The sequence below is a fragment of the Dysosmobacter sp. genome, from assembly GCF_034093755.1.
GTDB lineage: Bacteria > Bacillota > Clostridia > Oscillospirales > Oscillospiraceae > Oscillibacter.
In genome coordinates, this window is the sequence record NZ_JAXEBZ010000007.1 from 1 (window position 1) to 43,800 (window position 43,800).

A 43,800-nucleotide genomic window follows, 5' to 3' on the forward strand; every position below is an offset into this window, starting at 1 on the left:
CCCACGCGGGGGGGCCGCCAATGGCGCAAGCTGCCCGGCGGCGATCTGGCGCATTTTTGGCCGGCGCAAAAACTCCCGCCGCCTTGCTTTTTCCCCGGGGAAGTGCTACGATGGTGCGGCTGCCGAAACCCCGCGAAAGGAGGCATCTCCATGGGAACCATCATCCTGGGCAATCTCATCTCCCTGGCGGCGGCGTGCTTCATGGCCGCCAGCTGCCTGGCCAAAGACAACCGGCGGGTGTTTTTCTGCCAGTTCATGGAGTGCGCCATTCTGGCCGTTTCCTCCGTGGTGTTCGGCTCCCTGTCCGGCGCCCTCACCATGGCCCTGTCCGCCGCCCGGAACCTCATCACCTCCCGGGGGAAGCTGACCCGCTCCCTGACGGTATTCTTCTTCCTGGCGGCGGTGGTGGGCGGTCTGCTGATCAACACCCGGGGCGCCGTGGGGCTGCTGCCGGTGATCGCCACGGCGGAATACACCATCTGCTCCTACCGGGTCCGCAGCGTCCTGGGCACGAAGTACAGCATTTTTGTCAACGTGCTGTTCTGGGTGGTGTACTCCTTCCTGATTCTGGACTTCTCCACCGCCATCAGCGACTCCGTGATTCTGGTCATCGACGGGACCGCCATCCTCCGCGCCCACCGGGAGCGGCGGGCAGAAATTGCCGCGGAAACCCCGGCGGAATAGGCCCTGTCCGGCTTTTCCGACACCTTTTCCGGACGCGGGTTTCCGGATGTACCGCGCTGTTCCGGTGAATCCCGGCGAAAAACCGTTTAACTTGGAAAAGTCATCCAGACGCGGCGGGCCAACTTAGGCCATTCTGGAAACGTTTCCAGAAAATTTTTTTGCAAATCTTGCGTTTCGCATTTCCCTATTTTTCGTCAAGATATACAAACAGTTCAATCCATCTCCCTGCCGTGATTGACAGTATCGCCCGAATCTGCTATACTGAATTCAGCAATTTGAATAGGTGTATCATCTCCGGTGCGCCCGTTCAAATGTAACAAGTCAGGAGGAACGTATAATGAAAATGAAGCGCATTCTGTCTCTTGCAGTTGCTGCCGTCATGACCGTTGGCCTGTTGGCCGGCTGCGGCGGCGGCAGCTCCAGCTCCGGCTCCGGTACCGCGGCTCCCGCCGCCTCCGCCGGCAGCGCCGCCCCCGCCGCTGAGAAGGTTGAGTTGAACGTCATTGCAGCCCAGTACGGCACCAAGACCGCCGACTGGTGGGCCAACTTCGTCAAGGAGTTCAACGCGGCCAACGAGGGCATCAACCTGACCGTGGACGTGGTGTCCTGGAACGACATCTACACCGTGGTCAACACCCGCATCGCCAACGGCGAGGCTCCCGACATCCTGAACATCGACGTGTTCGCCGACTATCAGGCTGACGACCTGCTGCTGCCCGCCAAGGACTATGTCTCCGACGAGACCTACGCCAAGTTCTATCCCTCCTTCCTGGATCAGTCCGTCATCGACGGCACCGTCTGGGCCATCCCCGATCTGGCTTCCGCCCGTGCCATGTACTACAACAAGGACATCCTGGCCGAGGTCGGCGTGGAAGTTCCCACCACCTGGGATGAGCTGACCGATGTCTGCCAGAAGATCATCGACCACTACAACGGCGATGTCTATCCCTGGGGCGTTGACATGACCACCGACGAAGGCCAGGCCTGCTTCGCCTACTACATCTGGAACAACGGCGGCGACTTCACCGACGCTGACGGCAACTGGACCCTCAACAGCCCCGAGAACGTGGAGGCCATCGAGTTCATCATCGACATGGTGAACAAGGGCTACACCAACTCCGATCCCGCCACTGAGACCCGTTACGCCAACCAGGATATGTTCGGCGCCGGCAAGGTGGCCATGATGATCGGTCCCAACTCCATCCCCACCTACTGCGCCGAGGGCGGCTACACCGTGAACTACGGCGTTGCCTCCATCCCCACCAACACCGGCGTGTCCGTGTCCCAGGGCGTTATGGACCGCTTCATGTGCTTCGACAACGACTACACCGATGAGGAGCTGGCCGCTGTCACCACCTTCTTCGACTTCTTCTATGAGGACAGCCGTTACTCTGACTGGGTTCTGATGGAAGGCTTCCTGCCCGCCACCTCCGCCGGCGGTGAGATCATGGCCGCTGCTGATCCCAGCCAGGCTGCCTGGATTGACATCGTTGGTTCTTCCAAGTTCTATCCCACCGCGAAGGCTGAGTGGGCCGACGTGAAGCAGGGCGTCATCAACGTGGAGCAGAACGCTCTGCTGGGCGGTAACGTCCAGGAGCTGCTGGATGCTCTGCAGGCTGAGATCGCCGGCTGATCCCCCGGAAGGCTTTCTTCGCCGACGGCTTTAAGCAACGCATGACGATGGGCCGGGTCCGCAAGGCCCGGCCCATTTTGTCTGCAGCCGCTTACAAAGGACGGCGGCCGGCCGCCTTTTGCAAACGGCTGCAGGGAAAGGCCCCCACCGTGATATTAGGGAGGTATAATTGTGAAAAAGAGCGTCCTCCGCAAGGCGGAACCCTACCTCTGGATTCTGCCCAGCATCGTCCTCATGGCCATTTTCATCCTGATCCCCATCGTGTTCGTGTTCCGGATGTCGGTGAGCAAGATCACCAAGGCCGGCCTGATCAAGGGCTTTAACGGCCTGGAGAACTTCCAGAGCGTCATCAGCTCCCCCGCTTTCGCCATCGTGCTGAAGAACACCATCGTGTGGACCGTCTTCGTGGTGGTTCTGTCCACGGTGCTGGGCTTCATTCTGGCGCTGCTGCTGAACAATGAGTTCAAGGGCCGCAAAATCGCCCGTGCCATTGTGGTGTTCCCCTGGGCCACCACCCTGGTCATCCAGGCCAGCGTCTGGAGCTTCATCATCAACACCGACTACGGCGCCCTGAACACCCTGCTGAAAACCCTGGGCATCATCTCCGCCAACGTCAACTGGACACCCACCCCGGAAGCCTATTTCGCCTGGGAAATCGCCTGCGGTATCTTCGTTACCATCCCCTTCGTCTGCTTCACCACCCTGTCCGGCCTCCAGAGCATTGACAGCTCCCTGTACGAGGCCGCCACGGTGGACGGCGCCAACTACTGGCAGAAGCTGTTTACCATCACCCTGCCGCTGGTGAAGCCCAGCCTGACGGTGGCCACGGTGCTGAACATCATCTACGTGTTCAACTCCTTCCCCATCGTGTGGACCATCACCAAGGGCGACCCCGCCAACCGCACCGACACCCTGGTGACTTACCTGTATAAGCTGGCCTTCTACAACGGCAAGCAGGGACAGGCCGCCGCCGTCTCCGTCATCGGCTTCACCATCCTGCTGATCTGCGCCAGCATTTACATGTACTCCACCCTGAAGAAAGGAGACGACTGATCATGAGCGGTAAGAAGTCCATGCCTCTCGGCAAGCTGATTTCCCGGATGCTGCTGTATTTCGTGGTGTTCGACATCTGCATGCTGATCCTCTATCCTTACTTCGTCATGTTCTGCACCGCTCTGAAGAGCCGTGCGGAGATCTTCTCCATCAACGGCACCATCCTGCCCATTGAGGCAATGTGGTCCAACTTCGCTGACATCTGGACCATGGCGCCCATGGCCAGCTACATGCTCAACTCCATCAAGGTGGCTGCCGGCTCCACCATCATCGCCATGCTGTGCGGCATTCCCGCCGCCTACGCCCTGTCCCGCATGAAGTTCAAGGGCCAGACCGCCTTCCTGGGCTTCATCATCGTCTCCCAGATGTTTGCTCCCGTGGTGCTGCTGATCGGTATTTACAAGGTCATGCAGACCATCGGCCTGACCAACAGCATCTGGGGCCTGGTGTTCATCAACGCCGCCTTCAATCAGGCCTTCACCATTTGGCTGCTGCGGGGTACGTTTATGAGCATCTCCCCCGACATGGAGCAGGCCGCCACCATCGACGGCTGCAACCGGGTGCAGGCCATGCTGCGGGTGCTGCTGCCTGTGGCCGCCCCCGGCATCGTCACCACCCTGATCTTCATCTTCATCAACGCCTGGAACGAGTACACCGTGGCCCTGTGCCTCATCTCCACCGATACCTTCAAGCCGCTGACCGTTGGTATCAACATCTTCAACGGCTACAACATGATCGAGTGGCAGTACCTGTTCGCCGCCTCCGTGTTCGCCATCGTTCCCGTCGTCATCCTGTTCATGTCCATCGAAAAGCACCTGGTCAGCGGTCTGACCTCCGGCGGCGTCAAGGGCTGAGCCCCTTCCGCCTGACAGTTTCCGATCCCCGCCCGGCGCCGCCTTCCGGCGGCGCCGGGTTTTTTCCGAAACAGCAAAAAGACACCCCTCTGCCATCCGGCAGAGGGGTGTCTTTCGTGTGTACGGTTTTCTCAGCCCTTGCGGAACCGGTTGACGATGCTCTGCATCTCAGCCCAGTGGGCCTCCATGTCCGCCACCAGCTTGAACTGGGTGCGGCAGCGGTCCAGGTTCTGGCCCTCCCGCTGGGTGTGGAAGTAGTGGTCGCCCTCCAGATAGTCGGTGAGGAAGCGGATGCCGCACTCCAGGGTCATCAGCTTGGCGCCCCAGGGCATGTACTCGATCTCCGCGTCGGTGAGGGTGCCGCCGGCGCCCTCCAGGAAAGCCTTGGCGTAGACGGCGTACAGATCCAGGTCCAGATTCACCCTGGACAGGTCCTTCTCGTCCTCGGCGGAGTGGTTGGCGCCGAAGCGGATGGAGTCGCCGAAGTCGTTGATGGACAGGCCCGGCATCACGGTATCCAGGTCGATGACGCACATGCCCTCGCCGGTTCTGCGGTCGATGAGCACGTTGTTCAGCTTGGTGTCGTTATGGGTGACCCGCAGGGGCAGCACGCCGTCCCGCTGGGCCTGCAGGGCCACGGAGCAGTCGGCCTCCCGGGCCATGACGAAGGCGATCTCGTCGCCGCACTCTCCCACCCGGCCCATGGCGTCGGCGGCGATGGCGGCCTTCAGCTTGGCCAGGCGGTCCTCCGTGTCATGGAAATGAGGGATGGTCTCATACAGGGTCTCGGCGGGGTAGCCGTCCAGCATCCGCTGGAACCGGCCGAAGGCCCGGCCGGAGGCGGCAAACAGCTCCGGCGTCTCGGCGGTCTGATAGCAGTAGATGTCCTTCACGAAGGGGAACACCCGCCAGGCGCCGTCCTCGCTGTCGGTGAAGTAGCTCTTGCCCTCCCGGGTGCGGATCACCTCCATGGCCTCCCGGCTCCGGTCGCCGCCGGCGGCAGTGATCTTCTCGCCCAGATAGTCGGTGACGCCCACAATGTTGGCCATCAGCTGATCCGGGTGCTTGAAGGCGGCGGCGCTCATCCGCTGCAGAATGTAGCAATTGCAGCAGTCATCCACCGGCTGGGTATGGACGCAGAAGGTATCGTTGATATGGCCGCAGCCATACCGCATGGCGCCCACCACCGGCGCGCCGAAATCATAGGCGGCCAGAGCCTCCGCCAAAGTCTTTTCCGCAGCAGACATCAGACTTCCTCCCACAGATTGTCCGGATACAGGCCGGACGCGGTCTTTTCAGCAATGGCGGCCACCACCACGGGTTTGTCCGCCTGATAGGTGACGCCGTACCACTTGTCGGCGCTGCGCAGCACCTTGGCCCGGGCCTTGCCCTCCTGAATCAGCTGGCTGATGACGCTGGGCAGGAAGTACTCACCCTTCAGGGGGTTGGTTTTGAGGGCGTTGTCCAGGAAGGCGGGGAACCGGTCCCACGCCTCGCTGAAGAAGCTGTTGGTCAGGCCCCACAGGTTCATGGACACGATGGTGCTGCTGGGCAGCTCGGTCCAGGTGGCGCCGTCATCCTCGGTGAAGCGGGCGTTGTCGCCGTCCTTTTCAATGTGGGTGCGCTCGGTGACGGTCTGCAGGAAGTGGTCCTCGTCCTCCACGCAGACGCCCCGGGCCACGTGGCCGTTCTCGGTAACGGTATTGCCCAGCAGGTAGCCCACCATGGCGAACTCATAGCAGCCGGGCCGGTCGGGATTCTCACTCAGGTAGTCGTAGATGGTCTTGAAGGCCTCGGGGCCGTAGTAATCGTCGGCGTTGATGACGGCGAAGGGACCGTCCACCAGCTCCCGGGCGGCCAGGATGGCGTGGCAGGTGCCCCAGGGCTTGCTGCGGCCCTCGGGGACGGCGTAGCCCTCCGGCAGATCCGTCAGCTGCTGATAGGCGTACTTCACGTCCATCACCTTGCTGAGGCGGTCGCCGATGGCCTGCTTGAAGGAGTCCTCAATCTCGTGCTTGATGACAAACACCACCGTCTCAAAGCCGGCGCGCTTGGCGTCATAGATGGAATAGTCGATGATCAGCTGGCCGTGATTGCCCACGGGGTCGATCTGCTTCAGTCCGCCGTAACGGCTGCCCATGCCGGCGGCCATGACGATCAGAACGGGTTTCCTGTTCATATCCTTCGTTCCTCCCACTCTCTTTCAGCTCTTGTAGCCGTTGGGGTTCATGGACTGCCACTTCCAGCTGGAAGCGCACATCTCCTCAATGCCCAGCTGGGCGCTCCAGCCCATCTCCTCCAGGGCCTTCTTCGGGTCGGCGTAGCACTCGGCAATGTCGCCGGGGCGGCGGGGATCCACCACGTAGGGCAGGGTCTTGCCGCAGGCCTTCTCGTAGGCGTGGAGCACGTCCATCACGCTGTAGCCCTTGCCGGTGCCCAGGTTGCAGATGAACAGGCCGCAGCCGGTGGCCAGCTTCTTCAGCGCCGCCACATGGCCCCTGGCCAGGTCCACCACATGGATGTAGTCCCGGACGCCGGTACCGTCGGGGGTGGGATAGTCATCGCCGTAGACGTGGAGCTTCTCCAGCTTGCCCACGGCCACCTGGGCGATGTAGGGCACCAGGTTGTTGGGGATGCCGTTGGGGTCCTCGCCGATGAGGCCGCTCTCATGGGCGCCGATGGGGTTGAAGTACCGCAGCAGGGCCACGTTCAGGGTGGGGTCGGCCTTGCAGTAGTCGCTGAGCACCCGCTCCAGGAACAGCTTGGTGGTGCCGTAGGGATTGGTGGTGCCGCCGGTGGGGAAATCCTCCCGGATGGGCACGCTGGCGGGGTCGCCGTACACCGTGGCGGAGGAGGAGAACACGAAGTTCTTCACGCCGTGGTTCCGCATGGCGTTCAGCAGTACCAGGGTGCTGATCAGGTTGTTGCTGTAATACTCCAGGGGCTTGCGGACGCTCTCACCCACGGCCTTCAGTCCGGCGAAGTGGATGACGGAGTCGATCTCAGGATGCTGGGCGAAAATGGCCTCCGTGGCGGCGGGATCGCACAGGTCCGCCTGGATGAAGGGCACCTTCTTGCCGGTGATCTTCTCCACCCGGCGGAGGGACTCCTCGCTGGAATTGCACAGATTGTCCACCGCAATGATCTCATAACCCGCCTGGAGCAGCTCCACGCAGGTGTGGCTGCCGATGTAACCGGCGCCGCCGCTGACTAAAACAGACATGTTCAACACACCTTTCTGCTGTTGTTTTCCCCTTGATTATAATACAGGGTATTTCCAAATGCAATTAGAGGATTCTATACATTATTTGTACGATTATCCGACAGGGATTGGGAGGCCTCCGCCAGCATCTTGACGCTGTCGGCATACTCGCTGGGGGACATGCCGGTGATGGCCCGGAACCGGCGGGAGAAATAGTGGACGGACTGGAAGCCCAGCTTTTCGGCGATCTGGGTGAAGTTCAGGTGGCCATCCCGGATCATCTGGCGGGCGGCCTTGATTTTCATGCGGCTGAAATACTCCATGACTCCGCCGCCGGTCTGCTGGTGGAACAGCTTCTGCAGCTGGCTGCGGCCGATCATGTTGTCCCGGCAGACCTGCTCCACCGTCAGGGGCTGGTCCAGCCGCTGCTCCAGATACTCGGCGATGGCGGCAGGCAGGCCGTCCACCTGGGACAGGCGGCTGCGGCGGGGGTCCGGCAGGCTCTCACCCTGGCGGATCAGCCGGATCAGCAGCTCCTCCAGGGCCATGGTCAGCAGCTGCTCGCTTCCCTCCGGGCCGCCGCTGCGGCGGGTGAGGGTCTGGGTGTTGGGGTCGTTGAGGGGCGTGGAAAAGGCCGCGCCGCTCTCCTCCACCACCCGGGCCAGCAGCGTCCGCTCCACCGCGCCGGCGAACAGGATGCGGCGGCGGAAGAAGTCCATGGCGGGGCTGCGGCACTGGAAGCTGACCACCACCAGATTGGGGGCCACCGCGCCGTTGGCGGACAGGGCGTGGAACTCCCCGGGCTGGTGGAAAATCATCTGGCCCCGGGACAGGTTATGGGTTTCCTCCCCTGCCACCACCTGCACCACGCCGTTGTCCACATACAGCAGCTCCCAGAAGTCGTGGCTCTCGCCGGAGAAGCGGTAGCTGCTGGTGTACTCAAAGTAGTGGACGGAGAACAGCTGGGTGATTTCGATGAGGCGCTGGGGGACAATGGGCAAATAAGCCATGTCTGTGGTTCCTTTCTGCGCCGGTTCCGGCGCGGAGATGCCGGCGAAGGCCGGGGAGTGCAATGAAGATCGCAGGCTTTCCCGGCCATCGCCGGGGGCTTTTGCACCGCTTTCGGTACGGGAAACACCAGGACCCTGGCGGGGATGCACCCCCCATTCTTTTTCGTCTTGCCGAAAAAGAATGCGCCGTGCACGGTGGAAGAAAAAGGCGCTTTCGTACCCTTTGGCTCCGCCAATGGGTAGACTGGGGGTCTCCTCAGACGCTGCCCGGGAAACCCGGCAGCCTTCTGCCGGGTGCGCCGAACATTGAATGAAGATTGAAAACCTGCCGCCGCAAGTTGGGGTCTGGGCGGTCAACGGGGTGCAAGATCGAAAGGCCGCTGCGTGTTGGCCCCGGGCGTTCCGCTGCGCTACGCCCTACCGGGGTGGTTAAGGGGGCGTTCCGTTGCGTTTTCCTCCGCAATTGCCCGGGTATGCGCGTAACGCGCGGGCAGAGAAGAACAGTCCTTTCGGTTTTCCACCGCAATGACCACTGGACTCCCACAACTTGCGGCGGAGCAGTCCCAAATCCGCACCGGTGTATAGCGCACCCGGCAGGGGCCGAACGCTTCCACCCGGCCGATTGAGAAGACCCCCGGTCTGACCTTTGCGCAGCAAAGGTCACGCCCAGCGTTTTTCTTTTCCACCGGGCGCGGCGACTTTTGTTTTGACGCGTCCAAAGAAAAGTGGGGGCGCATTCCGCCGGCAAAGCCGGCACCCCCGCGCTGAAATCGGTGCAAAGCCGCAGTCTTCGCTGCATCCCCGGCACCCGGACGGGCGCAATCCACCGTCGCGGCATTACGATTCCCGGCCCCGTTGGGGCCGCCAATCGTGCCGCTTCCTCGAAACAGCCCTCGCTGCTTCCGCCGCTGGCGGCGCTTCGCCTGTTTCCCCGCCGGGGTCCCGGCAAAAGCGGAAAGCACCGCAGGGCGCCGCCCCACGGTGCTTCCGTGAAAATTACAGCTTGCTCAGGGCAGCCTTGTCGCCCACCAGCACCACATTGGGGTGCATCTGCAGAATGGAGGCGGGCACGTTGGGGGTCACAGGGCCGGTGAAGGCGCGCTTCACAATGTCCGCCTTGTCCTCGCCGCTGACCACCACCAGAATCTGGCGGGCCTGCATGATGGACTTGATGCCCATGGTCATGGCCTTCTTGGGCACCTCGTCCTCAGAGGCGAAGAAGCGGGCGTTGGCCCTGATGGTGCTCTCCGTCAGGTTCACCACATGGGTCTCCAGCTCAAAGGCCTCCTCCGGCTCGTTGAAGCCGATGTGGCCGTTGTGGCCCATGCCCAGCACCTGCACGTCGATGCCGCCCAGGTCCCGGATCACCTGGTTGTACCGGCGGCACTCCGCCTCCGGGTCCTCCGCCAGGCCGTTGGGCACGTTGGTGTTGGCGGGGTCGATGTTCACATGGTCAAACAGGTTGGTCTGCATGAAATAGCGGTAGCTCTGGTCATGGGTGGGGGCCAGGCCCACATACTCGTCCAGGTTCACGGACTTCACCTGGCTGAAATCCAGGTCGCCCTTGTTGTACCAGTCCACCAGCTGCTTGTACATGCCGATGGGGGTGGAGCCGGTGGCCAGGCCCAGCACGCAGTCGGGCTTCAGAATCACATGGGCGGACAGGATGTTGGCCGCCTGGCGGCTCATCTGCTTATAATCATTCGCGGCGTAGATTTTCATGATGCAATCCTTCTTTTCTTTCTGTAATGGCGGTTACGCCTGGCGCCGGCCGTCCACAAACACGGCCTTCAGCGCCAGATCCCTGTCCAGCACCAGCAGGTCCGCCTTCTTCCCCGTCTGCAGCGTGCCCACATCCGTCAGGCCCACGGCCAGGGCGGGGGCGGTGGAGGCGGCGTACACCGCGTCTGCCAGGGGCAGACCAAAGGACACCACGTTCCGCACCGCGTCCAGCAGGGAGATGGAGGAGCCGGCCAGGGTATCGGTGCCGGTGAGGGTGGCCTTGCCGTTTTTCATGGTGATGGGCTGGCCGCCCAGCATGTAGTCGCCGTCGGGCATGCCCGCGCAGCGGAGGGAGTCGGAGATCAGGTTCAGCTTGTCGCCGTACAGCTTATGGACCAGCCGGATGACGGCGGGATGGATGTGGAGGCCGTCGCAGATCAGCTCCACGCTGGCGCCGGCGTCCATGGCGGCGGCGATGATGCCGGGCTTCCGGTGGTGGAGGCCCTCCATGCCGTTGAACAGGTGGGTGGCGTGGGAGGCGCCGTGGGCAAAGGCCTCCATGGCCTGGTCATAGGTGCAGGAGGTGTGGCCCAGAGATACGGTGGCGTACCTGGACACGTGGGTGATGAAGTCCATGGCCCCCTCTTCCTCGCAGGCCACGGTCACCATCTTCACCTGGCCGCCGCTGGCCTCGTTGAGCCGGTCAAACAGCGCCGCGTCCGGCAGGTGCAGGTTCTCGGCGGCCTGGGCGCCCCGCTTGGCGTAGCTGAGGAAGGGGCCCTCCAGGTGGATGCCGGCGCACTTGGCGCCGCCGGTGCGCTTGTAATCCCGCAGGGTGTGCATGGCGGGGGTCAGAACCTCCTCCTTCAGGGTCATGGTGGTAGCCAGGAAGGAGGTGACGCCGTGGGCGGCGTAGTAGTCCGCCATGGGCTGCAGCCCGGCGGCGTTGGCGTCGGAGAAGTCCTCTCCCACGGCGCCGTGGGTGTGGACGTCCACCAGGCCGGGGATCAGGCAGCAGCCCTCCGCGTCCAGGTCCGCCGGGCCATCCAGATGGCCGATGGCGGTGATGGTGTCCCCCTCGAAGCGCAGGTCCGCCTTCTGGAAGGAACGGCCCACAAACACGCTGGCGTTTTTGATGAGCATGGCGGGTTCCTCCTTACTTCTTCAGCTCCGGCAGGCTGGCGGCAGCCATGGACTGGCCCACCCGGCGGAACTTCTCGTCCGGCAGGGCGGGGGTCAGCTTCTCCGCCACGTCGGGATACTCGTCGGCCAGCACGGCCTTGGCCTTCTCCAGAATCAGGTCGCCGCCCTTGCCGCTCATGACCCGGCCCAGCAGCAGCACGTTGCGGCAGCCGTACAGGTCGAAGTAGTAGGCCAGGGTGTGGCCCAGATAGATGCCGATGTTCTCATAGATGGCGGCAGCCCGGGGATCGTCCTCCGCCATCAGCTTCTGGACCACCTTCAGCTTCTCGGCGGGAGACAGGCTCTCCTCCAGCTCAATGCCGGCCCGGGGGGCCAGCTTGATGACGGAGTCCTGGGAGAAGTACTTCACGCCGCAGCCGATGTCGCCGGACCACTCGTCCCGCATGGCGTCGGGGGCGGCGTCCACCGGCACGAAGGCCAGCTCGTTGAGCCAGCCGGTGACCCGGCCCTGCTCATCCACGAAGCCCACGGCCTCGCTGGTGCCCATGGCGATGCCCAGAACGCTGGTGTCATCCAGGCTCATGGCGCCGGCCAGGGCGGACACGTCGCCGTCGTTGATGACGCTGTAGGGCACGTCGCCGAAGGTGTCGGTGATGGCGCGGATGTAGATATCCCGGACCTTCTGCTCCTGCAGTTCCCTGGGCACTGCCAGGAACAGCGAGGCGCTCATGGTGCGGTTGTTGATGTACACGCCGGCGGAGGACACGCCCACCGCGTCCACCCGGGGCATATGCGCGGCGGCGGACTTCAGGGCGGCCACGATGCCGTCATAGTGGTAGTCGGGGTCAGCGGTGACCTTGGGGAACCACACCACTTCCTCGGAGTAGACGGTCTCGCCGTCCACCACGGCGGACACCTTCCGGTCGCTTCCGCCGGCGTCGAAGCCGATGCGGCAGCCCTCCAGATGGCCGCCCATGGCCTTGGGGGAGTCCTTGGTCTCCGGCACAGCGTCGGTCAGCACCACCTCGAAGGCGTGCTCGAAAATGTTGCCCATGAAGTCCTGGTCGAAGTCCTGCTGGCCGCCCGCGGCGTAGGCGGCGCTGAGGTGGTCATACATGGCCCTGTCGTCCACGTAGACCCGGAAGCCGCCCTTCATCCACAGAATGGTCTTGACCAGACGCTCGATGTAGTAGCAGTCGGCCTCCGCCATCTCCGCCGTGCCGTGGATCAACGTATGGCAGGTGGCCATCTGGCCGTCCGCCCGCTCCACCGCCACGGAAACGGGCTTCTCCGCCCCTTCCAGGAAGGCGCGGTTGAACCGCAGCATGGGCATGAATTCCGGATCGAGAGAGGGCACGTTCTTCAGTTCCACATTGATGCCAAATCTGTTCATGACACATCTCCTCACAATCTTCATCGTTCCCGCCGGACGCCTGTCCGGCTCCGCGTTTGTTTGCAGCTCTATTTTACCACATTCCGCCATGCCTTTCCACTACGATTGGCGAAAACATTTGCACAATCGTCCGCTTTTTTCGGCATTCTTCCGTTTCTTTACCGCTCTGCTCCGGAACAATCCGCCAAAACGCACAAATTCCTCTTGCGCTTTGTCTGCCGGTCCTGTACAATGAAGAAAATGGTCCGGTGCGGCCATTTCAAGACTGCAGGACCCCCGGCTACTCCATTCCAATAGCCCGGGGCCTGACAAAAAGGAGGAAGAACACCACCGCTTCGACTTGCGGTGCGGCAGTGTGGAGACCTGCCGTAATGTCCCCGGAAGCATCGCCTTCCCCGGACGAGGCGGACCCTGGCGGAGGCCGGTTCGTCAAAGTCGCGTGCCATGGCAAGTCTGACCCTGAAAAACATCATGAAGATCTACCCCCACAGCAGCGACCAGAAGAAGCCCAGGAAGGGCAAGACCGAGGAGAAGAAAACCAACCTCCAGGTCACGGAACGGGGCGTCATCGCCGTCCAGCAGTTCAACCTGGACGTGGCGGACAAGGAGTTCATCGTTCTGGTTGGTCCCTCCGGCTGCGGCAAGTCCACCACGCTGCGGATGGTGGCCGGTCTGGAGGAGATTTCCGAGGGCGAGCTGCTTATCGACGGCAAGGTGATGAACGACGTGGAGCCCAAGGACCGGGATATCGCCATGGTGTTCCAGAGCTACGCCCTGTACCCCCACATGACGGTTTATGAGAATATGGCCTTCCCCCTGAAGCTGCGGAAGATGTCCAAGGAGGAGATTGACAAGCGGGTCCGCGAGGCCGCCGAGATTCTGGACATCACCCAGTACCTGGAGCGCAAGCCCAAGGCCCTGTCCGGCGGCCAGCGCCAGCGGGTGGCCATCGGCCGCGCCATCGTCCGGGAGCCCAAGGTGCTGCTGATGGACGAGCCCCTGTCCAACCTGGACGCCAAGCTCCGCAACCAGATGCGCGCTGAGATCATCAAGCTCCGGGAGAAGATCAACACCACCTTCCTGTACGTCACCCATGACCAGACCGAGGCCATGACCCTGGGCGACCGCATCGTCATCATGAAGGACGGCTTCATCCAGCAGATCGGCACTCCCCAGGAGGTGTTCGACCATCCCGCCAACCTGTTCGTGGCCGGCTTCATCGGCATGCCGCAGATGAACTTCTTCAACGCCCGTCTGGAGAAGGAGAACGGCAAGTACGTGGCCATTCTGGGCAACATCCGGGCCGAGCTGGGCGCTGACAAGCAGGCCAACCTGGCCGCCAAGGGCGTGGAGCCTCAGGACATCACCCTGGGCGTCCGTCCCAACCACATTCTGCTGAACAACGGCACCAACGGCAACAAGGCCGTGGTGGACGTGTCCGAGATGATGGGCAGCGAGGTCCACCTCCACGCCAATGCCGACGGCAAGGACGTGGTGATCATCGTCCCCACCATGGACGCCAACGGCAACCATCAGGGCACCTTCGTCCACGGCGACGAGATTCACTTCACCTTCGGCGGCAACGTCTGCCACCTGTTTGACGCAGAGGGCAAGAACCTGGAGTTCTGAGTACATAGAGCCAACCGCGGCACAGCCTTTCCGGCTGTGCCGCGGTTTTTCTTTCGGAAAAGCAAAAGAGACGCAGCTACTCACCGCGTCTCTCACTCTTCTCCCTGCGTTCCTTACAGGCCCTGCAGCTCTTTCAGGCACTTGGGGCAGATGTTCTTTCCCTTGAAGTTGGTCACGTTTTTGGTGTTGTCGCAGAAAATGCAGCTGGGATTGTACTTTTTCAGAATAACCGACGAACCGTCCACATAGATTTCCAGTGCGTCCTTCTCCGCGATGTCCAGCGTCCGGCGCATCTCAATGGGAAGCACGATGCGGCCCAATTCGTCCACTTTTCTCACAATACCTGTGGATTTCATTCTGTTTCTCCTTTCAAACATTCGCGGGCGCCCCGGGCGCCCGGGGGTCTGCTCTCCCTGTATTTTCCATTTTCGAACTGGTAATACCGTACCATATCCCACCAGTTCCGTCAACAGATTTTGGCAAGATTTTGTAATTTATTCACAATTTTGACATCTTACCCCCGCTTTGTTCCGGCGGGAATTGCAAAGGAGGCCGAAAAATGGCAATTTCTGTGGTCTGGGTCGGCATGGTGGTGCTGTCCCTGGTGTTCGGCGGGGCCTGCGGAAATCTGGACGCCGTGTCCGCCGCCGCACTGGAGGGGGCTAACTCCGCCGTCACGCTGAGCCTCTCCATGGCCGGGGTCATGTGCCTCTGGAGCGGCGTCATGGAAATCATGGGCCGGACGGGGCTGTCGGAGGGGCTGGCCCGGCTGTTCCGGCCGGTGCTGGCCCGGCTGCTGCCCCGGGCCGCCCGGGACAGCGAGACCATGGCCGCCGTCAGCGCCAACGTGTCCGCCAACCTGCTGGGGCTGGGCAACGCCGCCACGCCCCTGGGCATCCGGGCCGCCTGCCGCATGGCGGAGGGCTGCGGCGGCGTGGCCTCCGACGAGCTGTGTCTGCTGGTGGTGCTGAACACCGCCTCCATTCAGCTGATTCCCGCCACGGTGGCAGGGGTCCGGGCCGCGGCGGGCGCCGCCGCCCCCTTCGACATTCTGCCCGCCGTATGGGTCACGTCCCTCCTCTCGGTGGCGGCGGGACTGCTGGCAGCCCGGCTCCTGGCCCGGGTGTGGAGGGGCCGGCCATGAATCTGACCTCCCTGGTGATTCCGGGACTGCTGGCAGCGGTGGCGGTGTGGGGAACGGCCCGGCGGGTGGACGTGTACGGCGCCCTGTGCGCCGGCGCCGCCCAGGGCCTGCGGGTGACGGCGCAGATTTTCCCGGCGCTGCTGGGTCTGATGACTGCCGTGTCCATGTTCCGGGCCTCCGGCGCCCTGGAGTGGCTCACCGCCCTGTGCGCCCCGGCGCTGGAAGGGCTGGGCATCCCGCCGGAGCTGATGCCCCTGATGCTCATCCGCCCCATCTCCGGCGGCGGCGCCCTGGCGGTGGGCAGCGACCTCATTCAGTCCTGCGGGCCGGACAGCTATCCCGGCCGGGTGGCGGCGGTGATGCTGGGCAGCACGGAGACCACCTTTTACACCGTGGCCGTGTACTTCGGCGCGGCGGGCATCCTCCGCACCCGGTACGCCATCCCCGCCGCCCTGGCGGCGGACCTGGCGGGTTTCGCCGCCTCGGCCCTCACCGTGCGGCTGTTTTTCGGGCCTTAAAACAGCAGAACGGATTCTGTTTTTGACGCTTTTCCCGTTTTTTCTTTACGGGCCTGCTTTTCCGGAGTATAATGATAGCCAACTATCCAGGAACCACTCCGCCGACCCGGCCGTTCCAAGGAGGCCCCTATGAATCGTATCCGCCAGCTGTTCCGTCAGGACCGGCAGCGAAAGCTGATCTACTTCAAAAAGGGAAAAGAGGAGATCGCCCAGTGCAACCTGGGGATGCTGCTGGCTGTCAGCATTGCCGTGGGCGGGAGCCTGCTGCTGTTCGTGCTCATCACGCCCCTGATCATCAGCGACTGGGTGATTACCCCCCGTCATGTGGTGATTCTCCCCGCAGCCCTGATCTTCGGCGTTTACGCCGCTTTGCTCCGCCGCCGCCAGCAGGTGAGCTGTCGTCTGGTCACCGTTTCCTGCCTGCTGTTTGAGCTGGTGGTTCTGCTGCTGGTGGGCGGCGTGGACCTGCCCCCCTATGCCAACGTGCCCGCCACCTTCATTCCCTTTCTCTATGTGGCGCTGCCCTGCCTGTTTCTGATTCCCCTGTCCGCCCAGTACGCCCTGATTCTGCTGTACGAGGCGGTCTACGTATTTTTCATCCTGCGGTACAAAAGCGGCCTGGTGGCACAGCAGGACATTCTGAACTCCATTGTGGGAATCGTCATCTCCCTGATCATCTCCCACATCACCCTGCAGCTCCACCTGCGGGAGTATTTTGTCCGGACCAAGTACTGGGAGATCAGCCGGCAGGACGGCCTGTCCGGCATACTCAACAAAAGCGCCTGCGTCAGCGCCATGGAGGCCTGCATGCAGGAGCAGGCGCTGGCCACCTGCACGCTGCTGATTCTGGACATCGACGATTTCAAAACCGTCAACGACAGCGTGGGGCACCTCACCGGCGACACCCTGCTGCGGACCATCGGCAACGTGCTGACGGAGTCCTTCCGCTCCACGGACATTGTGGGCCGTTTCGGCGGCGACGAATTTGTGGTGCTGGTGCGGGACGCCGCCGACCCGGCGCTGATGGAGGAGAAGTGCCGCCTGCTGCAGCGGCGGCTCCGGGAGGCCACCGCCGCGGTGTGCGACGTTCCCGTCACCTGCAGCATCGGCGGCGTGCTGGCCGACGGCCGCCGCGTCAGCTTTGACACCATGTTCCAGCAGGCGGACTCCGCCATGTATCAGGCCAAGAGCACCGGCAAGGACCACTTCATTCTCCGGCCCTACCGCTCCTCCGGCGGCCTCCACTCCAGCTTCGAATGATAACAAAAACCCGGCCGGATGGGACGTTCCTCCCATCCGGCCGGGTTCTGTCAGTTCAGGGTATCCGCCGCCCGGGCGAACAGCTCCTCCACCCGCCGGGCCACGGCGGGGCAGGTCTCCAGCTCCGGGTCCCGGGCCAGCAGCTCCTCCGCCGCCGTCTGGGCCTCCCGCAGCAGCTGGGTGTCGCAGCCCAGGTCCGCCACCTTCAGTCCCGGCAGTCCGTGCTGCCGCTGGCCGAAAAAGTCGCCGGGGCCCCGCAGCCGCAGATCCTCCTCCGCGATGCGGAAGCCGTCGTTGGTCCGGGTCATCACCCGCAGCCGCTGGCGGGTCTCCTCGTTCCGGTTGTCCGACACCAGCACGCAGTAGGACTTGTGCTTTCCGCGGCCCACCCGGCCCCGCAGCTGGTGCAGCTGGCTGAGGCCGAACCGCTCCGCGTTCTCGATGACCATCACCGCCGCGTTGGGCACGTCCACCCCCACCTCGATGACGGTGGTGGCCACCAGCACATCCGTCTCGTGGGCGGCGAAGGCGGTCATCACCGCGTCCTTTTCCTTCGCCTTCATCTTGCCGTGGACCACCGCCACCCGCAGGTCCGACAGCGGGCCGGAGCGCAGCTTTTCCGCGTACTCCGTCACCGCCTTCCGCTCGTCCTGGCCGTCCTCCGTCTCCTCCACCTGGGGGCAGACGATATAGGCCTGGCGGCCCTCCGCCGCCAGCTTGCGGATGAAGGCGTACAGCCGCTCATGGTAGCTGCCGGGGACGGCGAAGGTGTCAATGGGCTGCCGCCCCGGCGGCAGCTGATCGATCACCGACACCTCCAGATCGCCGTAGAGAATCAGCGCCAGGGTCCGGGGGATGGGGGTGGCGGACATAACCAGGGTGTGGGGGGAGTTGCCCTTGGCGGCCAGCGCTCCCCGCTGGGCAACGCCGAAGCGGTGCTGCTCGTCGGTGACCACCAGCCCCAGGTCCGCGAACTCCACCCCCTCCGACAGCAGGGCGTGGGTGCCCACGGCGAAGTCCACGGTGCCGTCGGCCAGGGCGGCCTGCACCGCCCGTTTCTCTCTGGCAGGCGTGGAGCCGGTGAGGACGGCGCAGCGGACCCCCAGCTTCTCCAGCAGGGGGGCAAGGCCGGCGAAATGCTGCCGGGCCAGAATCTCCGTGGGGGCCATCAGCGCCGCCTGGCGGCCGTTTTTCACCATGAAGTACACGCAGGCCGCCGCCACCATGGTTTTGCCGGAGCCTACGTCGCCCTGGCACAGGCGATTCATGGGCCGTCCGGAGGTCATGTCCCCCACGGCCTCCTCCACGCAGCGCCGCTGGGCGTCCGTCAGGGTGAAGGGCAGGCTTTTATAAAAGGGGGTCATGTCCACCTCCCGGCAGGGCGGCACCGACAGGTCCTCCCTTCTCCGCCGCAGCCCCTTCAGGCCGATGGTGAACAGAAACAGCTCCTCAAAGGCCAGCCGCCGCCGGGCCACAGCCAGGGCCTCGTCATTTTCCGGAAAGTGGATGTTCTCGTAGGCATAGCCCACCCGGCACAGCTGATGCCGCTGCCGCAGCTGGTCCGGCAGCAGCTCCGGCAGAATGTCGCCGCACGCGTCCAGCCCCTGGCGCACCGCCCGGTGAAGCTGCCGCTGGCTGACCCCCGCCGTCAGGGGATAGACGGGGATGATGCGGCCTGTCACCTCCCGCCGGTCCGGCCGCTCCACCACGGGACTGGCCATGCGGCGGCGGAACAGGCTGCCGCCCTCCTCCACCTTTCCATAGAGGACGTACTCCTCCCCCTGGCGCAGCTCCCGCTGCAGCCACGCCTGGTTGAAGAAGGTGACGTCCAGGACGGCGGTCTCGTCGGCCATCCGGATCTTCACCAGGTCCAGCCCCCGGCGGATGTGGCTCACTGTGGGCTCTGACGCCGCGATCACCGTGACGCAGGCGCTCTCTCCCGGCACCAGCTCCACAATCCGGCGGCTCTCCCGCCGGTCCTCATACCGCCGGGGAAAGTAGGCGATCAGGTCCCGCAGCGTCCGGATGCCCAGCTTGTCCAGGGCCTTGGCCCGCTGCTCCCCGATGCCCTTGATATACCGCACGTCGGTGTACAGGTCCGCCATGTCCGTCTCCTCCTTCCCGGAAGCTTTTTCTCCCATTATACCCGCCGGCGGCGGCTTTGGGAAGCCCTTTTGTGTCGCCGGGCCGTCAGAAAAAAACACCTCTTTCCCTTCGGACAGAGGTGTTTTGATCACTATATCAGATATTTTTATTAATATAGTCCACAAACCGGTAGGTGATGCCGTTTTCCTCGATGGGAGGCTCCTCTTTTTCCACCTCCCAGCCGGGCAGCTTGTCCAGGTTGGGGAAATAGGTGTCCGGCTCGCCGGCGGTGGCGTCCACCCGGGTCATGTACACCCGCTTGCAGTAGGGCAGCAGGGCGGTGTAGACGGTGCCGCCGCCCACCACGAACACGGAATTCGGGTCCTCGTCCTTCACGCTGTCCAGCAGCTCGTCGATGGTGTGGACCACCGTGGCCCCCTCCAGCTCCAGATGGGTGCTCTTGGTCAGCACCACGTTCCGCCGTTTGGGCAGCGGCCGTCCGCCGGGGAAGGTCTCCAGGGTCTTGCGGCCCAGCAGGATGGTGCCGCCGGTGGTGATTTCCCGGAACCGCTTCAGGTCCCCCCGCAGGGTGAACAGCAGTTCGTTTCCCCGGCCGATGCCCCAGTTGGCATCCACAGCAACAATGGCGTTCATTGGCTTTTCCTCCTCAGATGGCGATGGGGATCTCCTCCGCGAAGGGGGCGGGCGTGTAGCCCTCCAGGCGGAAGCTGTCCCGGGTGAACTGATAGAAATCCGTCACATTGGGGTCCACGGTGAAGGTGGGCGCGGCGCTTTGGGGCGCGGAGAGCATGTTCTCCACAATGGGGACGTGGCGGTCATAGATGTGGGCGTCGGCGATGACGTGGACCAGCTCCCCCGCCTCCAGCCCGGAGACCTGGGCAAACATCTTCAGCAGCACGGAATACTGCACCACGTTCCAGTTGTTGGCCGCCAGCATGTCCTGGGACCGCTGGTTCAGGATGCCGTTGAGGGTATTGCCGGAGACGTTGAAGGTCATGGAGTAGGCGCAGGGGTACAGGTGCATCTCGCTGAGGTCCGCGAAGTTGTAGATATTGGTGAGGATGCGGCGGGAGGCGGGATTGTGCTTCAGATCGTAGAGCACCCGGTCCACCTGGTCCATGTCGCCCTCGGGATAGTGGTGCTTCACCCCCAGCTGGTAGCCGTAGGCCTTGCCGATGGAGCCAGTCTCGTCGGCCCACTCGTCCCAGATCTTGGCGTTCAGATCATGGACGTTGTTGGACTTCTTCTGCCAGATCCACAGCAGCTCGTCGATTGCCGTTTTCCAGTAGGTGCGGCGGATGGTGAGGATGGGGAATTCCTCCCGCAGGTCATAGCGGTTGACAATGCCGAATTTCTTGACGGTGTGGGCCGGGGTGCCGTCGGCCCAGTGGGGCCGGACTTCCCGGTCGGTGTCCCACACGCCGTTGGTCAGAATGTCCCGGCAGTTCTGAATGAAAATCTCGTCAGCACGGCTCATACAGCAGCTCCTTTATCATTGGATTGTCTTTCGGTTGGTACCCTCGGTGCACAAAAGGCAGTGCGGTTTTTCAGGGTATCTTGGGCGGCTGACTGCGTTATTTTCGTTGCCGGGCGGCAGCCCGGCTGCCTCAAAAGCCTTGCCAGCCACCAAATCTGCTCCTGAAAAACTCCGCAGGACCTGTCAGCGAGAAAAAATCGGCGCTGGCAAGAAAGAGGACGCAGGTGGGCTGGCGCCCACCAAGGACGATGACGCCGCCAGCGTTGATTTTAGCCGCTGGCAGGCGTGCTGTCTTTTGTAAACCGAGGGTAAGTATAGCAGACCTTCTGGCGAATTTCAATCTCAAACGACCCTCAGACAGACGAATCTCCCGCTTTGACGGAAAACCCAGGCCCGGCCCGCACTTTTTCAGTCGTTTTTCCGGAACGTTCTGTTGCTACTTTCCGGAAAGTGCGGTAAAATGGTCTCCGCGAGTTGATCCGGGAAGGGAGGCGGCGCGCCATGGCGGATACGGAGGCTGACAAGCGGGGATATCTGTGGGAGGATTTCCGGGTGTTCCACCTGAAGGACAGCCGGGGCCAGACCCTGCGGGAGCACTATCACGAGTTTGACAAGCTGACGCTGTGCCTGGGGGGCCGGGTCACCTACGTGGTGGAGGGCGTCACCTACTTCCTCCGGCCCTGGGACCTGCTGCTGGTGCAGCACGGCCTGATTCACCGGGTGTCCATCGACCCGGCGGAGCCCTACGAGCGGATTGTGCTGTGGCTGGGCCGGGACTGGCTGGCCCGGCGCAGCACGGAGGACGCGCCCCTGGCCGCCTGCTTCGACCGGACCCGGGAGCGGAACTTCCACCTGCTGCGGTTCACGCCGGAGCAGCGGCTCACCTATATGCGGCTGCTGCAGCCCCTGGAGGAGTCCCTCCGGTCCCGGGAGTTCGGCAGCGGCCTGCTGGCGGACACGCTTTGCCAGCAGCTGCTGATTCAGGTGAACCGGGACGTGGGCCGGGACCGCACGGCGGAGCAGACCGACTCCTACCGCTGCGACCCCAAGATTGAAGAGGTGCTGCGCTACATCGGCCGGCACCTGTCCGAGCCGCTGGACGTGGACGCCCTGTCCCGCCGGTTCTATCTGTCCCGCTACTACCTGATGCACCGGTTCAAGGCCGTCACCGGCTACACCCTCCACCAGTATATCACCCAGAAGCGGCTGCTGCGGGCCGGAGAGCTGATCCGCAGCGGGCAGCCGGTGATGAAGGCGGCGGAGCTGGCGGGCTTTCAGGATTATTCCACCTTTCTCCGGGCGTTCCGGAACACATTTCACACCAGTCCCCGGGAGTTTTACAGCCGGGGGGAAAAGAGGTCCTTGTTTCATGACGCCCACGTCGATTGATTTCTCCAACCGGGACTTAACGCGCCTGATCGTTCCCCTGATCATTGAGCAGCTGCTGGCCATCACCGTGGGCCTGGCGGACTCCCTGATGGTGGCCCAGGTGGGAGAGGCCGCCGTGTCCGCCGTGTCCCTGGTGGACTCGGTGAACGTGCTGCTGGTAAACGCCTTCGCCTCTCTGGCCACCGGCGGCGCCGTGGTGGCGGGGCAGTATCTGGGCCGCCGGGAGATGGAAAAGGCCAACCGCTCCGCCCAGCAGCTGCTGCTGTTCATGGCGGAGCTGTCCCTGGTGCTGACGGCGGTGCTGTACCTCATCCGCCCCTTCATTCTCCACGTGGTGTTCGGCAGCATCGCGGAGGATGTGGCGGCCTACGCCAACACCTATTTCCTCATTGTGGAGGCCTCCAACGTCTTTCTGTCGGTGTACAGCGCCGGCGCGGCGCTGCTGCGGGTGATGGGCAACGCCCGCACCTCCATGAAGATCTCCATGGTCATGAACCTGATCAACGTGGCGGGCAACGCGGTGCTGATTTTCGGCTTCCGCATGGGCGTGGCCGGCGTGGCCATCCCCACTCTGGTGTCCAAGGCGGTGGCCGCCGTGCTGATCATCGCGGTGCTGCGGGACCGGTCGCTGACGCTGCACCTGGAGCGGCCCTTCTCCTTCCGCCATGAAAAGGCCATGATCCGCAACATTCTGTACGTAGGCGTGCCCAACGGCATCGAGGGCAGCATGTTCCAGCTGGGCAAAATCCTGCTGCTGTCGGTGGTGACCCCCTTCGGCACCGCCGCCGTGGCCGCCAACGCCGTGGGCAACACCATCTGCTCCTTTCAGGTGCTGGCGCCCCAGTCCATCGGCCTGGGCATGGTGACGGTGGTGTCCCGGTGCGTGGGCGCCGGGGACTTCCGGCGGGTCCGGGCCTACACCCGCAAGCTGATTCTCTGGGGCTATGTATCCCTGCTGGCCACCACGGCGGTCATCCAGCTGGCGCTGGGGCCCATTCTGCAGGTTTACGGCCTGTCCCCCGAGGCCACCCGCTACGCCTTTCTGATCATCACCGCCCACGGCCTGGTGGGCGTCCTCCTCTGGGTTCCCTCCTTCCAGCTGCCCCAGACCCTCCGGGCCGCCGGAGACACCCGGTTCACCATGCTGACCTCCACCTTCTCCATGTGGGCGTTCCGGGTGATGCTGGGCGTGTATTTCGCCCGGGGACTGCAGCTGGGCGTGCTGGGTATCTGGGGCGCCATGTTCGTGGACTGGGTGTTCCGGACCACCTTCCTGGTGGTCCGCTACCGGGGCCACAAGTGGGAATTCTCCGCCCTGAAGGACTGAGCAGAAAGCCGCCCCATCCCTGCCGGGATGGGGCGGTTATTTCATCCGTTCACCAGGGCCACCGCCACGTCATTGACGTTGGTGCCGGTGGGGCCGGTGATGATCAGGCCCTCCGCCTTTTCCAGGGCGTGGTAGGCATCGTTGTCCTGCAGTACGTCGTAAATCCGGAGGCCCTGCCGCCGCAGCTCCCCGGCGGTGTCTCCGTCCACCATGCCGCCGGCGGCGTCGGTGGGGCCGTCGGTGCCGTCGGAGCCTACGGAAAGCACCAGGGCGTCCAGCCCCTCAATGCCCTCCGCCGCCGCCAGGGCCAGCTCCTGAGTCCGGCCGCCCTTGCCGCTGCCGGTGAGCCGCACCACCGTCTCGCCGCCGGCCAGAAACGCCAGGCGGCGGCCCTGTCCGGCGTGGGTGCGGACCATGGAGGCCAGGAAGGACCCGGCCTCCCGGGCCTGACAGCACAGCCGGTCCGTCAGCATCAGCGGCTCGTAACCCAGGGCGCGGCACTCCTCCGCCGCGGCGGCGCACAGCTCCCGGACGCTGCCGGTGATGACGCTCTCCACGTTGTCCGCCTGCTTGGGGGTCTCCCGGGCCAGCAGCTCCCGGGCCAGGGGGCTGAGCCGCAGGCCGTACTTCTCCGCCACCGCCTTCGCCTCCGCGCAGGTGGAGCGGTCGGCGCAGGCGGGGCCGGAGGCGATCATGTCCAGCGGGTCCCCCAGAATGTCGCTGAGGACGATGGACACCACATGGGCCGGCCGGCACAGCTGGGCGAACCGGCCGCCCTTCACGGCGGAGAGCCGCTTGCGGATGGTGTTCATCTCCACAATGTCCGCCCCGGAGGCCAGCAGCTGGCCCGTGATGTCCTGCAGCTCCTCCGGCGGCAGCAGAGGCCGCTCAAACAGGGCGCTGCCGCCGCCGGACAGGAGAAACAGCACCGTGTCCTCCGCCGTCAGGCCCGTCACCGCGTCAATGGCGGCCTCCGTGGCCCGGAAGGAGTTCTCATCCGGCACCGGATGGCCCGCCTCATAGCACACAAGGCCGGGGATGTCGCCCTTTCCGTGGCCGTACTTGGTCACCACCACGCCGCCGCTGACGCGGACGCACTCCGCCGCCGTGCGGGCCATCTGCCACGCCGCCTTGCCGGCGGCCACCAGCACCACCCTGCCGGAGAATTCCCGGCCCTCCAGCGCCCGGCGCACCGCCTCGTCCGGCAGCACCGCCCCAATGGCCCGGTCCACAATCCGCCGGCCGTCCCGGCGCAGCTTGTCATTCATATTTCCGCCCTCCTGTCCTGTTTTTTCGCATTATTTTTCACCTTACCACACCCGGCGGCCCGCCGCAAGCCCTCCTTGACTTTTTCCCCGCCGCCCCTTACACTGGATTCACCGGGGGCTTCGCTCCCCATTTCTCACAGATTTGGAAAGAGGACTGCCATGAAGCTTCGTTTTGTAAAAGCCAATCCCTGCGGAAACACCACCATTTTCATTCTGGACCCGGTGCCCCGGGCGCGGCGCTCCGCCGTGGCCGCCGCCGTCATGGCCCACGGCAGCGTCACCGCCGAGCAGGTGGGCTTCATCTTCCCGGACCCGGCCGGCGGATACCGCATGGAGATGGCCGGCGGAGAGTTCTGCGGCAACGCCTCCCGCAGCTTCGCCGCCTGGCTGCAGCTGTGCCCCGGCGGCGGGGAGCCCCGGGACTTCACCCCCGCCCAGGCGGACCGGGTGATCCGGGTCTCCGGCGCGGAGGAACCCCTGACGGCTCACGTCCGCAGTCTGGGCCGGGACAACGCCTGCTATGTCTCCGTGGCCATGCCCCTGCCGGAGCGCATCCTCACCGGCGAGGACGGGTGGTTCGGGAATTACAGTCTGGTGATCTTCCCCGGCATCAGCCATCTGGTGCTGTGGAGCCGGGAACACCGGGAGGAGGACGTGGAGCGGGCCAAGGAATTTCTGGCCCGGTTCGGCCCGGTGCCGGAGGCCTTCGGGCTGATGTACTACGACGAGGCGGACCGCTTCCTGCGGCCGCTGGTGTATGTGGAGGAGCCCCGCACCCTGGTGTGGGAAAACAGCTGCGGCTCCGGCTCCTCCGCCCTGGCCGCCGCCATCGCCCACCGGCAGGGCGGCTCCGTGGAGGGTCTGGCCATCCGCCAGCCCGGCGGGGAGCTGACGGTGTCCGTGGACTGGCAGGAGGGAATCCGGGAGCTGGTGCTGGGAGGCGAAATCGCCCTCAGCGTGTTCGGAACCCTGTATATCTGAAAAGAAGGACGGCCCCGGGGGCCGTCCTTCTTTTTCGTTATCGGCCCAGGGCCGCCAGCAGTCCCCGGACCCGCTCCGGGTCCGTCATGGAGAACTGGTCCTCCGGCAGGTACAGGGGGCTGCCGAAGTGGATGTCCGGATTGTTCCGGCAGGAGGGGTCGGCGCACTTCCGGCCCGCCGAGCCGTGAATCTGGGTGCAGCCCGTCAGGGCCGCCACCCTGGCGGCGTTGTTGGGGCGGATGCCGCCGCCGGCCAGAATCTGGATGCGGTCCCCCGCCCGCTCCACCATCTCCCGCAGGGTCTCCGCCCCCAGCAGGGCGGAGGGGGCCTGTCCGCTGGTGAGAACCCGGGTGATGCCCAGCTCCATCAGGGTGTCCAGGGCCTCCCGCCAGTCGGGGGTCACGTCCATGGCCCGGTGGAACACCGTCTCGGCGCCCCCGGCGGCCTCCTTCAGAATGCGGCAGCGCTCCGCGTCCACGGTGCCGTCGGGGTGCAGCACGCCGAACACCACACCTGCCGCGCCGGCGTTCACCAGCGCCTCCACGTCCTTCACCATGCCGGCGAACTCCCGCGCCGTGTAGCAGAAGCCTCCCTCCCGGGGCCGCACCATGGCCATGATGGGGATGCCCGCCTCCCTGGCCACCAGCACCTCCCCCAGCGTGGGGGTCAGTCCCCCCAGAAACATGGCGGCGTTCAGCTCCACCCGGTCCGCGCCGGCGGCTCTGGCCTCGAACACGTCGTCCGCCGAGCCGCAGCAGATTTCCACTTTGATGGGTTTCATTGTTCCCGCTCCTTTCCCCATTGGTTTCTGCCCTCATCATAGCCCATCCCGGCGGAAAAAGCAAACCCGGCGGAGCATCCGCCGGGTTTTGTCAGCTGTCCCGCCGGTTCACCGTCAGGAACAGGATTACCGCCCCCGCCAGGGCCATGCCCACGCCGGAGGCCAGCATGGTTCTCACGCCGAAGTACTGCAGCAGCTGCCCGCCGGCGAAGTTGCCCGCCGCGCAGCCCAGGGTATAGGCGGCGGTGATGAAGGCCTGGCCCTTCACCATGTCCTCCCGGCCCACCCGGGCATTGGCATAGTACAGCTGGGTGGGGGACAGGAAGGCGTAGGTGGTGGCCTGCAGCAGCTCGATGGCGTAGATGGCGGGAACGCTGGGCGCCAGAAGCAGCAGTACCGCCTTGACCACAAAGCTCACCGCCGCCGTTTTCAGCAGCCGGACGTCCCCCAGGCGGCGGTGCAGCCGGTCGAACCACAGCAGCACCGGCAGCTCCACCCAGGTGGCGATGAACAGCGCCACGCCCACGCTGCCGCTGTCGCCTCCCAGGGGCCGCACCACCTCAATGAGGTAGTTCTCCGTCATGGCGTGGAACATGGCCAGCAGCGTCACGCCCGTCAGGGACACGCAGTACCACCGGTAGCGCCGGACGAACACCCCCAACGAGCAGCTCTCCGTCCGCTGCCGCTCCGCCGCTGCGGCCTCCACCGGCGGGTAGCCCGCCACGATCAGGGCGTTGAGCGCCAGCAGCACCACAGAGATCCAGATCATCCAGCCGGCGCCCAGGCGGGACATGGCGCCGCCCACCGCCAGCGCCGCCCCGGAAAAGGCCAGGGAGCCCATGCCCCGGCCGAAGCCGTAATTCACCGGCCGGCCGGCGGCGTTGCAGGCCACGCTGATGGCGTTCATCAGGGGGATCATGGCGTCGGTGGCGAACACCCCCAGCAGATACAGCGCCCCGAAGGCCCACCGGGGCAGCGCCAGCAGCTCCGGCACCGCGAAGCACACCGCCGCCGAGAGCGTCAGCCCCAGCGTCATGCGGAACACCGTCCTTCCGCGGCCGTGGTCCGCCCGGGCCGCCAGCAGGGGCTGGGCGGTGCAGGACAGCAGATTTCCGGCGGCCAGCAGCACCCCCACCTGGCCGGCGGAAAAGCCCTTGGCCAGCAGGTAGGCGCTGGCAAAGCTCACCACCCCCGCCACCGCCGCCCAGTAGGCCATCTGATGCAGGGAATACCGGAATGTCAGGGACCGATTCACAGATGTCACCTCCGCAGAAATTCTTACTGCCGCATTATAAATCAACGGTGGCGGTTTCTGAATGGAATATGTTATATTATACTTGTCATTTTGTTCACAGGAGGTGCCCCGATGCCTGACGCCCCTTATTTCCGCTGCCGGCTGCAGAACCAGGTGTCCGTGACGGAGCTGGTGACCATCCACTACTTTGAATACGGCCGCACCTATGTCTACCCCGGCGAGCGCCACGATTTCTGGGAGATCATGTACATGGACCGGGGAAGCGTCCGGGTGACCTGCGGCGAGCAGGCCCACCTGCTGTCCCGGGGAGAGCTGATTCTGCTGCCGCCCAACGTGTTTCACGATCTGCACACCGTGGCGGACACACCCTCCAACATGTTCATCGTGTCCTTCAGCGAGGAGAACGGCGCCCTGGCGCCGCTGGGCGGGCGGATCCTGCGGCTCACCGCCGCCGCGCGGGACCTGATCCGGGACATTCTCCGGCTGGGGGAGGCCACCTTCCTCCTGCCCATGACCCGGGCGGACCGCCGGCGGCTCCAGCGGCTGCCGGACGCCCCCTTCGGCGGGGAGCAGCTGCTGCGGCTGCGGCTGGAGGAGCTGCTGATTCTGCTGCTGCTGCGGCAGGACGCCTCCCACCGCAGCAGTGCCGCCAAGGCCCGGTATGACGACGACATCGCCGGCCGGGTGATGGCGCTGCTGAAGGAGAACGTGTACCGCCGGCTGACCCTGTCGGACGTCACCGCCGCCATGGGCTACGGAAAAACATACCTCTCCAATGTGTTTCAGCGGGTCTACGGCCGCAGCATCATGGACTGCTACACCCAGCTGAAGCTGAACGAGGCGAAGTTCCTGCTGCGGCAGGGGTCCATGACCGTCTCCCAGATCTCCGACTGCCTGGGCTTCAGTTCGCCCCAATATTTCTCCAAACGGTTCAGCCAGGTGATGCACATGTCCCCCCGGCAATATGCCAGCTCCGTCCGGGAGGACTGGACCACCACGGTGGAATAGGCAAAAAGCCTCCCGGAAGCAAAAGCTTCCGGGAGGCTTGAGACTGTTTTTACGCCGTCAGGGCGGCAATGACGCAGAACATCAGCAGACTGATCACCGTCAGCACGGAGCAGACGCCGGAGGCCATGGCGGCGTCCTCCTCCGTCCGGCCCAGGCCGGGGGCCACGAAGCTGCCGGGCAGGAAGCAGTACAGCAGCATCGCCCAGCGAGTCAGGGCCTCCACGGAGGGCAGCAGGCACAGCACCCCCTGAATCACCAGACAGTACACGCTGAACAGGACGAAGTGAATGACGCTGATCCGGGCCACCGCCTGCCGGGCCTCCGCCCCCAGGGAGAAGCTGTAGCCCACGCTGAAGAGGATCACGGCGCTGACCGGCTGGGCCAGAAAACCCGTGACGGCGGTGAGAATGCTCAGCGCCCCCACCCGGTCCAGCGCGGCGGCGGCGCCGGTGAGGTTCAGCCCCAGGCCCAGCAGCGCCATCACCAGCAGCGGTGAGCGGACCACCTGCCCCGCAATGGCGGAGCGGGAGGGCTTCTCCATGGGCGGCGCCGCCAGAATGGCGATGGTGGAAATGGCCAGAGGCGCCTGGGCCACATTCAGAATGCCCACCCGGTAGGCCTCCCCCGCCCCGAACAGCGTCACAAACAGGGGGATGCCCAGCATTCCCGTCTCCTGGGCGGCAAACAGCATGGGCAGATTGTGATAGGGGAAGCGCTTCCGCCGGGCCCGGTAGGCCCACAGCGTGCTGAGGCACAGCGGCGGCAGCACCAGCGCCATGGACAGCACGGATTCCGCTCCGAAGTCCGCCGTCAGGCAGGAGTTGAACAGCACGCAGGGCAGGCCGAACTTCATCACGAACTGCCGCAGGCCCTCGTTTCCCTCCCTGCTGATCAGCTGGCGCCGCCGGGCATACGCCCCCAGCACAATGGCGGTAAAGATCGGCGCCGCCACCGTCAGCACGCCCATGATTGTTTCCATTCCGTTTCCTCCCCGGTTTCGACAAATTGCGTTTCCGGACCATTTTATCACCGCCGCTGCCGCCGCGCAAGCGGAAAAACACCGTTTCCCGCAGACAGGCGGCCTTGCCATGCCGGTTCCGGTGTGGTATATATACCATAGAACCAACGGTTCCGGCGGAGCGTCCGCCGCTTTTGAAAAAGGAGGAACTCATGATGCTGAACGTCACTTCCACCCCCAACGCCCCGGCGGCTATCGGCCCCTATTCCCAGGCCGTGGCAGCCAACGGCTTCCTGTTCACCTCCGGCCAGATCGGCCTGATCCCCGAAACCGGCGCCGCGGCCGGCGACACCATCGAGGCCCAGGCGGAGCAGGCCTGCCGCAACGTGCAGGCCATTCTGGAGGCCAACGGCATCGGCTTTGACCGGGTGGTAAAAACCACCTGCTTCCTGGCGGACATGAACGATTTCGCCGCCTTCAACGCCGTGTACGCAAAATACTTTGTCAACAACCCCGCCCGGTCCTGCGTGGCCGTCCGGACGCTGCCCAAGGGCCTGCTGTGCGAAATTGAAGCGGTGGCGGCCCTGTGAGCCGCGGCGCCATTGAGATCACGGACCTGTCCGACCCCCGGCTGGATGTGTTCGCCCGGCTGACGGAGGCGCAGCTGCGCAGCCGTCTGGAGCCGGAAAAGGGCATTTTCATCGCCGAAAGCCCCAAGGTCATCCACCGGGCGCTGGACGCGGGATACCAGCCGGTGTCGCTGCTGATGGGCCGCAAGCATCTCACCGGGCAGGGGGCTTCCGTTCTGGCCCGCTGCCCGGACACGCCAGTGTACACCGCCGACGATGAGCTCCTCTCCGCCCTCACCGGCTACCCCCTGACCCGGGGCGTGCTGTGCGCCATGCGGCGGCGCCGGCTGCCCACGGTGGAGGAGCTGTGCGCCCCGGGGCGGCGGGTGGCGGTGCTGGAGAACATTGTGGACCCCACCAACGTGGGGGCCATCTTCCGCTCCGCGGCGGCCCTGGGCATGGACGCCGTGCTGGTGACCCCCACCTGCTGCGACCCGCTGTACCGCCGGGCGGTGCGGGTCAGCATGGGCACTGTGTTCCAGATCCCCTGGACCGTCATCGGCGATTCCCCCGCCGACTGGCCGGAGGCGGGCCTGGCCCGGCTCCGGGCCCTGGGCTTCCGCACCGCCGCCATGGCCCTCAGCGACGATTCCGTGCCCATGGACGACCCCCGGCTGCGGGGCGAGGAGCGTCTGGCAGTGGTGCTGGGCACCGAGGGCGACGGCCTTGCCCGCCGCACCATCGCGGACTGCGACTACACCGTCCGCATCCCCATGGAGCGGGGGGTGGACTCCCTCAACGTGGCCGCTGCCAGCGCCGTGGCCTTCTACCAGCTCCGGCTCCGCTGAATCGGGCCTCTTCCTCCGGGAAGAGGCTTTTTCACGTCCGCCGCGCCGCCCGAAAAAGAACGCAGTCTCTCATTTTCTGTGACGGGAATTTCCCAGTTTTCCGGAACAGCCGGCTTCCTCCCCGGTATTCCGACAACTTTTTACAGCCAGGCCGTCATTTTTTATGACCCCTCTATTGCATTTTTCTGTTAATCTATGTTAATCTATTGATGCAGGCAGCATACTGTCTGCAGAAAGCGGGGACAGGCGGATGCAGCTATCTGACAAGCTGAATTTTCTCATGCAGATCACCCAGACCACCAACAAGGAACTGGCGGCGGAGCTGTCCGTGGACCGCTCCCTCATCAGCCTGCTGCGCAACGGCAAGCGGGGCCTGCCCCGGAAGCGGGACCTGGTGAAAAAGATGGCCCTGTTTTTCGCCCGCCGCTGCACGGCGGAGTTTCAGCGCCACGCCCTGTCCGAAATGCTGGGGCAATCGTCCCTCCGCTCCGACATGCCGCCGGAGGTGCTGGCGGAGCATCTGGAAAAGTGGCTCACCAACGAGCCTGACATTGTGGTGCAGATGATGGACAGCATGGCCGGCCAGTCCGTCCACGCCGGGGTCCGGAGGTCCCGGGACATTTCCCCGCCCTCCTCCGGCAAAACCGAATTCTTTTACGGCGAGGCCGGCCGCCGGGAGGCCATGCGCCGGGTACTGGAAACCACGCGGGAAATGGACGCTCCCGGCTCCTTTCTGGTGGCTTCCGACGAAAATCTGGACTGGCTGCTGTCTGACTACTCCCTGACCCTGCAGGTTCAGGCGGAACTGATCCGGATCATTGAAGCGGGCTTCACCTTCCACCAGATCATGCCCGCCATGAACTTCACCGCCCGGTACACTGAGGCGCTGCAGTTCTGGCTGCCGCTGTACAACACCGGGAAAATCCACGTCCACTACTACCCCCGCCTGCGGGACAATCTGTACCTTCTCTCCACCACCGTCATCCCCGGCCGCTGTGTCCAGTTCTCCACCAGCATCGGCATGAAGGGCGGCGGCATCACCCTCTTTTCCACGGACCCGGAGGTGGTACAGGCCTATACGGAGCTGTTTCAGGATCACCTGGCCCTGTGCCGTCCGGCGCTGATGGCCCACACGGACCCCGGGGCGTCCATGCCGCAGTTTCTGAAATTCTTCTCCGCCCCGGGCCTCACCGTTCAGATGGTGAATCCCCTGTCCATCAGCTCCGCTCCCCGCCTCCTGCTGGAGCGCAGCATCCGGGACGCCGGAAATCCTGGGTGGGAGTCTGTGTTCCGCACGTATCTCCAGGAGATTCCCCGGTTTGAGGAGCGGCTGCGCCAGGGTCCCTTCATCGACATGGCGCGGCTGTCCACCCCGGCGGAGATCCGGAGCGGCCAGGTTTTTGTAGGCTCTCCCAACGCCACTTATCCGGGCCATCCCCGCTACACGCCAGAGACATACGTCCTTCATCTGAAGAACATTCTGCGGCTGATGGACACCTATGAGAACTACGTTTTCCTGCCCATCCTGGAAAGCGTTCCGCCGGAGTACAACCTGTTTGTCAACGAAAGCGGCATCGCCCTGCTGGTCTGCACCGCCGCGCCGTTCCTGATGCTGGAGCTGCGCCGGCCGGAGCTGGTGATGGCCTGCAAGGAACACCTGCTGCGCAAGGCGGAGCGCAGCGGCTATGACGGCATCCAGCGCACCAAGATCCGCATGGAACTCAACGCCCTGATCCGGGAGCTGCAGGGCTGACCGCCGCAAACGCAGAAAAAGGACACGACGCAAGTCGTGTCCTTTCTTTTTTGGCAGAGCGGAAGTCCGCCTGCCGCCGCCGGGCGGAATCTTTACGCAATCTGAACAAATTTGCAATTTTTCGCAAAACTTAACGGGAAATAAACGGTCAAAACAGATATTTCCAAAATGTTTTTTCGTGGAAAGTGTGAAAAATGAAACGTTCGATATAATTTGACAAATGCGGTGCCGGGCGCGTATTAGACTGAACGCAGAAAGGGTACGGCGAGAAAGTATGCGGCCGTTCCCCGCAGAGAATCATGAAAAGGAGGATCTGTTATGCTAACCGTTGAACTCAATATGTACCATGGCGTCGCCCTGGGGGCGTTCCTGTTCTGGCTGGGCGGCATGATCACCGACAAGGTATCGCTGCTCAATCGCTACTGTATTCCTGCTCCGCTGGTGGGCGGATTGTGCTTCTCCATTCTCAACTGTATTCTCTATTCTGCCGGCATTGCCTCCATCTCCTTTGATGCCACGCTGCAGACCGTCTTTATGATCATGTTCTTCACCACGGTCGGCTTCACAGTCAGCATTCCCACCCTGCTCAAGGGCGGCAAGGCCGTGATCCTGTGCCTGCTCGTCTCCATTGTGATGATCCCGCTGCAGAATTTTCTCGGCGGCGGCGTGATGCAGCTGTTTGGACAGGATCCTCTGCTGGGCATCGGCTGCGGCTCCATCGCGCTCATCGGCGGCCCCGGCACCGCGGCGGCATTCGGGCCGGATCTCGAGGCGGCAGGCGCGGTTGGCGGCAGCGTTGTTTCCATCGCGGCGGCCACCTTCGGCCTTGTGGCCGGTTCGCTGATCGGCGGTCCGACGGCGCGGCGCCTCATTGAAAAGTATGACTTGCGCCCCGCGGCGGCTGTGGCCGGCAGCGCACCGGGCGCCGGCCTTGCCGCCGAGGCCGCAGGCGAGGACGAGAGCTTCCTCACCGACAGCCCCCGCTTTATCAAGGGCTTCATGCTGCTTTTGCTGGCGGTGGGCGTCGGCAGCCAGGTCAGCGTTTGGCTCAAGGCCCTGACCGGACTGACGTTCCCAGCGTACATCGGTGCCATGCTGGTCGCCGTGGTTGTCCGCAACGCAATGGACAGCATGCAGGTCGAGTACCCCGCCGAGGAAATCGACACCATGGGCAATATGTTCCTCTCCATCTTCCTCGCCATGGCCCTGGCAGGGCTGAAGCTCTGGGAGCTGATCGATCTTGCTCTGCCGATGATCGTCTGCCTGCTGCTCCAGTGCGTCATCATGTTCCTGTTTACCTACTTTGTGGTGTTCAATGTCATGGGCCGCAACTATGACGCGGCGGTCATGACCGCCGGCTTCGTGGGCTTTGGCATGGGCGCCACCTCCAACGCGATGGCCAATATGCAGGTCGTGACCAGAAAGTACGGCCCGTCGCCGGTGGCCTACTTTGCCATCCCCATGGTCGGCGGTATGTTCATTGACTTCTTCAACGCCGTCTTCATTGCCGCGAACATTGGCTGGTGGGCATAGTGAGGTGCGGATATGAGTTTCCTGTTTGATAGTTTCCGCGCGGTTACATGGCAGCAATGCGTAATGTACCTCGTAGGTTTCGCACTGATCTGGCTTGCCATTCAGAAAGACTATGAACCCGCTCTGCTGCTGCCCATGGGCTTCGGCGCGATCCTCGTGAACCTGCCCTTCTCCGGCGTTCTGAACCAGATGGTGGCGGGCGTGGGCGAGAGCCAGGGCATCATCCAGTGGCTGTTTGAAATCACGATTGAGGCCAGCGAGGCACTGCCGCTGCTGCTGTTCATCGGCATCGGCGCCATGATCGACTTCGGCCCGCTGCTCTCCAACCCGAAGATGTTTCTCTTCGGCGCCGCCGCGCAGTTCGGCATCTTCTTCGCCATGACCGCCGCAGTGCTGCTGGGCTTTGACCTTGCCGACGCCGCCTCCATCGGCATCATCGGTGCGGCCGACGGCCCCACCTCCATTCTGGTCTCCCAGACGCTGCACTCGAAGTACATCGGCCCCATCGCGGTGGCGGCGTATTCCTACATGGCGCTTGTGCCGATTATTCAGCCGGTGGCCATCAGGCTGGTCACAACCAAAAAAGACCGCCGCGTCCGTATGCCCTATAGTCCCAGGAACGTCTCCCGTTCCCTGCGCATCTGCTTCCCGATCCTCGTCACCATCATCGCGGGCTTCATCGCGCCGATGTCCGTCTCCCTCGTCGGCTTTCTGATGTTCGGCAACCTCCTGCGGGAGTGCGGCCGGCTCGACCGCCTGAGCGAGACCGCTCAGAACGCGCTGGCAAACCTCATCACGCTGCTGCTGGGCATCACGATCTCCTTTTCCATGCGCGCCGAAGCCTTCGTCAACCTCGACACGATCATCATCATGGGCCTCGGCCTGGTCGCCTTCGTGTTCGACTCCATCGCCGGCGTGATGTTCGCCAAGCTCCTCAACCTTTTCTGCAAAAACAAGGTCAATCCGATGGTGGGCGCGGCGGGAATCTCAGCCTTCCCCATGTCCGCCCGGGTCATTGAGAAGATGGGCTTCGAGGCCGACCCGCAGAACCACCTGCTCATGCACGCCGTCGGCGCCAACGTGGCCGGGCAGATCGCCAGTGTCCTTGCGGGCGGTATGCTTCTGAACCTTGTCCCGCAGCTTCTGTGATAAGGAGGATTTTGAAATGACTGCTCTCGGAGCCTCTCTGACCATCATGTGGCAGGGGATGCTGGGTATTTTCGCCGTGATGGGACTCATCACGATCATTGTGACGCTTTTCGCCAGATTCAGCAAATAAGTCAGCACCCTGACAGCCGCCAGGCAGCGCGGAACCCAAAATGCCTCGCTTTTTGCCTGCCGCGCAGTCCAAAAAGCTGCCGCTGCGCTACGCAAGCTTTTTGCAGGCATTCGATTCCACACGAGGGGGCTCCCGCCCCCGCGGACTCCCCCGGCGAAACGGAGCCCTTTTTCTCCAGGCAGAGGTTTTTTGACAAGCTGAAAAAGGAAGACACGACTTGCGTCGTGTCTTCCTTTTCAGTATACCTGAAGAAGCCTGAACTCCCGGACGCCAACGGATTCAGGGATCGCAGTCCGCGGTGCTTTCCGGCCGCGCCTGCCCGGGAACGCCCCGCTCCCTTGCCGTCAGTTTCCCGAGATAGAACAGCAGCGCCTTTTCGGTGTCGCCGCTGTTCTCCGCGAATTCCACCTCCGCGATATTGAACAGGATGCAGCCGCAGTGGCCCCGGAACGTGGGAAAGCAGACGATTTTTAAATAGGTATCGATCTCGGGGCTGTAATCGATGATCTCCAGCATCTCGCCGTAAAGCGCGGCGCGCTCATAGCTGCGCAGCCACTTGGAATCCATATTGCTGAACAGGCTCCCGAAGGAGCTGCCGATCAGCCGCTCCAGCGGGATCTTCTCCAGGGCTGACAGCGCGGGATTGCCGTACCGGAAGATCCAGTCCACGGCGTGCCGTTCCTCGTCAAAGATCATTTCAATGTCCGCGAAGGCGAAGGGGAGGCTGTCGAAGCAGCGGTAATGGTCGTGGTAATCCGCCGCTGTCATGCGGGCGCTGTCCCGCTCAAAGACGCGGAGCATGTGCTGCTGCTTTGCGCGGAACTGGTCCATGATCTCTTTTTTCTTCCGCTTGGTGTACTCCAGCGTCTCGCCGTTGATGAGATCGATGGCGTCGGTAATGTCGTGGATGGCCATGACGGAGACAAGGCAGCCCCGGTGCACCTTGATGAAGCTGTCGCCCAGGTCGCGTTCCAGCTCGCTGAGGGTGGCCTTTGTCTCATATACCCTGCCGCTGGAAACGTGGATTTCCGTTTTCCTTCCCAGCGACAGGACATAGAGGATCGTGCTGACGCCCAGCACGATCCTTTTTCTGTTGGAGATGATGGTGATGCTTTTTGACGCTTGCAATGGGAGTCTCCTTTTGCACGTTTGATGAATTTTTATTCATTGTATCACAATCCCGGCAGAAAGCAAGGGCGGGACGCGTCCTGTTTTCCGAAAACGGCAGGCGCCGGAAAAGGCGGGAATCTGTCATTCGCACCGGTTAAATGTCGTTTCAGACACGGTTGATTGACATCCCCGTTTCCCGCGGCGCATAATTACAAAAAACGAATCGCAGTTCGGTATCGGAGCGGGGAGGTGACCGATTGGGAAACTTTATGCCGCAGGAAAAGCGGGCCGCGATCCGTCCGGCAGTGCTCCGCAGCGCGGCACTGCTTTTTTTGACGGATGGCCGCGCGAAGAACCCCATCTCCCGGCAGACGGTCCGGACCGTGACCGATGCCCCGGAGACCGGATGAACAGAACCAATTCCGGCGAGGTCCCCTCGCCGTGGGCCGCGGGACGCCCCGCCGCCTTTTCCAAAGTAAAATCTTTTTCCCAGAAAGGAGCAACCCCATGAAACAGACCGCGAAAAAACTGCTGAGCTCGGTCCTCGTCCTGGCGATGGTGCTGTCCCTGCTGCCCGCCGCGCTGGTCCCCACGGCGCAGGCGGCAGGCGGCGCGTCGTCCTCCGGCACCAACGAATTCGGCTTTAAAACCGATGTGCCGGACAGCTTCGATCCCGATGACGGCGCCCATCCCTTCGGCAGCCAGGGCTCCGATGACCGGGTCAACCTGATGCCGGTCAGGGAGATCGGCATCACGGAGGCTGACGGGTCCAACAACTACACCCGGATCCTGGACAACATGAGCACGACCCTGTTCTCCTCCTCGTCCGGCTCCGACAGGTTCCTGTATGTGAACGGCGTGGCCTATGACCCCACCGGCTCCGGGCGGGATGACCATGTGTTCTGTTACGGTCCGGTCCAGGGCAACACCAACATCATTTCCATGCAGGACCGCAGCTACGAGAACGGCAGTGCGGGCCAGGTATACACCAGGAACCTGTCCGCGTCCTCCGGCAACGAATACGCCTATTCGTGGATGACGGAGGCTCGTCCGTACAACGCGGAAGGCTACCTCCCCATCGCCGCCGGCGACTTTGACGGCGACGGCAGGGAGACCGTGGTTCTGCTGGACCCGGAGTACACGAAGCTCTGTCTGCGGGAGTATAACATTAAAGAGGGGTACGGCCTGGATTATCTCTCCTACTACGATATCGGCAACAATGTCTCCTACAGCAAGGGAACCCTCAACACGATCCAGAATCTGGACAGCGGCAGCGACAAAAACAAAAAGGCCCGCAACACCCCCTCCATCCATCTGGCGGCAGGCGACCTTGACGGCGACGGCGCCGACGAGCTGGTGGTCACCGTCTCTCTGGGCGACATGTACAAAGAGGGCGGCACCTGGAACCGCGGCTCCAGAGTCCTGGTTCTGGAGCGCAGCGGCTCCGGCTGGTCCCAGAAGAGCAGCCGGCAGTTTGACAGCGTGGGCAGCAGCAAGGTCCTGCGCTCGGCGGCCAGCGTGGTGGGCGACATCGACGGCGACGGAACCAACGAGATTCTCACCGTGGGCGTCGGCTCCAATGACCATGAGGACAACGACGATTATGAATTCGGCGACTATTACTGCATCCTCATGAAATACTCCAACGGCTCCCTGTCCCAGTGGGGGAGCTGCACCCTGACGCGGAAAACCACAGACCGGGAAAAAGACACCGTGGAGTATATGGCGCCCCTCTCCGTGGGTCTGGTGCGGTTCAACGGCATCGGCACCACGCCCTATCTCTTTGTCCGCGGCGAAATCTATCAGTACAACGGCGGCACCTATGACTGGTACGATGCCAGCACCGGCATGATGGGCAGCCAGAAGATCGTCCGCCAGCCCATCGTCGGAAACTTCGACGGCAACAACAGAGGCCAGGAGCAGGTGCTCTTCGTAATGGCCACCGGCACCGGCACCCCCACCATCGGCTGCTACTATAACAGCCGGTCCGACGGCTCGCTGAGCCTGTCCAGCCGGACATACTCCACCAGCGGCTCCAACGCCGGCCGCGTGGCGCTGACCGCCGCCGACGCCGACACCAACGACGGCATGGTCGCGCGGTTTGAGAGCAAGACCTACGAATTTGTGGACCCTGAGGTCATGGCGGTTCTGCTGGCCACGCCCTATTTCGAGGACCTGTATGACGAGTACGAAAACCTGGGCGCCACCGGCTTCGGCAAGGCCACCGGCACCGAGACCGCCGTTTCCAGCGGCGCCAGCAACCGGGCCGGCGCCTATGTGTCCTTTGAGCAGGACATCTCCGCCTTCGGCCTGGTGGACGTGGCCTCCGTGGAGATGGAGACCGCCTACGAGTACGAGTGGTCCAATTCCGTGGAGATGACCACCTCTTACGAGACGTCCATTGAATACGAGGCGGGCAGCGGCAGCAATCAGGTGGTCATGATCTGCACCCCGGTCATCGTGTACCATTACAGCATCCTGGGCCAGAACGGCAGCTCCCTCACCCCCATGGACATCAGCGTGGCGCAGAAGCCCAGCTATTCCATCATGCCCCTGGAGGACTACAACGAGATCGCGGAGCGGCTGGACAAGGCCATCATCGACAACAGCAGCGTCACCGGCATCGAGCCGGGCCAGCCCCTCAGCTATCCCAAGTCCGCGATGGAGATCGACTGCGTCAGCGGCACCTTCGCCACCACCGGCAGCACCGTCACCGCCGGCTACGGCAACGCCATCGTGGGGCAGTCCATCGAACAGGGGGAAGGCACCACCGTCACCCAGGAGTACTCCCACAGCATTGATGCCAAGGCCGGCGGCGGCGTCCTCGGCTTCAAGGTGGGCGGCACCTACGGCCACAGCTGGACCAGCGGCACCAGCGTCACCAACACCAGCAGCGTCACCCGTTCCGGCTCCGTGGCCAACATCCCCGCCGGGAACAAGGATTACAGCCTGACCTGGCAGTTTGCCACCTGGGACATCACCATCGGCGAGGGAAAGAACCAGTACACCGTTCCCGTCATGGGCTATCTGGTTCCCGAGGCCCACCAGCCCCCCAGCGTTCCCGTGGACCTGACCGCCACGCCCTACACCACCAGCGTGACTTTGGACTGGCAGCCCGGCTACGCCTCCGCCGTCAAGTACGAGATCTACCGCTACATCCCGGACGATACCGCCAAGCAGTATTATCTGGTGGGCACCGTGGACGGCACCGCGACTTCCTTCACCTGCGAGGGGCTGAACCCCGCCACCCGCTATTACTTCTCCATCCGCGCCGTTGGCGAAAACGGGCTGTGCTCCAGATACGCCAATCCGGTGATGGTGACCACCAGCTCTGAGCAGGGGCTGCCCCAGATTCTGACCCAGCCCAGGGATCAGAGCGTCCCCGTGGGGGAAAAGGCCACCTTCTCCACAAACGCCATTCCCGCCGCCAGCAACGGCAATATCGGCTATACCTGGCAGTCCCGGGAAAACAGCCGGAGCCCGTGGACAACCATTGAGGGTGCGGAGAGCAGAAGCCTGACCCTGTCCAATGTGGATGAGGACATGGACGGCACCCAGTACCGCTGCATGATCTCCGAGCTGGGAGGCGGCGAGAATCCCTCCTTTGTCTACACCAGTACCGCCACGCTGTCGGTGGGCAAATACGGCACCGCGACGCAGCTGACTCTGTCCTCCGCCAGCGGCAGCGCGGATCACACCCGGGAAAACAAAAACCAGGTGTACCGGGAAGTGGACGCCACCGTGACGGTGGACAGCACGACCTACACCAAATACAACAACATTTACAGCCGTACCAGCGGCACGATCCCGTATGTGTACCGGGCGAATACGGAAGCCTGCTATCTGTACGACGGCACGGACCTGACTCCCCTGACCGCCCTGGGTGATTGGGTGACAGATGAAGCCGGCACTGTCGTCGCCGCGCGCGCCATGGAGCAGGAGACGGCGGAGGTCTTCCCTTCCGCTGAAGCCTCTGAGTCCGCGGAGTGCAGGGTCTTCACGGCCGACGTGTATTCCGTGACCGCGGCCGACGGCGAAGGCGGAAACACGGTCAGCGGCCCGGTTGCGCAAACACTGTATGCATACAATTCCAGCTATTATCCCGGTACCGAAAGCGGCGGCCGGATCATTCTGGACTCCCAGCCGCTGACGGCGGCCGACGCTGTTGACAGCTCCACACCGGCAGGCACCTATTACCTGAGCGGCTCCCTCCGCCCTGTGGACTCCGACATTCCGGTGACCGAGATCGCGGACACCGGCACCACCATCCCGGGAACCGACGAAAACGGCAATCCCATCACCGTTCCCGTCTATGCCGCCTACAATGTCTACACCCTTTTCTCCGACGGCAGCAGGATTTATGGAAAGGACGGCACGTTCTTCACCAAGGGCGAAAGCGGCTACACTGCCGCCGACGACTTTTACGGCACCTCCGGCCTGTACGGCCTTGCCGCGGGAAGCGGAGCCGACAGGACCGTTTCCAGCATGGTGCAGGCCGGTCCGGTTGTGACCGAGACGAAGATTTTTGAGGAGCCGTACTACACCCCCGTCTCCGGCGAGCCGCTCACCCTGACCGCCGCGGTCACCACGGTCAACAACACGCCCGGCAGCGGCAGGGTGACCTTCCAGATCACCAACACCGCCACCGGTGCCGTCACCACCCTGACGGATGACACGGATTCCGCCGGCAGGGCCTCCGTCACCTGGACGCCCTCCGCCGCGGCTGTGTACTCCATCAAAGCCGTGTACTCCGGCAGCGACACCATGCAGCCCTCCTCCAGCGACACCGCCTCCTATTACGCGCTGGCGTCGGAGACGGCCGTCTCCTGCTACGAGATCCTGCTCAGGGGCGAGCTGCTGTACGGCAACTCCATTGTCCCCTCCCTGCGGCAGTGGTCCTCCACCGGCGCCTCCACCGACGTCTCGTCCGCCGTGTTCAAACTGTACCGGCACAACGGCACGGAGTTCCAACCCGTCCCGTCCGCATGGTACCAGAACTACATTCTGACGCCCGGCCAGTACCGGGCAGACGCCCTTGTGAATGACGAAGTGGCGGCCCAGAGGGTGTTCACGGTCAGCAAGCGGCCCATCATCATCTCCGCGCCGCAGATCGGCCCCATTTCCGAGGGAACACCCGTGGACCTGAAGGACTATGTGGATGAAATCATGGTCACGGAGGCCGACGGGGCGACGGAATATCCGCTGGCGGACGCCTTTATGGAGCTGTTCACGCTGTCCGGCGTCCCCGCATACCCGGTCAGCGGCAAATATGACATCTCCGTGGCCTATAACAGCTCCGGCAGTGATACCGCCATTCTGAACAGCTTCCGGGCGTGGTACTCCCCCGCCTTCCAGAAGAGCATCCTCGCCGTCAACGCCGAGGCGGTGGACATCCGCTTCTCCGCCGGGGAGAACGGCACCGTGACCGGCTACGAGCTGGGAGATTCCACCACCGCCGTTATCACGTCTCCCCACTCCGTCTCCAGGGGCAGCACCGTGCTCTTCGTCCCCTCCTCCGCAACGGCCGGCTTCGCTGTCTCCAGGTGGACCATTGACGGCGTAACCGTCACCCGGGAAGCCATGGACGCCGGCGTCTTTGCCAAGTACGGCACCGTGTCCGTGGACGGTGACAACCGGCTGCAGGTCAGCGGCGTCCGGCAGAGCATGGAGGTGAAGGCGGAGTTCTCCAATGTGCTCCATACCCTCAGCTTCTCCGGCTCCGACGGCGGCAGCGTCACCGCCGTCCAGGGAAGCACGGCTCTCAGCAGCCCGTCCGCCGTGGTGGAGGGCAGCTCTGTCACCCTGACCGCCGCGCCCGACGAGGGCAAAGTGATCCTCTGCTGGAACGTCTCCCGCGGCGGCGGGTCCCCGGAGCGGCAGAAGAACCCCGACGGCACCGATTACACCGGCACCACCCTGACTCTGGACAGCATGGACGCCGACATCAGCGTCTATGTGCAGTTCATCTACGGCCAGCAGTTCCACGTGACGTACAGCGCCGTGGACGAAAGCGGCAATTCCGCCGACGGTCTGGTAACCATTGCCGCCGACGGTCTGGACGAAAACGGCGATGCCCCCAAGGGCTCCGCCGTCAGACTGACCGCCGACGTCCGGCCCGGCACCGCCATCCAGCGCTGGGAGGTCAGCACCAACGGCGGCGACTGGGAGGTCAGGGCCGAAAGCACGCCGGAGTTCACGATCTACAGCCTCCAGGGCCATCTGCGGATCCGGGCGGTGGTCCGGACAAGCTCCGCCAGCTACACGGTGAGCTACGGCTTCCAGGGCGGCAGCCCCAACAGTGACGGCACCGACAAGGCCGGCACCCTCACCGCCTGCACCGGCGGCACGGAGATTGCCTCCGGCAGCTCCTGCGTCGCTTACTCCTCCCTCGTTTTCACCTACGAGGAAGCCGAAGCCTATGAATTCGCGGGCTGGAATGTGACCGGCGCGCAGGGTACGGCCTCCTCCGACGGCACGACCCATACCTACACCATTTCCTCCCTGAACGCCGACGTCAGCGTGACGGCAACGGTTCAGAAGAAGCCGCGGGTCAGCGTGGACAGCAGGATCGGGAACGGCTCCGTTTCTGTCTCCTATCAGCTGAAGGGCGAGCCCGCGGAGCCCTCTGCCAACGGCTACGTCTACGCCGGCACCGTGGCCGCCGTCACCGCGTCGCCCAATCCGGGCTACGTGGTGGAGAGCATCAACGGCGACACCGGCGTCAACAACCGCGCCAACGGTGAGAAATCCAAGGCATTCACCGTCAACGGCAACACCGTGTTCACCGCCGCCTTTACGGCCAAGCCCATCCTGACCATCGACCTGAATGACTACGGCACCGTCCGGGCGGACGGCACCAGGGACGGCGGCTCCTTCTCCATCCGGAGCGGCAGCAGCTACCTGGACTTCGGCA

Annotated in this window: 35 protein-coding genes; 19 read left to right on the forward strand and 16 right to left on the reverse strand. The window is 63.8% G+C overall.

All coding sequences use genetic code 11. The features are described 5' to 3' along the window. Nucleotides 1-150: 150 nt before the first annotated feature. The 4 genes from SOX55_RS00405 (at nt 151) to SOX55_RS00420 (ending at nt 4,224) form a co-directional block, all read left to right on the forward strand. Nucleotides 151-684 carry a YgjV family protein gene (locus tag SOX55_RS00405; protein WP_325285454.1) on the forward strand — a complete coding sequence of 178 codons (534 nt, stop codon included), beginning with the start codon at nt 151-153 and terminating at the stop codon, nt 682-684. Between the two features lie 337 nt (nt 685-1,021). Next, nucleotides 1,022-2,317: an ABC transporter substrate-binding protein gene (locus SOX55_RS00410; protein ID WP_325285455.1), complete on the forward strand. Its 1,296-nt coding sequence runs from the start codon at nt 1,022-1,024 to the stop codon at nt 2,315-2,317. Between the two features lie 171 nt (nt 2,318-2,488). After that, on the forward strand, nt 2,489-3,370 hold the full coding sequence (locus tag SOX55_RS00415) for a carbohydrate ABC transporter permease (protein ID WP_325285456.1): 882 nt from the start codon (nt 2,489-2,491) through the stop codon (nt 3,368-3,370). Between the two features lie 2 nt (nt 3,371-3,372). Continuing rightward, nucleotides 3,373-4,224, forward strand: a complete 852-nt coding sequence (locus SOX55_RS00420; RefSeq protein WP_325285457.1) for a carbohydrate ABC transporter permease — start codon at nt 3,373-3,375, stop codon at nt 4,222-4,224. Nucleotides 4,225-4,355: 131 nt separating this feature from the next. On the opposite strand, the gene SOX55_RS00425 is transcribed toward SOX55_RS00420, so the two are convergent. From SOX55_RS00425 to SOX55_RS00455, 7 genes are all read right to left on the reverse strand, one after another. Beyond that, nucleotides 4,356-5,471, reverse strand: coding sequence for a phosphotransferase enzyme family protein (locus SOX55_RS00425; protein ID WP_325285458.1), 1,116 nt, complete (start codon nt 5,469-5,471; stop codon nt 4,356-4,358). Continuing rightward, entirely contained in the window at nt 5,471-6,403 is a 933-nt protein-coding gene (locus tag SOX55_RS00430) for a sugar phosphate nucleotidyltransferase (protein WP_325285459.1), read from the reverse strand. Before SOX55_RS00430 ends, SOX55_RS00425 begins: the two co-directional genes overlap by 1 nt. Nucleotides 6,404-6,427: 24 nt before the next feature. Further along, the gene (gene galE, locus SOX55_RS00435) at nt 6,428-7,447 is read right to left on the reverse strand and encodes a UDP-glucose 4-epimerase GalE (RefSeq protein ID WP_325285460.1); all 1,020 of its coding nucleotides are present in this window, start codon (nt 7,445-7,447) and stop codon (nt 6,428-6,430) included. A 74-nt stretch (nt 7,448-7,521) separates the two neighbouring features. Next, entirely contained in the window at nt 7,522-8,436 is a 915-nt protein-coding gene (locus tag SOX55_RS00440; RefSeq protein WP_325285461.1) for an AraC family transcriptional regulator, read from the reverse strand. Nucleotides 8,437-9,432: 996 nt separating this feature from the next. After that, the gene (gene nagB, locus SOX55_RS00445; protein WP_325285462.1) at nt 9,433-10,158 is read right to left on the reverse strand and encodes a glucosamine-6-phosphate deaminase; all 726 of its coding nucleotides are present in this window, start codon (nt 10,156-10,158) and stop codon (nt 9,433-9,435) included. Between the two features lie 33 nt (nt 10,159-10,191). Beyond that, nucleotides 10,192-11,301, reverse strand: coding sequence for an N-acetylglucosamine-6-phosphate deacetylase (gene nagA, locus SOX55_RS00450; RefSeq protein WP_325285463.1), 1,110 nt, complete (start codon nt 11,299-11,301; stop codon nt 10,192-10,194). Nucleotides 11,302-11,314: 13 nt separating this feature from the next. Further along, nucleotides 11,315-12,694: an ROK family protein gene (locus SOX55_RS00455; RefSeq protein WP_325285464.1), complete on the reverse strand. Its 1,380-nt coding sequence runs from the start codon at nt 12,692-12,694 to the stop codon at nt 11,315-11,317. A gap of 444 nt (nt 12,695-13,138) precedes the next feature. Here SOX55_RS00455 and SOX55_RS00460 point away from each other — a divergent pair, with 444 nt between their 5' ends. Then, nucleotides 13,139-14,323, forward strand: coding sequence for an ABC transporter ATP-binding protein (locus SOX55_RS00460; RefSeq protein ID WP_325285465.1), 1,185 nt, complete (start codon nt 13,139-13,141; stop codon nt 14,321-14,323). Nucleotides 14,324-14,436: 113 nt separating this feature from the next. On the opposite strand, the gene SOX55_RS00465 is transcribed toward SOX55_RS00460, so the two are convergent. After that, nucleotides 14,437-14,679, reverse strand: coding sequence for an AbrB/MazE/SpoVT family DNA-binding domain-containing protein (locus SOX55_RS00465; protein ID WP_325285466.1), 243 nt, complete (start codon nt 14,677-14,679; stop codon nt 14,437-14,439). Between the two features lie 203 nt (nt 14,680-14,882). Between SOX55_RS00465 and SOX55_RS00470 the strand changes: the two genes are divergently transcribed. The 3 genes from SOX55_RS00470 (at nt 14,883) to SOX55_RS00480 (ending at nt 17,245) form a co-directional block, all read left to right on the forward strand. Then, nucleotides 14,883-15,467 (forward strand): spore maturation protein A, encoded by a 585-nt coding sequence (locus SOX55_RS00470; protein WP_325285467.1) that lies wholly within the window; start codon nt 14,883-14,885, stop codon nt 15,465-15,467. Then, on the forward strand, nt 15,464-15,985 hold the full coding sequence (locus SOX55_RS00475) for a spore maturation protein (protein WP_325285468.1): 522 nt from the start codon (nt 15,464-15,466) through the stop codon (nt 15,983-15,985). Before SOX55_RS00470 ends, SOX55_RS00475 begins: the two co-directional genes overlap by 4 nt. A gap of 129 nt (nt 15,986-16,114) precedes the next feature. Further along, the gene (locus tag SOX55_RS00480) at nt 16,115-17,245 is read left to right on the forward strand and encodes a GGDEF domain-containing protein (RefSeq protein ID WP_325285469.1); all 1,131 of its coding nucleotides are present in this window, start codon (nt 16,115-16,117) and stop codon (nt 17,243-17,245) included. Between the two features lie 50 nt (nt 17,246-17,295). Here SOX55_RS00480 and recG read toward each other — a convergent pair whose 3' ends face one another. The 3 genes from recG to thyA all read right to left on the reverse strand — a co-directional run bounded on the left by recG (nt 17,296) and on the right by thyA (nt 20,828). After that, nucleotides 17,296-19,386 carry an ATP-dependent DNA helicase RecG gene (gene recG, locus SOX55_RS00485; RefSeq protein WP_325285470.1) on the reverse strand — a complete coding sequence of 697 codons (2,091 nt, stop codon included), beginning with the start codon at nt 19,384-19,386 and terminating at the stop codon, nt 17,296-17,298. 100 nt (nt 19,387-19,486) lie between these two features. Beyond that, nucleotides 19,487-19,984: a dihydrofolate reductase gene (locus tag SOX55_RS00490; protein ID WP_325285471.1), complete on the reverse strand. Its 498-nt coding sequence runs from the start codon at nt 19,982-19,984 to the stop codon at nt 19,487-19,489. A gap of 13 nt (nt 19,985-19,997) precedes the next feature. Then, entirely contained in the window at nt 19,998-20,828 is an 831-nt protein-coding gene (gene thyA, locus SOX55_RS00495) for a thymidylate synthase (RefSeq protein ID WP_325285472.1), read from the reverse strand. A 501-nt stretch (nt 20,829-21,329) separates the two neighbouring features. Between thyA and SOX55_RS00500 the strand changes: the two genes are divergently transcribed. Beyond that, nucleotides 21,330-22,217, forward strand: coding sequence for an AraC family transcriptional regulator (locus SOX55_RS00500; protein ID WP_325285473.1), 888 nt, complete (start codon nt 21,330-21,332; stop codon nt 22,215-22,217). Then, on the forward strand, nt 22,198-23,544 hold the full coding sequence (locus SOX55_RS00505) for an MATE family efflux transporter (RefSeq protein WP_325285474.1): 1,347 nt from the start codon (nt 22,198-22,200) through the stop codon (nt 23,542-23,544). The genes SOX55_RS00500 and SOX55_RS00505 overlap by 20 nt, the downstream gene beginning before the upstream one ends. Nucleotides 23,545-23,585: 41 nt before the next feature. On the opposite strand, the gene SOX55_RS00510 is transcribed toward SOX55_RS00505, so the two are convergent. Beyond that, entirely contained in the window at nt 23,586-24,812 is a 1,227-nt protein-coding gene (locus SOX55_RS00510; RefSeq protein WP_325285475.1) for a glycerate kinase type-2 family protein, read from the reverse strand. A gap of 159 nt (nt 24,813-24,971) precedes the next feature. Here SOX55_RS00510 and SOX55_RS00515 point away from each other — a divergent pair, with 159 nt between their 5' ends. After that, nucleotides 24,972-25,793, forward strand: a complete 822-nt coding sequence (locus SOX55_RS00515; protein ID WP_325285476.1) for a hypothetical protein — start codon at nt 24,972-24,974, stop codon at nt 25,791-25,793. Nucleotides 25,794-25,830: 37 nt separating this feature from the next. Here the strand turns inward: SOX55_RS00515 and SOX55_RS00520 are convergent, their stop codons facing one another. Both SOX55_RS00520 and SOX55_RS00525 read right to left on the reverse strand, forming a co-directional pair. Next, nucleotides 25,831-26,574 carry a copper homeostasis protein CutC gene (locus SOX55_RS00520; protein ID WP_325285477.1) on the reverse strand — a complete coding sequence of 248 codons (744 nt, stop codon included), beginning with the start codon at nt 26,572-26,574 and terminating at the stop codon, nt 25,831-25,833. A gap of 91 nt (nt 26,575-26,665) precedes the next feature. Next, complete coding sequence (locus SOX55_RS00525) at nt 26,666-27,829, reverse strand: MFS transporter (RefSeq protein WP_325285478.1); 1,164 nt, start codon at nt 27,827-27,829, stop codon at nt 26,666-26,668. Between the two features lie 111 nt (nt 27,830-27,940). Here SOX55_RS00525 and SOX55_RS00530 point away from each other — a divergent pair, with 111 nt between their 5' ends. Further along, complete coding sequence (locus SOX55_RS00530) at nt 27,941-28,837, forward strand: helix-turn-helix transcriptional regulator (RefSeq protein ID WP_325285479.1); 897 nt, start codon at nt 27,941-27,943, stop codon at nt 28,835-28,837. Between the two features lie 49 nt (nt 28,838-28,886). Here the strand turns inward: SOX55_RS00530 and SOX55_RS00535 are convergent, their stop codons facing one another. Further along, nucleotides 28,887-29,816 (reverse strand): AEC family transporter, encoded by a 930-nt coding sequence (locus SOX55_RS00535; RefSeq protein WP_325285480.1) that lies wholly within the window; start codon nt 29,814-29,816, stop codon nt 28,887-28,889. A 194-nt stretch (nt 29,817-30,010) separates the two neighbouring features. Between SOX55_RS00535 and SOX55_RS00540 the strand changes: the two genes are divergently transcribed. The 6 genes from SOX55_RS00540 (at nt 30,011) to SOX55_RS00565 (ending at nt 35,777) form a co-directional block, all read left to right on the forward strand. Continuing rightward, nucleotides 30,011-30,385 carry a RidA family protein gene (locus SOX55_RS00540; RefSeq protein WP_325285488.1) on the forward strand — a complete coding sequence of 125 codons (375 nt, stop codon included), beginning with the start codon at nt 30,011-30,013 and terminating at the stop codon, nt 30,383-30,385. Continuing rightward, on the forward strand, nt 30,382-31,212 hold the full coding sequence (locus SOX55_RS00545) for a TrmH family RNA methyltransferase (RefSeq protein WP_325285481.1): 831 nt from the start codon (nt 30,382-30,384) through the stop codon (nt 31,210-31,212). Before SOX55_RS00540 ends, SOX55_RS00545 begins: the two co-directional genes overlap by 4 nt. Before the next feature lie 250 nt (nt 31,213-31,462). Continuing rightward, a complete protein-coding gene (locus SOX55_RS00550; RefSeq protein ID WP_325285482.1) occupies nt 31,463-32,965 on the forward strand; it encodes a hypothetical protein in 1,503 nt (500 codons plus the stop codon). A gap of 318 nt (nt 32,966-33,283) precedes the next feature. Further along, nucleotides 33,284-34,498 carry a sodium/glutamate symporter gene (gltS, locus tag SOX55_RS00555; protein WP_325285483.1) on the forward strand — a complete coding sequence of 405 codons (1,215 nt, stop codon included), beginning with the start codon at nt 33,284-33,286 and terminating at the stop codon, nt 34,496-34,498. 12 nt (nt 34,499-34,510) lie between these two features. Then, a complete protein-coding gene (locus tag SOX55_RS00560) occupies nt 34,511-35,647 on the forward strand; it encodes a sodium ion-translocating decarboxylase subunit beta (protein ID WP_325285484.1) in 1,137 nt (378 codons plus the stop codon). 16 nt (nt 35,648-35,663) lie between these two features. Then, a complete protein-coding gene (locus SOX55_RS00565) occupies nt 35,664-35,777 on the forward strand; it encodes a sodium pump decarboxylase gamma subunit (RefSeq protein ID WP_325285485.1) in 114 nt (37 codons plus the stop codon). Between the two features lie 279 nt (nt 35,778-36,056). Here the strand turns inward: SOX55_RS00565 and SOX55_RS00570 are convergent, their stop codons facing one another. Continuing rightward, nucleotides 36,057-36,905, reverse strand: coding sequence for a LytTR family transcriptional regulator DNA-binding domain-containing protein (locus tag SOX55_RS00570; RefSeq protein WP_325285486.1), 849 nt, complete (start codon nt 36,903-36,905; stop codon nt 36,057-36,059). Between the two features lie 489 nt (nt 36,906-37,394). Here SOX55_RS00570 and SOX55_RS00575 point away from each other — a divergent pair. Continuing rightward, nucleotides 37,395-43,800, forward strand: a 6,406-nt coding sequence (locus tag SOX55_RS00575; protein WP_325285487.1) for an Ig-like domain repeat protein, incomplete at its 3' end; no start/stop codon positions are given.

Coding starts and splice junctions, on each gene's coding strand:
- SOX55_RS00465 (WP_325285466.1), bottom strand. CDS start 14,679: ATGAAATCCACAGGTATTGTGAGAAAAGTGGACGAATTGGGCCGCATC.
- gltS (WP_325285483.1), top strand. CDS start 33,284: ATGCTAACCGTTGAACTCAATATGTACCATGGCGTCGCCCTGGGGGCG.
- SOX55_RS00510 (WP_325285475.1), bottom strand. CDS start 24,812: ATGAATGACAAGCTGCGCCGGGACGGCCGGCGGATTGTGGACCGGGCC.
- SOX55_RS00490 (WP_325285471.1), bottom strand. CDS start 19,984: ATGAACGCCATTGTTGCTGTGGATGCCAACTGGGGCATCGGCCGGGGA.
- nagB (WP_325285462.1), bottom strand. CDS start 10,158: ATGAAAATCTACGCCGCGAATGATTATAAGCAGATGAGCCGCCAGGCG.
- SOX55_RS00505 (WP_325285474.1), top strand. CDS start 22,198: ATGACGCCCACGTCGATTGATTTCTCCAACCGGGACTTAACGCGCCTG.
- SOX55_RS00470 (WP_325285467.1), top strand. CDS start 14,883: ATGGCAATTTCTGTGGTCTGGGTCGGCATGGTGGTGCTGTCCCTGGTG.
- SOX55_RS00540 (WP_325285488.1), top strand. CDS start 30,011: ATGCTGAACGTCACTTCCACCCCCAACGCCCCGGCGGCTATCGGCCCC.
- SOX55_RS00455 (WP_325285464.1), bottom strand. CDS start 12,694: ATGAACAGATTTGGCATCAATGTGGAACTGAAGAACGTGCCCTCTCTC.
- recG (WP_325285470.1), bottom strand. CDS start 19,386: ATGGGAGAAAAAGCTTCCGGGAAGGAGGAGACGGACATGGCGGACCTG.
- SOX55_RS00420 (WP_325285457.1), top strand. CDS start 3,373: ATGAGCGGTAAGAAGTCCATGCCTCTCGGCAAGCTGATTTCCCGGATG.
- SOX55_RS00515 (WP_325285476.1), top strand. CDS start 24,972: ATGAAGCTTCGTTTTGTAAAAGCCAATCCCTGCGGAAACACCACCATT.
- SOX55_RS00520 (WP_325285477.1), bottom strand. CDS start 26,574: ATGAAACCCATCAAAGTGGAAATCTGCTGCGGCTCGGCGGACGACGTG.
- SOX55_RS00480 (WP_325285469.1), top strand. CDS start 16,115: ATGAATCGTATCCGCCAGCTGTTCCGTCAGGACCGGCAGCGAAAGCTG.
- thyA (WP_325285472.1), bottom strand. CDS start 20,828: ATGAGCCGTGCTGACGAGATTTTCATTCAGAACTGCCGGGACATTCTG.
- SOX55_RS00475 (WP_325285468.1), top strand. CDS start 15,464: ATGAATCTGACCTCCCTGGTGATTCCGGGACTGCTGGCAGCGGTGGCG.
- SOX55_RS00550 (WP_325285482.1), top strand. CDS start 31,463: ATGCAGCTATCTGACAAGCTGAATTTTCTCATGCAGATCACCCAGACC.
- SOX55_RS00405 (WP_325285454.1), top strand. CDS start 151: ATGGGAACCATCATCCTGGGCAATCTCATCTCCCTGGCGGCGGCGTGC.
- SOX55_RS00410 (WP_325285455.1), top strand. CDS start 1,022: ATGAAAATGAAGCGCATTCTGTCTCTTGCAGTTGCTGCCGTCATGACC.
- SOX55_RS00530 (WP_325285479.1), top strand. CDS start 27,941: ATGCCTGACGCCCCTTATTTCCGCTGCCGGCTGCAGAACCAGGTGTCC.
- SOX55_RS00535 (WP_325285480.1), bottom strand. CDS start 29,816: ATGGAAACAATCATGGGCGTGCTGACGGTGGCGGCGCCGATCTTTACC.
- SOX55_RS00430 (WP_325285459.1), bottom strand. CDS start 6,403: ATGAACAGGAAACCCGTTCTGATCGTCATGGCCGCCGGCATGGGCAGC.
- SOX55_RS00565 (WP_325285485.1), top strand. CDS start 35,664: ATGACTGCTCTCGGAGCCTCTCTGACCATCATGTGGCAGGGGATGCTG.
- SOX55_RS00560 (WP_325285484.1), top strand. CDS start 34,511: ATGAGTTTCCTGTTTGATAGTTTCCGCGCGGTTACATGGCAGCAATGC.
- SOX55_RS00440 (WP_325285461.1), bottom strand. CDS start 8,436: ATGGCTTATTTGCCCATTGTCCCCCAGCGCCTCATCGAAATCACCCAG.
- galE (WP_325285460.1), bottom strand. CDS start 7,447: ATGTCTGTTTTAGTCAGCGGCGGCGCCGGTTACATCGGCAGCCACACC.
- SOX55_RS00425 (WP_325285458.1), bottom strand. CDS start 5,471: ATGTCTGCTGCGGAAAAGACTTTGGCGGAGGCTCTGGCCGCCTATGAT.
- SOX55_RS00460 (WP_325285465.1), top strand. CDS start 13,139: ATGGCAAGTCTGACCCTGAAAAACATCATGAAGATCTACCCCCACAGC.
- SOX55_RS00500 (WP_325285473.1), top strand. CDS start 21,330: ATGGCGGATACGGAGGCTGACAAGCGGGGATATCTGTGGGAGGATTTC.
- nagA (WP_325285463.1), bottom strand. CDS start 11,301: ATGCTCATCAAAAACGCCAGCGTGTTTGTGGGCCGTTCCTTCCAGAAG.